The organism is Acerihabitans arboris (genome assembly GCF_010131535.1).
Classification (GTDB): Bacteria; Pseudomonadota; Gammaproteobacteria; order Enterobacterales; family Enterobacteriaceae; genus Acerihabitans; species Acerihabitans arboris.
In genome coordinates this window covers 1-55,706 of record NZ_WUBS01000019.1, presented here as the reverse complement: position 1 = coordinate 55,706, position 55,706 = coordinate 1, and the positions used below count along the sequence as shown (strand labels likewise).

56 protein-coding genes and 1 pseudogene (1 of these 57 running past the window's edge) are annotated in these 55,706 nt (G+C 57.9%); 26 read left to right on the top strand and 31 right to left on the bottom strand.

From position 1 onward, the window contains the following. The 5 genes from GRH90_RS22575 to rppH form a co-directional block, all read right to left on the bottom strand. Window positions 1-181: the start of a prepilin-type N-terminal cleavage/methylation domain-containing protein gene (locus tag GRH90_RS22575; RefSeq protein ID WP_162368232.1), read on the bottom strand. 311 nt of this gene lie to the left of the window's left edge; only the first 181 of its 492 coding nucleotides appear in the window; it begins with the start codon at window positions 179-181; its stop codon lies off the left edge, out of view. Between the two features lie 198 nt (window positions 182-379). After that, window positions 380-1,174, bottom strand: coding sequence for a thymidylate synthase (gene thyA, locus GRH90_RS22570; protein WP_162368231.1), 795 nt, complete (start codon window positions 1,172-1,174; stop codon window positions 380-382). Window positions 1,175-1,180: 6 nt separating this feature from the next. Then, a complete protein-coding gene (gene lgt, locus GRH90_RS22565) occupies window positions 1,181-2,053 on the bottom strand; it encodes a prolipoprotein diacylglyceryl transferase (protein WP_162368230.1) in 873 nt (290 codons plus the stop codon). 195 nt (window positions 2,054-2,248) lie between these two features. Next, complete coding sequence (gene ptsP / locus GRH90_RS22560; RefSeq protein WP_162368229.1) at window positions 2,249-4,498, bottom strand: phosphoenolpyruvate--protein phosphotransferase; 2,250 nt, start codon at window positions 4,496-4,498, stop codon at window positions 2,249-2,251. 12 nt (window positions 4,499-4,510) lie between these two features. Further along, entirely contained in the window at window positions 4,511-5,038 is a 528-nt protein-coding gene (rppH, locus tag GRH90_RS22555) for an RNA pyrophosphohydrolase (protein ID WP_162368228.1), read from the bottom strand. A 186-nt stretch (window positions 5,039-5,224) separates the two neighbouring features. On the opposite strand from rppH, the gene GRH90_RS22550 reads away from it, so the two are divergent. The 5 genes from GRH90_RS22550 (at window position 5,225) to GRH90_RS22530 (ending at window position 8,645) form a co-directional block, all read left to right on the top strand. Beyond that, entirely contained in the window at window positions 5,225-5,509 is a 285-nt protein-coding gene (locus GRH90_RS22550; RefSeq protein WP_162368227.1) for a hypothetical protein, read from the top strand. A gap of 219 nt (window positions 5,510-5,728) precedes the next feature. Next, window positions 5,729-6,421 carry a DNA mismatch repair endonuclease MutH gene (gene mutH, locus GRH90_RS22545; protein WP_162368226.1) on the top strand — a complete coding sequence of 231 codons (693 nt, stop codon included), beginning with the start codon at window positions 5,729-5,731 and terminating at the stop codon, window positions 6,419-6,421. Between the two features lie 83 nt (window positions 6,422-6,504). Further along, window positions 6,505-7,239, top strand: a complete 735-nt coding sequence (locus GRH90_RS22540) for a TerC family protein (RefSeq protein WP_162368225.1) — start codon at window positions 6,505-6,507, stop codon at window positions 7,237-7,239. Between the two features lie 12 nt (window positions 7,240-7,251). Further along, window positions 7,252-7,470 (top strand): YgdI/YgdR family lipoprotein, encoded by a 219-nt coding sequence (locus GRH90_RS22535; RefSeq protein ID WP_162368224.1) that lies wholly within the window; start codon window positions 7,252-7,254, stop codon window positions 7,468-7,470. Window positions 7,471-7,604: 134 nt separating this feature from the next. Then, window positions 7,605-8,645, top strand: a complete 1,041-nt coding sequence (locus tag GRH90_RS22530) for an NADP(H)-dependent aldo-keto reductase (protein WP_162368223.1) — start codon at window positions 7,605-7,607, stop codon at window positions 8,643-8,645. Between the two features lie 52 nt (window positions 8,646-8,697). On the opposite strand, the gene lplT is transcribed toward GRH90_RS22530, so the two are convergent. From lplT to GRH90_RS22505, 5 genes are all read right to left on the bottom strand, one after another. Beyond that, window positions 8,698-9,903 carry a lysophospholipid transporter LplT gene (gene lplT, locus GRH90_RS22525; protein ID WP_162368222.1) on the bottom strand — a complete coding sequence of 402 codons (1,206 nt, stop codon included), beginning with the start codon at window positions 9,901-9,903 and terminating at the stop codon, window positions 8,698-8,700. Further along, window positions 9,900-12,056, bottom strand: coding sequence for a bifunctional acyl-ACP--phospholipid O-acyltransferase/long-chain-fatty-acid--ACP ligase (gene aas / locus GRH90_RS22520; protein ID WP_162368221.1), 2,157 nt, complete (start codon window positions 12,054-12,056; stop codon window positions 9,900-9,902). The genes lplT and aas overlap by 4 nt, the downstream gene beginning before the upstream one ends. 9 nt (window positions 12,057-12,065) lie before the next feature. Then, on the bottom strand, window positions 12,066-12,785 hold the full coding sequence (locus GRH90_RS22515) for a GNAT family N-acetyltransferase (protein WP_162368220.1): 720 nt from the start codon (window positions 12,783-12,785) through the stop codon (window positions 12,066-12,068). 33 nt (window positions 12,786-12,818) lie between these two features. After that, window positions 12,819-13,025 carry a hypothetical protein gene (locus GRH90_RS22510; protein ID WP_162368219.1) on the bottom strand — a complete coding sequence of 69 codons (207 nt, stop codon included), beginning with the start codon at window positions 13,023-13,025 and terminating at the stop codon, window positions 12,819-12,821. Window positions 13,026-13,405: 380 nt separating this feature from the next. Continuing rightward, window positions 13,406-15,673, bottom strand: a complete 2,268-nt coding sequence (locus tag GRH90_RS22505) for a molybdopterin guanine dinucleotide-containing S/N-oxide reductase (protein ID WP_162368218.1) — start codon at window positions 15,671-15,673, stop codon at window positions 13,406-13,408. 204 nt (window positions 15,674-15,877) lie between these two features. Here GRH90_RS22505 and galR point away from each other — a divergent pair, with 204 nt between their 5' ends. Further along, window positions 15,878-16,879 (top strand): HTH-type transcriptional regulator GalR, encoded by a 1,002-nt coding sequence (gene galR / locus GRH90_RS22500; protein ID WP_162368217.1) that lies wholly within the window; start codon window positions 15,878-15,880, stop codon window positions 16,877-16,879. An 8-nt stretch (window positions 16,880-16,887) separates the two neighbouring features. On the opposite strand, the gene GRH90_RS22495 is transcribed toward galR, so the two are convergent. The 5 genes from GRH90_RS22495 to GRH90_RS22475 all read right to left on the bottom strand — a co-directional run bounded on the left by GRH90_RS22495 (window position 16,888) and on the right by GRH90_RS22475 (window position 21,339). Then, a complete protein-coding gene (locus GRH90_RS22495; protein ID WP_162368216.1) occupies window positions 16,888-17,352 on the bottom strand; it encodes a GNAT family N-acetyltransferase in 465 nt (154 codons plus the stop codon). Continuing rightward, complete coding sequence (locus GRH90_RS22490; RefSeq protein ID WP_246236205.1) at window positions 17,352-18,110, bottom strand: GntR family transcriptional regulator; 759 nt, start codon at window positions 18,108-18,110, stop codon at window positions 17,352-17,354. The genes GRH90_RS22495 and GRH90_RS22490 overlap by 1 nt, the downstream gene beginning before the upstream one ends. A gap of 102 nt (window positions 18,111-18,212) precedes the next feature. After that, window positions 18,213-18,530, bottom strand: coding sequence for a PTS sugar transporter subunit IIB (locus tag GRH90_RS22485; RefSeq protein WP_162368214.1), 318 nt, complete (start codon window positions 18,528-18,530; stop codon window positions 18,213-18,215). A gap of 11 nt (window positions 18,531-18,541) precedes the next feature. Continuing rightward, window positions 18,542-19,978, bottom strand: a complete 1,437-nt coding sequence (locus GRH90_RS22480; protein ID WP_162368213.1) for a glycoside hydrolase family 1 protein — start codon at window positions 19,976-19,978, stop codon at window positions 18,542-18,544. Between the two features lie 8 nt (window positions 19,979-19,986). Beyond that, window positions 19,987-21,339, bottom strand: a complete 1,353-nt coding sequence (locus tag GRH90_RS22475) for a PTS sugar transporter subunit IIC (RefSeq protein ID WP_162368212.1) — start codon at window positions 21,337-21,339, stop codon at window positions 19,987-19,989. A 194-nt stretch (window positions 21,340-21,533) separates the two neighbouring features. Here GRH90_RS22475 and GRH90_RS22470 point away from each other — a divergent pair, with 194 nt between their 5' ends. After that, window positions 21,534-21,857: a PTS lactose/cellobiose transporter subunit IIA gene (locus GRH90_RS22470; protein ID WP_162368211.1), complete on the top strand. Its 324-nt coding sequence runs from the start codon at window positions 21,534-21,536 to the stop codon at window positions 21,855-21,857. A 175-nt stretch (window positions 21,858-22,032) separates the two neighbouring features. Further along, a complete protein-coding gene (locus GRH90_RS22465) occupies window positions 22,033-22,845 on the top strand; it encodes a formate/nitrite transporter family protein (RefSeq protein ID WP_162368210.1) in 813 nt (270 codons plus the stop codon). Window positions 22,846-23,006: 161 nt separating this feature from the next. Here the strand turns inward: GRH90_RS22465 and lysA are convergent, their stop codons facing one another. Next, window positions 23,007-24,269 (bottom strand): diaminopimelate decarboxylase, encoded by a 1,263-nt coding sequence (gene lysA / locus GRH90_RS22460; protein WP_162368209.1) that lies wholly within the window; start codon window positions 24,267-24,269, stop codon window positions 23,007-23,009. 124 nt (window positions 24,270-24,393) lie between these two features. Between lysA and GRH90_RS22455 the strand changes: the two genes are divergently transcribed. Further along, the gene (locus GRH90_RS22455; RefSeq protein ID WP_162368208.1) at window positions 24,394-25,320 is read left to right on the top strand and encodes a LysR family transcriptional regulator; all 927 of its coding nucleotides are present in this window, start codon (window positions 24,394-24,396) and stop codon (window positions 25,318-25,320) included. Window positions 25,321-25,366: 46 nt separating this feature from the next. Here the strand turns inward: GRH90_RS22455 and GRH90_RS22450 are convergent, their stop codons facing one another. From GRH90_RS22450 to GRH90_RS26360, 4 genes are all read right to left on the bottom strand, one after another. Then, window positions 25,367-26,524 carry an MFS transporter gene (locus GRH90_RS22450; RefSeq protein WP_162368207.1) on the bottom strand — a complete coding sequence of 386 codons (1,158 nt, stop codon included), beginning with the start codon at window positions 26,522-26,524 and terminating at the stop codon, window positions 25,367-25,369. Between the two features lie 173 nt (window positions 26,525-26,697). Beyond that, window positions 26,698-27,420 carry a tetratricopeptide repeat protein gene (locus tag GRH90_RS22445; RefSeq protein ID WP_162368206.1) on the bottom strand — a complete coding sequence of 241 codons (723 nt, stop codon included), beginning with the start codon at window positions 27,418-27,420 and terminating at the stop codon, window positions 26,698-26,700. Between the two features lie 144 nt (window positions 27,421-27,564). Continuing rightward, window positions 27,565-28,602, bottom strand: coding sequence for an NAD(P)H-quinone oxidoreductase (locus GRH90_RS22440; RefSeq protein ID WP_218586281.1), 1,038 nt, complete (start codon window positions 28,600-28,602; stop codon window positions 27,565-27,567). A 283-nt stretch (window positions 28,603-28,885) separates the two neighbouring features. Beyond that, window positions 28,886-29,140, bottom strand: a complete 255-nt coding sequence (locus GRH90_RS26360; RefSeq protein ID WP_246236201.1) for a hypothetical protein — start codon at window positions 29,138-29,140, stop codon at window positions 28,886-28,888. Window positions 29,141-29,392: 252 nt separating this feature from the next. On the opposite strand from GRH90_RS26360, the gene umuD reads away from it, so the two are divergent. The 4 genes from umuD (at window position 29,393) to GRH90_RS22415 (ending at window position 34,452) form a co-directional block, all read left to right on the top strand. Beyond that, entirely contained in the window at window positions 29,393-29,824 is a 432-nt protein-coding gene (gene umuD, locus GRH90_RS22430) for a translesion error-prone DNA polymerase V autoproteolytic subunit (RefSeq protein WP_162368205.1), read from the top strand. Window positions 29,825-29,826: 2 nt separating this feature from the next. Further along, window positions 29,827-31,095, top strand: a complete 1,269-nt coding sequence (gene umuC / locus GRH90_RS22425) for a translesion error-prone DNA polymerase V subunit UmuC (RefSeq protein ID WP_162368294.1) — start codon at window positions 29,827-29,829, stop codon at window positions 31,093-31,095. 184 nt (window positions 31,096-31,279) lie between these two features. After that, a complete protein-coding gene (gene panS, locus GRH90_RS22420; RefSeq protein ID WP_162368204.1) occupies window positions 31,280-32,206 on the top strand; it encodes a ketopantoate/pantoate/pantothenate transporter PanS in 927 nt (308 codons plus the stop codon). A 395-nt stretch (window positions 32,207-32,601) separates the two neighbouring features. Next, a complete protein-coding gene (locus tag GRH90_RS22415; RefSeq protein WP_162368203.1) occupies window positions 32,602-34,452 on the top strand; it encodes a DUF3413 domain-containing protein in 1,851 nt (616 codons plus the stop codon). A 47-nt stretch (window positions 34,453-34,499) separates the two neighbouring features. On the opposite strand, the gene GRH90_RS22410 is transcribed toward GRH90_RS22415, so the two are convergent. The 3 genes from GRH90_RS22410 to GRH90_RS22400 form a co-directional block, all read right to left on the bottom strand. Beyond that, complete coding sequence (locus GRH90_RS22410) at window positions 34,500-35,045, bottom strand: YfaZ family outer membrane protein (RefSeq protein WP_162368202.1); 546 nt, start codon at window positions 35,043-35,045, stop codon at window positions 34,500-34,502. Between the two features lie 139 nt (window positions 35,046-35,184). Next, window positions 35,185-35,361, bottom strand: coding sequence for a DUF3606 domain-containing protein (locus GRH90_RS22405; RefSeq protein WP_162368201.1), 177 nt, complete (start codon window positions 35,359-35,361; stop codon window positions 35,185-35,187). A gap of 310 nt (window positions 35,362-35,671) precedes the next feature. Then, entirely contained in the window at window positions 35,672-36,502 is an 831-nt protein-coding gene (locus tag GRH90_RS22400; RefSeq protein WP_162368200.1) for an SDR family oxidoreductase, read from the bottom strand. A 118-nt stretch (window positions 36,503-36,620) separates the two neighbouring features. Between GRH90_RS22400 and GRH90_RS22395 the strand changes: the two genes are divergently transcribed. The 7 genes from GRH90_RS22395 (at window position 36,621) to GRH90_RS22365 (ending at window position 44,953) form a co-directional block, all read left to right on the top strand. Then, window positions 36,621-37,511, top strand: a complete 891-nt coding sequence (locus tag GRH90_RS22395; protein WP_162368199.1) for a LysR family transcriptional regulator — start codon at window positions 36,621-36,623, stop codon at window positions 37,509-37,511. 197 nt (window positions 37,512-37,708) lie between these two features. After that, window positions 37,709-38,761, top strand: a complete 1,053-nt coding sequence (locus GRH90_RS22390) for a hypothetical protein (protein WP_162368198.1) — start codon at window positions 37,709-37,711, stop codon at window positions 38,759-38,761. Between the two features lie 313 nt (window positions 38,762-39,074). Continuing rightward, window positions 39,075-39,926 carry an ABC transporter ATP-binding protein gene (locus GRH90_RS22385; protein ID WP_218586280.1) on the top strand — a complete coding sequence of 284 codons (852 nt, stop codon included), beginning with the start codon at window positions 39,075-39,077 and terminating at the stop codon, window positions 39,924-39,926. Continuing rightward, window positions 39,923-40,705 carry an ABC transporter permease gene (locus tag GRH90_RS22380; protein WP_162368197.1) on the top strand — a complete coding sequence of 261 codons (783 nt, stop codon included), beginning with the start codon at window positions 39,923-39,925 and terminating at the stop codon, window positions 40,703-40,705. Before GRH90_RS22385 ends, GRH90_RS22380 begins: the two co-directional genes overlap by 4 nt. Window positions 40,706-40,741: 36 nt before the next feature. Further along, the gene (locus GRH90_RS22375) at window positions 40,742-41,827 is read left to right on the top strand and encodes an ABC transporter substrate-binding protein (RefSeq protein WP_162368196.1); all 1,086 of its coding nucleotides are present in this window, start codon (window positions 40,742-40,744) and stop codon (window positions 41,825-41,827) included. A gap of 2 nt (window positions 41,828-41,829) precedes the next feature. Next, window positions 41,830-43,140 carry an acyl-CoA thioester hydrolase/BAAT C-terminal domain-containing protein gene (locus GRH90_RS22370; RefSeq protein WP_162368195.1) on the top strand — a complete coding sequence of 437 codons (1,311 nt, stop codon included), beginning with the start codon at window positions 41,830-41,832 and terminating at the stop codon, window positions 43,138-43,140. Window positions 43,141-43,474: 334 nt separating this feature from the next. Next, on the top strand, window positions 43,475-44,953 hold the full coding sequence (locus GRH90_RS22365) for a catalase (RefSeq protein ID WP_162368194.1): 1,479 nt from the start codon (window positions 43,475-43,477) through the stop codon (window positions 44,951-44,953). A 129-nt stretch (window positions 44,954-45,082) separates the two neighbouring features. On the opposite strand, the gene psiE is transcribed toward GRH90_RS22365, so the two are convergent. From psiE to GRH90_RS22350, 3 genes are all read right to left on the bottom strand, one after another. After that, complete coding sequence (gene psiE / locus GRH90_RS22360; protein WP_162368193.1) at window positions 45,083-45,481, bottom strand: phosphate-starvation-inducible protein PsiE; 399 nt, start codon at window positions 45,479-45,481, stop codon at window positions 45,083-45,085. A 92-nt stretch (window positions 45,482-45,573) separates the two neighbouring features. Further along, a complete protein-coding gene (locus GRH90_RS25985) occupies window positions 45,574-45,774 on the bottom strand; it encodes a hypothetical protein (RefSeq protein ID WP_178113333.1) in 201 nt (66 codons plus the stop codon). A 45-nt stretch (window positions 45,775-45,819) separates the two neighbouring features. Next, on the bottom strand, window positions 45,820-46,251 hold the full coding sequence (locus tag GRH90_RS22350) for an OsmC family protein (RefSeq protein WP_162368192.1): 432 nt from the start codon (window positions 46,249-46,251) through the stop codon (window positions 45,820-45,822). Between the two features lie 568 nt (window positions 46,252-46,819). Here GRH90_RS22350 and GRH90_RS22345 point away from each other — a divergent pair. Continuing rightward, entirely contained in the window at window positions 46,820-48,646 is a 1,827-nt protein-coding gene (locus GRH90_RS22345) for a methyl-accepting chemotaxis protein (RefSeq protein WP_162368191.1), read from the top strand. 83 nt (window positions 48,647-48,729) lie between these two features. Here the strand turns inward: GRH90_RS22345 and GRH90_RS22340 are convergent, their stop codons facing one another. Then, a complete protein-coding gene (locus tag GRH90_RS22340) occupies window positions 48,730-49,110 on the bottom strand; it encodes a winged helix-turn-helix transcriptional regulator (RefSeq protein ID WP_218586279.1) in 381 nt (126 codons plus the stop codon). A gap of 178 nt (window positions 49,111-49,288) precedes the next feature. Here GRH90_RS22340 and GRH90_RS22335 point away from each other — a divergent pair, with 178 nt between their 5' ends. Further along, on the top strand, window positions 49,289-49,912 hold the full coding sequence (locus GRH90_RS22335) for an NADPH-dependent F420 reductase (protein WP_162368190.1): 624 nt from the start codon (window positions 49,289-49,291) through the stop codon (window positions 49,910-49,912). 130 nt (window positions 49,913-50,042) lie between these two features. Here GRH90_RS22335 and GRH90_RS22330 read toward each other — a convergent pair whose 3' ends face one another. Beyond that, entirely contained in the window at window positions 50,043-50,468 is a 426-nt protein-coding gene (locus tag GRH90_RS22330; protein WP_162368189.1) for an RcnB family protein, read from the bottom strand. 322 nt (window positions 50,469-50,790) lie between these two features. Here GRH90_RS22330 and GRH90_RS22325 point away from each other — a divergent pair, with 322 nt between their 5' ends. The 3 genes from GRH90_RS22325 to GRH90_RS22315 all read left to right on the top strand — a co-directional run bounded on the left by GRH90_RS22325 (window position 50,791) and on the right by GRH90_RS22315 (window position 52,509). Continuing rightward, complete coding sequence (locus tag GRH90_RS22325) at window positions 50,791-51,156, top strand: hypothetical protein (RefSeq protein ID WP_162368188.1); 366 nt, start codon at window positions 50,791-50,793, stop codon at window positions 51,154-51,156. Continuing rightward, window positions 51,156-51,716: an RNA polymerase sigma factor gene (locus tag GRH90_RS22320; protein WP_162368187.1), complete on the top strand. Its 561-nt coding sequence runs from the start codon at window positions 51,156-51,158 to the stop codon at window positions 51,714-51,716. Before GRH90_RS22325 ends, GRH90_RS22320 begins: the two co-directional genes overlap by 1 nt. A 160-nt stretch (window positions 51,717-51,876) precedes the next feature. Next, entirely contained in the window at window positions 51,877-52,509 is a 633-nt protein-coding gene (locus GRH90_RS22315; RefSeq protein ID WP_162368186.1) for a TetR/AcrR family transcriptional regulator, read from the top strand. Window positions 52,510-52,623: 114 nt separating this feature from the next. Here the strand turns inward: GRH90_RS22315 and GRH90_RS22310 are convergent, their stop codons facing one another. From GRH90_RS22310 to GRH90_RS22300, 3 genes and pseudogenes are all read right to left on the bottom strand, one after another. Continuing rightward, the gene (locus GRH90_RS22310; RefSeq protein ID WP_162368185.1) at window positions 52,624-53,814 is read right to left on the bottom strand and encodes a TCR/Tet family MFS transporter; all 1,191 of its coding nucleotides are present in this window, start codon (window positions 53,812-53,814) and stop codon (window positions 52,624-52,626) included. Further along, window positions 53,811-53,954, bottom strand: coding sequence for a hypothetical protein (locus GRH90_RS22305; RefSeq protein ID WP_162368184.1), 144 nt, complete (start codon window positions 53,952-53,954; stop codon window positions 53,811-53,813). The genes GRH90_RS22310 and GRH90_RS22305 overlap by 4 nt, the downstream gene beginning before the upstream one ends. A 259-nt stretch (window positions 53,955-54,213) precedes the next feature. Further along, a pseudogene (locus GRH90_RS22300) lies at window positions 54,214-54,489 on the bottom strand (integrase core domain-containing protein); the annotation flags it as partial. A 78-nt stretch (window positions 54,490-54,567) separates the two neighbouring features. Here GRH90_RS22300 and GRH90_RS22295 point away from each other — a divergent pair. Then, a complete protein-coding gene (locus GRH90_RS22295; RefSeq protein ID WP_162368182.1) occupies window positions 54,568-55,590 on the top strand; it encodes an IS110 family RNA-guided transposase in 1,023 nt (340 codons plus the stop codon). Window positions 55,591-55,706: the final 116 nt, after the last annotated feature.

The following is a 55,706-nucleotide window of genomic DNA, read 5'->3' as shown; positions in this document are numbered from 1 at the left end:
CATGACACTGCGAACGCTGCAGGAAATCCGCGACCTGGCGGGCGGCCTGATCCAGCCGGGCATGATGCTGGTAATGCCGCCAGGCGATGCCGCCGGAAAGCGTCAGGACCGCCGCCAGCGCCAGAACCAGCAGCATTTCAAGCAGGGTATATCCCTGCTGCGGGACGTTTGGGATTTTCATGGACCACAGGATAGCGGCTATCCATCCCGCCCCGCCAGCGGGTAAGGCGCAAAGTGCGGCAGGCCGCGAAAGGGATTTTGAGGAGGGGTGCAAACAGACAAAAAGGTGTGGGGAACATAGCAAAAATAAGGCCTTCCCCACGCCCAATGGCATGGAAGGCCCGCTAACACCGAGCCTAAACCCGGCGTCGGCCAAACATCAGATTGCCACCGGCGCCTTGATTGGCGGGTACGGGTCGTAGCCCTGGATATCGAAATCTTCAAACCGGTAGTCGAACAGCGAGGCGGGCTTGCGCTTGATCACCAGGCGCGGAAGTTCGCGCGGCTCGCGGGCCAGCTGCAGGTCGGCCTGTTCCAGATGATTGCTGTACAGATGGGTGTCACCCCCGGTCCAGACAAAATCGCCCACCTTCAGGTCGCACTGCTGCGCCACCATATGCATCAGCAATGCATAGCTGGCGATATTGAACGGCAGGCCGAGGAAGATATCGCACGAACGCTGGTACAACTGGCAGGATAAGGTGCCGTCGGCGACATAGAACTGGAACAGCGCATGGCAGGGCGCCAGCGCCATCTGGTCCAGCTCGCCCACGTTCCAGGCGGAAACGATAATGCGCCGGGAGTCGGGGTCCTGGCGCAACTGCTCGATAACCCGGCTCAGCTGATCGATATGACGGCCGTCCGCCGCGCCCCAGGCGCGCCATTGCTTGCCGTACACCGGACCGAGATTGCCGTTCTCATCCGCCCATTCGTCCCAAATGGACACGTTGTGTTCATGCAGGTAGTCCACCTGGGTGTCGCCGTTGAGGAACCACAGCAGTTCATAAATGATCGAACGCAGGTGACAGCGTTTGGTGGTCACCAGCGGAAAGCCCTGCTGCAGGTTGAAGCGCATCTGGTGGCCGAAAATCGATAACGTGCCGGTGCCGGTGCGATCGGCTTTAGGCGTGCCTTGGCTTCGTACCAGGCGCATCAGTTCCAAATACTGTTTCATGAGACCTCAGGACAGTTGTTGCTGTGGGCGGCGGCGATAAGCCCAGATAAACATAATCAGGCCGGCGATAATCATCGGCAACGACAGGATTTGCCCCATGCTGATCGCGTTGTCGAATAATCCGAGCTGCGCATCGGGCTGGCGGAAAAACTCCACGATGATGCGAAACGCGCCGTAACCCATCAGGAACAGGCCGGAGACGCTGCCCAACGGGCGCGGCCTGCGGATAAACAGGTTCAGGATGATAAACAGCACCACCCCTTCGAGCAGCAGTTCATAGACCTGCGAAGGATGGCGGGGCAATACGCCGTATTGATTGAACAGCGCCTGCCATTGCGGGTGCGACGGCAACAGGGCCAGGTCCTCGCCGCGCGAGCCGGGAAACAGCATGGCCCAGGGGGTATCCGTGGTCACCCGTCCCCACAGCTCGCCGTTGATAAAGTTGCCCAGGCGACCGGCGCCCAGGCCGAAGGGGATCATCGGCGCGATAAAATCCGCCACCTGGAAAAAGTGGCGCCTGGTGCGGTGGGCAAACCAGAACATGACGATGATGACGCCGATCAGGCCGCCATGAAACGACATGCCGCCGTCCCAGACCTTGAACAGATAGAGCGGATGGTCAAGGAACTGCGGCAGGTTGTAGAACAGCACATAACCGATACGTCCGCCCAGGAACACGCCCAGGAACCCCGCGTACAGCAGGTTCTCCACTTCCTCTTTGGTCCAGCCGCTGCCGGGCCGGTTGGCGCGGCGCACCGCCAGCCACATGGCAAATACAAAACCGACCAGGTACATAAGGCCGTACCAATGGAGCGACACCGGCCCCACTGAAAAGATCACCGGATCAAACTGAGGGAAGGCCAGATAATTCATTGTCATTCATCACCAAGATTTGTGTCATTTTCACCACGTCGTCGTGACGGGGCGGCAGGCGGTTCGGCCACGAAAGAAGCGTTGGGTCGCAATTTGCTTGGTTCGCGCGATGGGGCATATCATAACATAGCGCCATATTTTTCGCGGCGGGCCGGCGGAAAATTTACGTGCTTTCAATCTAGGATTCTCCGGGCCGCCGGCCTACCGGCCGCCGCGAATCAGGCCGCCCAGGCCGCGACGCTCCAGGAACGCCGCCACCTGATGGCGCACGTCGATGGCGTTTTGCGCCGTCAGCACCCGCTCGACCAGCGTAGCGGCATCGCCCAGCTCCACGTTGCGCAGCAGGTATTTGATGCGGGCGACGCTGCGTCCGTTCATGCTGAGGGTGCGATATCCCATGCCGGTCAGCAGCAGCGCGCCCATGGGATCGCCGGCCATTTCACCGCACAGGCTGCAATCAAGCCCGAGCAGCCGGCACTCGGTGACAATCTTCACCAACACCTGCAGCATGGCCGGATGCAGGCTGTCGTACATGGCCGCCACCCGCGTATTGTTGCGATCCACCGCCAGCAGATACTGGGTCAGGTCGTTGCTGCCCACCGAAACAAAATCGACCCGGTTGATCAGCAACGGCAGCATGAATACCATGGCGGGCACTTCAATCATCACGCCGATGCGCAGCGGCGGCAGCGCATAACCCAGCATCTCTTCCACCTCGCGTCCGGCGCGGTCGATAAGACGCCGCGCCTCGTCGATTTCATCGACGCTGGTGATCATCGGCAGCAGGATGCTGAGATTGCCGGTGGCCGCGTTGGCCCGCAGCATGGCGCGCACCTGGATCAGGAAAATTTCCGGCTGGTCGAGCGTAATGCGGATACCGCGCCAGCCCAGGCAGGGATTTTCTTCGTTGAGCGGCGCCATGTAGGGCAACTGCTTATCCGAACCGACATCCAGCGTGCGCAGCGTCACCGATTTTGCCGGGAACAGCTGCAGCATGCCCTGGTATTGCGCCACCTGCTCATCCTCGGACGGGAACCCGCTTTGCAGCATAAACGGGATTTCGGTGCGATAGAGACCGACGCCGTCCACGCGATTGCCCAACCGCTGTTCATGCTCGGCGCTCAGGCCGGCGTTAAGCATCACCTGGATCCGCTCGCCGCCCTTCATGGTCGCCGGCTGTTCCACGTCGTCTTCCGCCAGGCGGCTAAGCTGCTTTTCCTCGCTGATTAAGCGCTGGTATTCCTGCACCAGCACCGGCTCGGGATCCACCAGCAGCTCGCCCCGGTAGCCGTCCACCACCAATAGCCGCTGGTTGAGCAGCGCCGGCTGGATATCGGCGCCCATGACGGTCGGGATGCCCATGGCCCGCACCAGGATGGCGGCATGGGAATTGGCGGCGCCGTCCCTGACCACCACGCCCACCATTTTGTCCTGCGGCATTTCGGCCAGCAACGTGGCGCTCAGCTCATCGGCCACCAGGATAAAACGCGACGGCCAGGGCGTTTCGCCCTGGACATTGTCATCCAGATGGAATAACAGGCGCTGGCCGAGGGCGCGCAGATCGCCGGCGCGCTCGCGCATATAGCTGTCGTTAAGCTGGGCAAACTGCTCGGCGAACAGCTCGATAACCTGTTTTACCGCCCATTCCGCCATGGAGCCGGCATCGATTTGCGCGAACAGCTCGCGCTTTAACCGGGCATCGTTAAGCAAATGGGAGTAGAGGTCAAAAATGGCCGCGCTGTCTTTTTGCGCATTGGCGGTGAATTTTTTGCTAAAACGCCGGAACTCCGCCGCCGCCTCGCCGAGCGCGAAGGTCAGGCGCTCGCGCTCGCGCGCGCTGTCCAGCGACGAGGCCTGGAACACCTGCTCGAGCGAAGGCTGGCTGCTGTCGACCCATCCCTGCGCAATCGCCACGCCGGGCGCGGCGGCCAGGGCGCGGATTCGCGTCTGGCGGTACTGGCCGAACAGCGCGTTGAGCTGGGATTGGGACAGGATGCCGGCCATTTGGGTGGCCAGCGTTACCATAAAGGACTCTTCGCTTTCGTCGAACTGACGGTGCTCGCGCTGCTGCACCACCAGCACGCCCAACAGCTGGCGGCGATGGATAATCGGCACGCCGAGGAAGGAGCGGAAGCGCTCTTCTTTTACCGCCGGGATATATTGAAAGCTGGGATGATTATGGGCATCCGCCAGGTTGATGGGCTCGGCCAGGCGCCCCACCAGCCCGACGATCCCCTGGTCGAACGCCAGGGTAATGGTGCGCCCGCGCGGTTTTTTCAAACCACGCGTAGCCATCAGGTAATAACAGCGGCGATCGTTATCAGCCAGATAAACCGAACAGACTTCGGTATCCATTGCCAGACAGGTTTCATTAACCAGAATTTCCAGCGTATCCGACAAACGCGGCGCAGCAGCGACCTTTTCAACGATTTCCCGCAAGCGCGTGAGCATGTTCTGCGTGGCTTAGCCCCTCTTCCGTCTGTAGCCTGGGGGAGTCCGTTGCACAGGTATGTCCTGCAACGGCATGACAATAGTGGAAAATTCTTTCATTACCCGGCGGTAAACGTCCCGTTTAAAGGAAACCACCTGGCGCACCGGGTACCAGAAACTGACCCAGCGCCAGCCGTCAAATTCAGGAGTGCCCCCCCGCTGCATATTGATATCGGCATCCGGGCACATGAGCTGTAGCAGAAACCACTTTTGCTTCTGGCCGATACAGACCGGTTTCGTGTCCCAGCGAACCAGACGCTTCGGCAGCTTGTAACGCAGCCAGTTGCGGGTGGAGGCCAGTATACGCACATCCTTGCGGCTCAGTCCGACCTCTTCATACAGTTCACGGTACATGGCCTGCTCGGCGGTTTCGCCCGGGTTGATGCCGCCCTGGGGAAACTGCCATGAGTGCTGCCCATATCTCCTGGCCCATACAACCTGCCCATCACGATTACAGATCACAATACCAACATTCGGGCGGTAGCCATCATCATCGATCACCGGACTACCTCGATTACATAAAATGCAAGATAGCCTGATTGTTTCACACTCGCTCAATACGGTAAACCACTGCTTTTAAGGAATGTCCGACTTCCAGGACGGCGAATGGCGTCCGGATGCGGCATTGTTATCAACAGCCGATGATAACCGCCGCGGGTTTTATTCACTTTTTCTGTGGATAGATATGTGCAGAACACTGGATTAAAGGGGGAAAACTTTTGGCCTGGAGCGCGCCACGCAAATTGCCGCCTGAAAAAAGATAAATGTTTTCAAGTTGCTATAGCCGGTTTATCCAGTCAAAAGGATCAGGCGGGATCCGCTGTTCCACCGATGACGATCGATAAGGTCAAAAAGCAGGCGATGATGGTTTTATCCACAATTAATGGTATTAAACACCGTAAAAAATGTACAAACCAGCAAAAAAAGGGGGCGTCAAGGCTGTGGATAGTGACAGTAGTGCCAGTTTATTAGGTTTATCCCATAGTTCTGTGGATAACATGGTGTAAGATCCTGTTCATTGTTGTCCGCTTCAGGTGCACAACCTGTCGCGTGCCGGCGGCAAAAAGTATGCGCTAACTAAAAAAGGGTGTTAAATCATGCTATTATTATTGGCCGATAATTAATTTTTCATCTAAGGCCTGGCGGCCTTGGCGGTCGGTTATTTTTTAAACAGCGCGCGGACAACAGCTTATGACCCTACCCATCGTCTCAACCCCCATTCCCCCGCCAGGGGATGAAATCGAGCTATTGGCCCGCGCCAGCGCCCTGGCGGGCTATAATCTCGGTGAGCTGGCGGCGCACGCGGGGCTGGTGCTGCCGGCCGACCTGAAGCGCGACAAGGGCTGGATTGGCGTCCTGCTGGAGCGTTACCTGGGCGCCAGCGCGGGCAGCAAACCGGAGCAGGATTTTGCCGCCATCGGGGTGGAGCTGAAAACCATTCCGGTCGACAGCCGCGGCCGGCCGTTGGAAACCACCTTTGTCTGCGTGGCGCCGCTGACCGGCAACAGCGGCGTCACCTGGGAAACCAGCCATGTCAGGTACAAGCTGGCCAGGGTGCTGTGGATCCCGGTTGAAGGCGCGCGGGAGATTCCCCTGACCCGGCGCCGCATCGGCACCCCGCTGTTGTGGAGTCCCAGCCCTGAAGAAGAGTTGCTGTTGCAAAACGATTGGGAAGAATTAATGGATTTAATCGTGCTGGGCCGGGTGGAGCATATTACCGCCCGCCACGGCGAGGTGCTGCAGCTCAGGCCGAAGGCCGCCAACAGCCGGGCGTTGACCAAGGCTACCGGTGAGTTCGGCCAGCCGATCATGACCTTGCCGCGCGGGTTTTACCTTAAAAAAACCTTTACCGGACCGATGTTGGCCCGGCATTTCCTGGTCTGAGTGCATTTTTCCTTGCCTGCCGCCCTTTGGACCTGTTTATAATATTCGTTTAAGTTTCGTTTACATTTAGGTAATGGATCATAATGTTTGATTGGATCGTGGATCCCGACGCCTGGCTGGCGCTGGGGACACTGACTATTCTGGAAATCGTCCTTGGCATTGATAATATCATTTTTCTCTCCCTGGTCGTCGCCAAGCTGCCCCCGGCACAACGCAACAAAGCCCGCCGTATCGGCCTGTTCGGCGCCATGGTCATGCGGCTTTGCCTGCTGGCGTCCATTTCATGGGTCATTCGCCTGACCTATCCGCTGTTTACCGTGCTTGATACCCAGGTGTCGATTCGCGACCTGATTTTACTGCTGGGGGGCCTGTTCCTGATCTGGAAATCCTGTCGGGAAATCCACCAGGCGCTGGAGGGCGGCGAAGCCGAACAAAGCGCCAACGTCAGCTCGTTTTTCGGCGCCATCATGCAAATCATGTTGCTGGATATTATCTTCAGCCTGGATTCGGTGATCACCGCGGTCGGCCTGTCCAATCATCTGTTTATCATGATGGCGGCGGTGGTGATTGCCGTCGGCGTCATGATGTTCGCCGCACGCCCGATAGGGGAGTTTGTCGCCCACCATCCTTCGGTCAAGATGCTGGCGCTGGCGTTCCTGATTTTAATCGGCTTCACTTTGATACTTGAAAGCGTTGATGTTCATGTGCCTAAGGGCTACATTTATTTTGCGATGTTTTTCTCAATGGGTGTCGAAGCGCTGAACCTTCTCAGGAATAAGAAAGTCAGCCGCGCCCGCCGCAATGGCCCCAATACTTAACATGGATATAACATGAAAAAATATTTGGCAATCGTAGCGGCGGTTTTACTCACCGCCATGCTGTCGGGCTGCGCCAGCAATTATGTGATGGCGACCAAGGACGGCCGGATGATTTTGACCCAGGGCAAACCGGAAGTGGATAAGACCACCGGCCTGATTCGTTATACCGACGAACAGGGCAACGAAATGCAGATTAACGGCAATGATGTATCGCAGATGATCGAACGCTGATCGCTCGTCAATTGTCGATTAAACTCCCCTGCCCGCCCATTTTGCGCTTTTCCCCGCAGCCTGGCTTGGTTATAGTCTGATCGGGCGGCGCCCGTTGACGCCTGATCTTTTCAGACACTAAGGAACAAGCCCCAATGCATTATCACCGTATTCCCCATAGTTCACTTGAAGTCAGCGTACTGGGTTTGGGCACCATGACCTTCGGTGAGCAAAATACGCAGGCCGATGCCCATGCGCAACTGGATCACGCCGTTGCCGCCGGGGTGAATCTTATCGACACGGCTGAGATGTATCCGGTACCGCCGCGTCCCGAAACGCAGGGGCTGACGGAAACCTATATCGGCAATTGGCTGAAACAGCGCGGCCAGCGGGAAAAAATCATCCTGGCGAGCAAGGTGGCCGGGCCGTCGCGCGGCAACGATGCCGGCATCCGGCCGCAGCAAATACTGGATCGCAAGAATATCCGCATGGCGCTGGACGCCAGCCTGCAGCGGCTGAACACCGATTATCTCGATCTTTACCAGGTGCACTGGCCGCAGCGCGCCACCAACTGTTTCGGCAAGCTGAATTATCAGTACACCGATGAAAAACTGGCGGTGACCATACTTGAAACGCTGGAAGCCCTGGCCGAACAGGTGCGCGCGGGGAAAATCCGCTATCTCGGCATCTCCAACGAAACGCCCTGGGGCGCCATGCGTTATCTGCAGTTGGCCGAGAAGCACGATCTGCCGCGCATCGTCACGGTGCAAAATCCCTATAGCCTGCTGAACCGCAGTTTCGAAGTGGGCATGGCGGAAATCAGCCAGTTTGAAGGGCTGGAGCTGCTGGCCTATTCCAGCCTGGCCTTCGGCACGCTGACCGGTAAATATCTCAACGGCGCCAAACCGGCGGGCGCGCGCAACACCTTGTTCAGCCGTTTTACGCGCTACAGCTCGCCCCACACCCAGCAGGCGATTGCCGAATACGTGGCGCTGGCGCAGCGTTATAGCCTGGATCCCGCGCAGATGGCGCTGGCGTTCGTGCGCCAACAGCCGTTTGTGGCGTCAACCCTGCTGGGGGCAACCTCGCTGGCGCAGCTGCAGACCAACCTGGACAGCCTGGACGTGACCCTGGACGCCGAAATTATCGGCGAACTGGAAAAGATCCATCAGCGCTTTACCATTCCGGCCCCCTGACCATGCGGGACGGCGGCACCCCATATCCGGCCCGGGCGGCCGGATAGCGGATTCAGCGCACGGTTTTACCGTTGCGGGTGGTCAGCCACAGCAAGCCGATCGCCGACGCGAACAACACGCCAAAACCCACGCCGATAATGACGGCCGGCACGTCCAGCCTGACCACCAGCGAATACAATCCCAGCATCAGCAACATCGCGATATTCTCGCCGAAATTCTGCACCGCAATCGCATTGCCGGCGCCCACGCTCTCTTTGCCGCGCTGTTGCAGCAGGGCATTGAGCGGCACGATAAAAAAGCCGCCCAGAATGCCAATCAGCGCCAACAGCAGATAGGACGGCAGCAGATGATGCTGCAGGCACAGCGCCACCACCACCACGCCCATCAGGATGCCGGCCGGCATGCAGCGCCGCACCGTCTCAAGCGTCACCAGCCTGGCCGCGGCGGCGGCGCCGAAGACAATGCCCACCGCCACCATGGCGTTGAGCGTGGTGGGCGTTGCGTTATCGTTAATCCCCAGCGCCACCGGCACCCAGAGCACCAGCAGGAAACGCAGCGTCACCCCGGCTCCCCAGAACAGGCTGGTGCCGATCAGTGAAAAGCGGGTATAGCCGTCATGCCAGAGCTGGCCACAGGCTTTGCTGAAATGGCCCACCATGCGCGCCGGATGCCATGAGCTGTCGCGCCGCGCCGGGGCCAGCCGCGGGATAAACAGGTTCGCCACCACCGCCACGCCATAGGTCAGGGCGCATACCGCCAGCGCCGTGATCAGGTGCCAGTCGGCCAGGACTCCGCCGGCCACGGAGCCGGTCAGGATAGCGGCGATGGTCGAGGCCTCAATCAGCCCGTTGGCCTTGACCAGTTGCCCGCCCTGCGTCAGTTCTCCCAGGATACCGTATTTGGCCGGGGAATACGCCGCGGCGCCGATGCCCACCAGGCAATAACCGACAAACGGATTAAACCCAAAACAAACCAGCAGCGCGCCGGCCAGCTTAAAGGTATTGGCCACCATCATTACCCGGCCTTTGGCAAAATTGTCGGCGAATTGGCCGACAAAAGGCGCCAGCACGATATAGGCGGCGACGAACAGCATTTGCAGCACCGGCTGGCTCCACTCCGGGTACTGTTGCTGTTTAATCAGCGCCAGGGTGGCGAACAGCAGCGCATTATCGCCGAACGCGGAAAAAAACTGGGCGGACATCACCGCCAGCATCGGTCGGGATAATAAGCCGGTCGAGGTTATTTCGAACTGATTCATCCCTTGGACTCCGGGGCTTCCGCCATCTTTCGCAATGCAACAAAATCGGGTTTGCCGCTGCCGAGCAGCGGCAGCGCGTCGATGTGCCGGATATCGCGCGGCACGTAAATTTCCGTAATGCCGTCCTGGCGGGCCTGTTGCAACAGCCGATCCCGGGTCAGTCCGGCATCGGTGGTAAACAGCACCAGGCCTTCGCCTTTGGTATTGTCGCTTTTGGCGGAGGCGCCGTGCCGGGCGTCAGGCGATACCCTGGATGCCAGTTGCTCGACGCTTTCCAGCGACACCATTTCGCCGGCCAGCTTGGCAAAGCGTTTTACCCGGCCCTGGATGACGCAGAACCCCTGTGCGTCCAGGGTGACGATATCGCCGGTGTCGTACCAGCCCTCTTCCCGCACGCCCTGCGCGTTGTCGGCGGCCGGGGTTTCCAGCACGCCGGGATGCTCCACCCGCAGGTAGCCGCGCATGATATTGGGGCCGCGCAGCTGTAGCTGGCCGCCCTGTTCAATGCCCGGCACCGTGATGACCCGCGCCTGCATGCCGGGCAGGATCTGCCCGACGGTATGCGTCTTCGCCGCCAGCGGAACGTTAATCGCCACCACCGGCGCGCATTCCGTAACGCCATACCCCTCGAGGATGCGGATGCCGAACTTCTCCTGCCACAGCAGCCGGGTGTTTTCCGACAGTTTTTCCGCCCCGGCGACCACATAACGCACCCGGGCAAAATCATACTGATGGGCCAGCCGGCCGTACTGCGCCAGGAAGGTCGAGGTGCCGAACAGCACGGTGCAGTTCTGGTCGTAGACCAGCTCGGGGATGATGCGGTAGTGCAGCGGGCTGGGGTAGAGCAATACCCGCGCCCCGGTCAGCAACGGGGTCAGCAGCCCGACGGTAAGGCCGAACGCATGAAACAGCGGCAGCGCCGACATGAATTTGTCGCGCGGGGTAAAATCGGCCACCGAGCGGATTTGCTCGATATTGGCCAGAATACCGTCATGGGAGTGAACCACGCCTTTCGGGGTGCCTTCCGAACCGGAGGTAAACAGCACCAGCGCGCTGTCGCCTGGTCGCCGCGCCGCCTCCGCGCGGGCCGGGAACACTAAATGGCCGAGGATCCAGAGCTTGTCCGCAAGCGTCACGGTGTCTTTCAGATCTTCCAGGTAGACCCAGCGCGCCCCGGTCACCTGTTCCGGCAGGCCGGTCAGCTTCGCTTTGTCCAGGAACTGGCGCGAGCTGACGATGGTGGTGATGGCGGCGGCTTTCAGGGCGTTGTTGATGCCGTTGGCGCCGGAGGTATAGTTCAGCAGCGCGGGGATACGGCCGCGCAGGCCGGCGCCGAGGATGGCGGCGGCGGTGATGGTGGCGTTGGGCAGCAGCAGGCCGACGTGCTCGCCCCGGGCGGTAAAGCGCTCCAGTATCCGGCTGACGCCGAAGATTTTTTTCAATAATCCGCGATAGCTGTCCGCGCTAAAGGCAATGTCCTCGATGCAGGGCTTGCCGGCGCCATAACGGCGCGACGCCGCCAGCAGCGCCTGGTAGAGGGTTTGCCGGGGCCGGGAAGCCATGCGCGCCTCCATCATGATGCGATGGAGTTTTTCACCGGCCAGCCGGCGGCGATCGCGCGCCCTGGGCGCCTCCGGCATCGGCAGGGAAACCGGGCTTTGCAGGTGAATGGTGATTTTCGGAAACCAATGGCGCTTGATAATGCCGCCCATGCGGCTGAACGGCGTCAGCTCCGGCCCGTCCAGCCATACCGGCACTACCGTCGCGCCCGAGCGGGACGCCACGAACGCCGCGCCGTCATAGATTTTCATCAGCGATCCGGTGACCGAAATCCGGCCCTCCGGGAAGACGACTATCGGCCGGCCGCTGCCGACATACCTGATAAGCTGTTTAATGCTCAGCGGCTTGGTGGGGTCGAGCGGCAAGATATCCACATAACGTTTTACCACGCGCATATACCACACGTCGGTAATAGTGGCGTAAATGGCGAATACCGGTTTCACCGGCAGAAACAGCGCCAGCAGGATACCGTCCATAAAGGAAACATGATTCGGGGTAATCATGACCTTGGGCTGTTGCAACACCAGCGTATCACCGACCAGTTCCACCCGGTAAAGCAGCCGGAACAGCCGGCGCAACAGGGAAAAAAGCATACCATCTCCTTATAGGTTTGCGGACCTGAAGTCCGCCAGCGGCCGTTTTTGCCCGCCCCCGGCGCTAAAATTATCTTTATCCAGCCAGGCTCGCAGCGCCCGGCCGACGGCAGGCCATTCGCCATCGATAATGGAGTACCAGCAGGTATCGCGATTATGGCCTTTGGACACCACCGCCTGGCGGAAGGTGCCCTCGTACTGGAAGCCCAGCCGCCTGGCAGCCTGGTTGGAGGCCAGGTTTAGACTATGGCATTTCCATTCGCAGCGCCGGTAACCCAGGGTGTCGAAGATATAGCTTAGCAGCAGGGTAATCGCCTCGGTGCCGCAGGCGGAGCGTTTCATCAGCGGCGACCAGTTGACCCAGCCGATTTCCAGCACGCCGTTGACCGGGTCGATGCGCATCAACGCCACCGAGCCTACCGCCTTGCCGGTCGCCTGGTCGATGACCGCGTAATGCAACGGGTCCGCGCTGGCCGCGTTGGCGGCAACCAGGGCATCGCACGCGGCGGCGCTTGCCGGGCGACGGCTGGAAAAATAGGTCCAGTCGCGCTCGTCGCCAATGCTGTGCCAGGCGCTGAACAACGCCGGACTATGGCCGATTGCCAGCGGTTCCAGGCGGCAGAACCGGCCGGCAAGGGAGATTTTTTGCGGTAACGGCCGGGGCTGCCAATCCGGTAGCCCCGCGCCAATAGGCTGGTGGTACTCATTTACCAGAGGTGCCTGTTGCATGTTTTTATCCTCTCGCCCGGTAATCGGTGAATATTACGGTTTTTTGGCCACGATGATGGTATCGCCCTGCCTATAAAGCGGCGTGGCCCGTATGGCTGACTCAATGGCGTTGCGAATCGACATATGCCCCTGGACCGGCGACGGTCGTGCCGGTCCGGCTGCCGCCAGATCGGCGCGGACAAAGCAGCCGGCGGGCAACGCCGGCGAAAACAGCAGGCAAGAAAGGGGCAGGCGCATCATGGTTCTCTTTATAGTTTTTAATACGTCATCCTAAAGCCAATCCTTCAGGGGCGTGTCGCCTAAACTACTGCAAAGGGGGTGTTGGCCGCAAATTTTAACCTGAAATAGAAAAGACGGAATGTGGCTTTGTGCAATTCAAGCGGCGGGGAGGTAAACATCGCGGGCAAAAAAAAACCTACGCATCCGCGTAGGTTGGTGCAACTGAAATGGTTTCAACATACAGAGTATGTTGATTTCTCACCAATCAATACCTCTGGGAGTACCTACTCTATAGCCCGCAACCTGATTAAACTACCGCATAATCGCAAGATTACCGCTCGAAATGAAACCAACTGTAAATTTTACCCCATGATTGATTCCGCGCCACCTGGTTATGGCCATCAGGTACGCAGCTTACGCACCTCCACCAGGCAACTCATGGCGTTCGGCCCCTGGGTCAGCGGCGAGGTGCCGATATCCAGGGTCAGTACATTGGGATTGCCGGACTGTTCAATACCGGCCTGGTCGCCTTGCCAGCCCGGCGTAAACCAGGATCCGGTCGCCATGTAGATAACCCCGGGCGCCACGCCGTCATCATGCCTGGCGCCCGCCAGGATCCGGCCGCGCTGGTTATGCACCTCCACCAGCTCGCCGTCGGCGATGTCGCGCCGGCGGGCATCCTCGGGATGGATATAAAGCGTTTCCTTGCCGGCGGTTTTATTGCCCTGCGCCAGCGGCGCGGGGTCAAGCTGGCTGTGCAGCCGATCCTTGGGCTGCAGCGAAATCAGGTGCAGCGGATAAGTTGCGGCCAGCGCGCTGCCCAGCCATTCCACCGGCGGTCGCCACTGCGGATGCGGGGCAAAATCGGCATAGTCGAAGCCGGCAATAGTGGTGCTGAACAGCTCGATGCGCCCGCTCGGCGTTTTAAGCGGATGGGCCGCGGGGTCGCGGCGAAAATCGCCCAGCAGGATAAAATCCCGCGCGGGCGCGGGCACCTTGATATGGCCTTCCCGCCAGAATTGCGCGAACGACGGCCATTCATGCCCGGCGCGGGCGTGGGACTGCGCGCTTTGGCGGAAAAGATGTTCAATCCAGTCCCGCTCGCCCCGCCCTTCGGTAAACGCCTCGCGATAGCCCAGGCGCTCAGCCAGGTCGGCGAAAATATCAATATCGTTACGCGCCTGATGCAGCGGCGCCACGGCCTGATGCATGGCCAGCACGTAGCTGTCGCGCGAGGAACCGCCGATATCGTTGCGCTCGAGGGAGGTGGTCACCGGCAGGACGATATCCGCCAGTTTTGCCGCCGGCGTCCACCAGATATCCTGCACCACCACGGTGTCGGGTTTGCTCCAGCCCTCCAGCAGCCGGTTAAGCTGCTGATGATGATGGAAGGGATTGCCGCCCGCCCAGTGGATCATATGGATGTCAGGGTAGCGCCGCGCCTCGCCCTGGAAAGTGTATTCCCCACCCGGACAGAGCAGCATATCGGCGATACGGGCTACCGGAATGGTCAGCGCGGCGGCGGCATTCGGCCCGAGCGGCAGGGTCGGCGCCTGGGCGTCCAGCCGGGGATTGCCGACGCCGTTCATCGAGCCGTGGCCAAAGGCAAAACCGCCGCCCGGCAGGCCTATCTGCCCCAGCATGGCGGACAAGGCGATCACCATCCAATAGGGCTGTTCGCCCCGGTGCGCCCGCTGGACGGCATAAGAACAGGTCATAAAACTGCGCACGCCGACAAGCTGCCGCGCCAGGCGTTTAATGCGCTCCTCCGGTATGCCGGTAATGGCGCCGGCCCAGGCCGGCGTTTTGGCAATGCCGTCCCCCTGGCCGCGCAGATAACCCGCCAGTTGTTCATAGCCGACGCAATATCCGGCCAGGAAAGCGTCATTCTGCGCGCCGTGCCGCTGGATTTCATAGGCCAGGGCCAGCATCAGCGCCACATCGGTATTCGGCCGGATAGGGATCCATTCCGCCTGCAGGAAACCGGGACAATCATCACGGGTCGGGCTGATATTAATGACCGGCGTACCCTTGGCGGCCAACTGTTCAAGCCACGGCTTAAGCGTATGCTCGGCGGCGCCGCCGGAAGAGACCTGGGCGTTTTTCAGCGCCAGGCCGCCAAAGGCGATAAACAGTTCACAGTGTGCGATAACGCTTGGCCATGCGGTGACCCGGCCGGTTAACGGACTAAAGGTGCCGATAATATGGGGCAGGAAAAACTGCGCGGCGCCCCAGCTATAGTTGCCCGCCTGGTCCACCGCCCCGCCGCCGGCAAAATGAAAACGCCTGACCAGCGAGCGGGCATGATGCACCCTTCCTGCGGAGGACCAGCCGTAAGAGCCGGTAAATATGCCGGACGCGCCGTAGCGGTCGCGTACCCGCCGGTTTTCGTCGGCAATCAGATCCAGCGCCACATCCCACTCAACCTCGACGAAGTCTTCGCGCCCGCGCAGCGCGCCGTCGCTGTGTTCCCGTTTCTGCAGCCAGGAGCGGCGCACCGCCGGTTTGCGGATACGCCGGTCCGAATAGAGCATCGGCGCGATGGAATCCAGCATCGGCGACGGGTCCGGGTCACCGGCGAATGGCTCGCAGCGGATTAACCTGCCGTCCTCGACCACCGCCGTAAACGCCCCCCAGTGGGCCAATTGAGGAAAACGTGAAATGGTCATGCAGTCTCTGTCTTGTCAGGAATTGAAACATAAAAATAACATCATTTGCCCGACCGCGACAAAGCACGAAAGTCTCTTTGCGGCGCTAATTTTCATTTATACCGTACCGATCGTCAAAGGTGTGCGCCAACACCTTGCATCGACGGGTTTTTTCCGTAAAACTGATAAATGTAAACGATTACCCTACGAGAGCTAGCAAGCGATATGGCCACCATTAAGGATGTAGCTAAACTGGCGGGCGTATCTGTCGCCACCGTCTCACGCGTTATCAATAATTCACCGAAAGCCAGCGATAACTCGCGCCAGGCGGTGCTTGGCGCCATGGAGGAATTGCAATATCACCCCAACGCCAATGCCCGGGCGTTGGCGCAGCAATCCACCGAAACGGTGGGACTGATTGTGTCGGACGTGTCCGATCCGTTTTTCGGCGCCATGGTTAAGGCGGTGGAGCAGGTGGCCTACCGCACCGGCAATTTTCTCCTGATAGGCAACGGCTACCATATCCTGGAACAGGAGCGGCAGGCCATCGAGCAGTTAATCCGCCACCGCTGCGCCGCGCTGGTGGTGCATGCGCAGATGATCCCGGAAGAGGAGCTTAACGCCCTGATGGCGCATATTCCGGGCATGGTGCTGATCAACCGCATTTTGCCCGCGTACGCCAGCCGCTGCGTGGCCCTTGACGATCGTTACGGCGCCTGGCTGGCGACCCGCCATCTGATCCAGCAGGGACACCGGCGCATTGCGTTTATCTGCTCCAGCCACCCCATTTCCGACAGCACCGATCGGCTGCAGGGATATCTGGATGCGCTGAAGGATCATAATATCGAGCTGGATGAAAAGCTTATCGCCTACGGCGAACCCGACGAGGTGGGGGGCGAACAGGCCATTACCAGCCTGTTGGGGCGCGGGCGGAATTTTACCGCCATTGCCTGTTACAACGATTCGATGGCCGCCGGCGCGCTGGCGGTATTAAGCGATAACGGTATCGACGTGCCGGAAGAAATGTCGCTGGTGGGCTTTGACGATGTGCTGATTTCCCGTTACCTGCGCCCGCGCCTGACCACCATCCGTTATCCGGTGGTGGCGATGGCCACCCAGGCGGCGCAGCTGGCGCTGGCGCTGGCAAACGGGGATCCGCTGCCGGAGGTGACCAATACCTTCAGTCCTACCCTGGTGCGGCGTCACTCGGTAGCGCCGCCGCCGTAAAGCGTGATTTACCGCGCATCCGCCCGCGATTGATAAATATGCACCGGCATATCGGGATATTCGACGCCGACGCCGATCGGCTCCCAGCCGTGACGTTCATAATAGCCGGTGAAGGTGGCGTATAAATAGAGATTGGCAAAACCGGCGCGCCGGCTGAAGTCCCGCACAAAGGCTTGCAACCGCCGTCCCAAACCCTGGCCCCGGTAGTCGGTATCCACATACAGCGCCGCCAGCCAGGGGGTCAGATCCTGGCGGCTTAACAAATCGCAGCGCCATAGTCCCACGGTGCCCACCGGCCGGTCGCCGTCGAGGGCGATAAAAGTGATGGGCAAGCCTTCCCGCCTCAGGCTGCTGCCGACGATGGCGGCGTAAAAACCGCGGCCGGCGCCGTTGCCGAACGCGCGCCATAACCAGTCAATCACCAGTTCCTTATGCCGGGCATGGTCTACCAATGGGGCAATCACTATCGGCATCAGACCAGCTTACCCTGGAAAATCGGTACCGATTCAAACAGGAAACCGTCAAATTCCGGCGCATCGGCATCGGAAATTTCCATCAGGGTATTTTTGACGCTTTCCATATGCTGCCACATGCACTGATAGGAGCCCATCACATCCCGCCGGCGCAGGGCCACCAGGATATTCTGGTGATCCGCCAGCCAGCGCAGCCGCAGGGAACGCGTATCGATATGGCTGTAAAGCTGTTGCCATAGCGCGCTGGATTCCTGCCGCAGCCAGATGGATTTTACCGTTTCCAGCAGCATCTGGTTTTGCGTTGCCCCGGCAATCAGTTCGTGAAACAGCTTATCATTGTTCACGCTGCGCTCGTTGGTGATGATATCGCGCTGCTCCTGTTCCAGCGAACGGCGCAGGTTTTCAATGTCCATTTTTGTGGCCATCTTGGCGGCAAACGCGGCGATATTGCTCTCCAGCAGTTGGCGGGCCTGCAGCAGTTCGAACGGCCCCACTTCACTTTCAAGGCAACGCGGATCCTGTTCGGCATCGCCGCCCGGGATGCGCATCACATACACGCCGGATCCCTGGCGGATATCCACCACGCCCTCCAGTTCCAGCATCAGCAGGGCCTCGCGGATAATGGTGCGGCTGACGCCGTAGGTTTCCGCGATATTACGTTCGGGGGGCAGACGCGTACCGACCGGGTAATGACCAGATTGGATCTTTTGCCGCAGGTCCCGGCCAATTTCCTGATACTGTTTTTTTTCCTGCAACATCACACCTTCTTCCCCTCGCCCGTTAACGCGTAACCTCAACCACGACATGCCCGCAACAGGGCGACAGGCTTGACGGCAACGTGTCGCCTGTCGTCGCGCGGGTTAGTGTAACAAACCCAGGGCCTGATCCAGTACTTTTGCGCCGTTTAAAGTTCCATAGGCCACCGAATCGATTACCGCGATGGGGATCTGGTACTCATCGGTGAGCTTTTTGTTCTCCGCCAGCTTAAAACGCACCTGCGGCCCCAGCAGCACCACCAGGATATCATTACCAAAGGTCTGCAGCTCATCGCGCAGGTTCTGTTCGGGAATGGCGTAGATCATATATTCCAGCGACCGGCTGGCCGCCTCCTTTTCCATTTTGGTCACCACCAGCGACGTGGACATGCCCGCGGAACAGGCCAGGACAATACGTTTCATAGGTATTCCTCTTATTTATCTTCATCATCCAGCGTTAACGCCAGGGTGCGGGCGGCGCTTAAGCGGGCGAACCAGGCGGCGGATTTTTTCGGCTGCCGGCGCAGCTGCTGCTGCAAATCGATTTCAATCAGCCCATAGCGATTTTTAAAGGCGTTCATCGGCGACACGTTATCGGTAAACGCCCACAGCATATAACCCAGGCAGCGCGCGCCTTCCTCACGGGCTTTTAACGCCCAGTACAGATGTTCGGCGATAAAGTCGATACGGTAATCATCCTGGATCTCGCCTTCGGCGTTTTTAAAACGCGCCTCATTTTCAATGCCCATGCCGTTTTCGGCGATAAACCAGGGCATATCCGGATAATCCCGGTTCATGCGCTGCGCCATGTCATAGACAATCCTGGGATTGATTTCCCAGCCGCGCGAGGTATTCATCCGCCGTCCGGGCAACTCGAACGGCTCATAATAATAAGCCGGATGGAACGGGGTATGTTCATTCCACTGGCGGCTGGGGGCCTTCACCCGATGGGGGTAATAAAGATTAATCCCCACCTCATGGACCGGATAGCGGCGAATGATATCCAGCTCCTGTTCGTCGTAATGCCACTCCACGCCATGCAGGCGCAGCAGCTCGATTAGCTCCGCCGGGTATACCCCCAGCAGCAACGGGTCGAGGAACACCCGGTTATAAAACAGGTCGTAAATATGCGCCGCCTTCTGATCATGGGGCGCGCTGGAGCGGGCATAGGTCACCTCCGGATTGAGGATAACGCCCAGGGATCCGCCGTCGCGCCGGTAGCCTTGCTGCTCGAACAACTGCACCAGCCGGGCGGTGGCGAGGATTTTATGGTGATTCCACTGCATCCATTTATCGGTATTCTGTTCATAAGGATAACGCAGGGCATCCAGGTAAACCCGGGTCTGCACCACAATCGGTTCGTTAAAGGAAAACCAGCGTTTAACCTTGCCGGCATAGCGGGCAAACACTTTTTCCGCGTAACCGACAAACAGCTCCACCACATGCTTTGACTGCCAGCCGCCGTAGGTTTCCAGCAGATAGGCCGGCAGTTCGTAATGTTCCAGGCAGATCATCGGCTCAATGCCTTGCCTGAGCATCTCGTCGAGAAAATTATCGATATAGGACGCATATTCCTCGTCGACAATCACCTGTTCGTAATCCAGCAGGAAACGCGACCAGTTAATCGACGTGCGGTAATGGGTCAGTCCGGCCTGCTTCATCAACGCCACGTCTTCCGCGTAGCGATGGATAAAATCGGTGGCCACCGCCGGGCCGTAGCCGTTATGCCATACATGGCGATCCTGTTTATACCAGAGGTCGAGATAGGAATCCTGGCCCGGTTTCTTGCCGCTCCAGCCCTCGGTCTGCCAGGCGGACGCCGCGGCGCCCAGGATAAAATCCGCCGGGATGGCGATGGTAACCTTGCTCATGTCCAGCCTCACGATGATTTAAGGGTTTCTGTACGGGTAGATTCGCTCATTTCCGCCGCTATCTGCGCCTGATCCGCGCGGCGTGACGCCACCTGCACAAAAGGCAGGTAAATCAGGAACGACACCACGATGCAGCACAGTTGGGTGACCACCGCGCCCATCGATCCGGCGGTGGATAGCCAGGCGTTAATCAGCGGCGGCGTGGTCCAGGGCACCATCACCACCGCCTTGGCGGCAAATCCCAGGCTGGTGGCGAAATAGCCGATGGTGCCGGTTACCAGCGGCGTGATAATAAAAGGAATGGCCAGGATCGGATTAAGCATGATCGGCATGCCGAAGATCACCGGTTCGTTAATATTAAAGAACGAAGGGCCCAGGGATAATTTGGCTATTTCCTTCATTTCCTTGCGCTTAGAGGTAAATAATACCGCCATCAATAACCCGATGGTGAGACCGGAACCGCCGATGCTCATATACACATCCCAGAAAGGCATGGTAATAATATTGGGAATATCCTTGCCCTGTTCAAACGCGGTCATATTGACGGTAATGGCGCCGAGCAATAAAGGTTCGCGAATCGGTTTAATCATTTGATTGCCGTGAATGCCGATTACCCAGAACAGCTGGGCGACAAACATCAGCACCAGTATTCCCGGCAGGCTTTGCACCACGGATTCCAGCGGCTCCTGCACCACTTTATACACCGCATCGTACAAATACATGCCGGTGACGCGCTGGAAAACAAAACCGAAGGTTGCCAGCAGCACCACGGTAATGATCGCCGGTATCAGGGCGGTAAACGAGGCGGAAACATTGGGCGGCACGCTGTCCGGCATCTTGATGCGGAATTTATCCACCTTTTCCAGGCGCGAATAGACCTCCACCGATAAAATCGCCATGAACATGCCGAGGAACAGGCTCTTGGTATCCGAGAACTGTCGTGCCAGCACGTCCTTGACCACCATCATCTGGTCGCCGACCATTAATTGCAGCGTGGTCGGCGTGACGGCGATAAAACAAATTACCGCCAGCAGCCCGGGAAATAAGGTGCGCGACCCGTTAAGGCGGCCCAGTTCAATCCCGATAAGAAATACCGCGCCGATGGTTAAAAAATTCAGGGTGGCGTAGTTAATGCTGCTCATGATGGGTTTGAGCGTCGCCAGCGGCGCAAAGAATTTAAAACTGGCGAGCCCGTTGACCGGGTCGAGCACCATATTGGAGATCAGTACCGAAAACGCGCCGACGATGATCACCGGCATTAAGGTAATAAACGCCGCCTTGATAGCCATGATATAGCGGAAGCTATTAAATTTAGTGGCGAACGATCCCAGGGAATCGATCATACGATCCTTAAATGACATGACACCACCTCATCATCAGTGAGTTAAACCTGTTGATATTGCACGTTTGCCGGTAGCCGGCGTATTTTTATGGGTTTGGCATACCAAAAACTAGCGTAATTGAATTATTTTTCTGTGATCATGCTCTCACAAGACAACATTGGAATTCCAATATGATGAAATTACCAAATTTGGCATACCAATAGAGGTGACGGATGGAAGATTTTGAACAAACGGTGATGGAGCTGCTGATTAACGCCGGCGAAGCCCGGTCCGCGAGCATGAGCGCCATCCAGGCGGCGCGGGGCCGGCGGTGGGATGAAGCGGGTGAGATGATGGACGAGGCGCGCCAGGCCTCGCGCCGCGCCCACGCCATCCAGACCCGGTTGATCGGGCTGGACGAAGGGGCGGGTAAAGTGCCGGTCAACCTGATCATGGTCCACGCGCAGGATCATTTGATGACCGCCATGCTGTGCCAGGATCTGGCGGAGGAATTCATCCTGTTGCGCCGCGAGCTGGCGGACCTGGCCGCCCGCTGACCCATGCCTGCCGGAAATCGCGCCGACGGCGGGCGGGGCGTTTACCGGCCCGCGGTCCCGGCGGCGCGGCGCGGTGTTTTAATTTTTAACACTCTTTTAACGGTCAATCGATTGGCTTCGCGCCGGGGGGAGGATATGATGCGAATCACCACTTTCTTTTAACATATAAAACACCATGTCTTTTCATTCCCCTAAAGAAGTCACGGCAATCGCTGTACAAATGGGCACGGCCAAAAGCCGTGCGCCCTTGCCTTATTTACTGGTGCTCGGTTGCCTGGCCGGCGCGTATATCGCGCTCGGTTTTATGCTGGATATCCACGTTACCGCCAGCCTGCCCGCCGATTGGGGGTCGTTCGGCGTCTTTTTGGGGGCCTCGGTATTCCCGGTGGGGCTGGTGCTGACGCTTATCGCCGGCGGCGAACTGCTGACCGGTAATATGATGACGCTGCCGATCGCCTGGCTGGCGCGGCAAATCTCTTTTATATCGCTGCTGCGCAACTGGTTCTGGATTACCCTGGCCAACTTTGCCGGCAGCATTGTGATTGCGTGGTTTTTCGGCCATGTGCTCGGCCTGACCGAAGGCGCGTTTCTGGCTAAAACCGTGGCCACCGCCCAGGCGAAGATCTCCGCCGATTTCCTGCACGCCTTTATTTCCGGCATCGGCTGCAACTGGCTGGTGAGCCTGGCGGTATGGTTGGCGTATAGCGGCAAGGACGTGGCGAGCAAGATATTGGGTATCTGGTTCCCGGTCATGGCGTTTGTCGATCTAGGCTTCCAGCACGTGGTGGCCAATATGTTCGTCATCCCGGCGGCGATCTTTGCCGGCCAGGCGACCTGGGCAGAATACTGGGGCAATTTCCCGGGCGTGTTCCTGGGCAATGCCGCCGGCGGCGCCATCTTTGTCGCGCTGGTGTATTATATCGCCTATCGCCCGCTGGCGGCGGAAACCGCAATACGCGCGCCGGCGGCCGAGCGCGGCAAAGCCTGAGACGCCGGCTTGGCGGCGTGCCTGCGGCTTATTGAGCGTCAGTCGCCGTCGCCGCTCGCCAAGGGTGGTAGTCCACTACGTACAGGCACTCCTTATGGGCACTTCAGGCGTCCGCCGGCGCCGGCCCCGGGGCGAAGTGTGGCAAAAAGGGTTGCCCGGCGCTACAGCCGTTCCAGCGCCAGGAGTTCATCCAGCGTCTGGCGGCGGCGGATCTGGCGCGGGCGGCCCTGCTCGAACAAGACTTCCGCCAACAGCGGACGGGTGTTGTAATTGGACGACATCGAGGCGCCGTAGGCGCCGGTATCATGGAATACCAGATAATCGCCCACCCGGGCGGCGGGTAATACGCGCGGCTCGATGCCGCCGCCGGCCAACTGGGTAAACACATCCCCCGATTCGCACAACGGGCCGCCCACCACCGTTTCAATTTCCGGCCGCCCGTCCGGCTCGCCGCCTTCGGCGGGGATCACCGAGATATGGTGATAGCTGCCGTACATCGCCGGGCGCATCAGATCGTTGAAACCGGCGTCCACCAGCACAAAGTGGCGACTGCCCATGTCCTTGACCGCCTGCACCCGCGCCACCAGCGCGCCGGATTCCGCCACCAGGAAACGTCCAGGCTCAATCTCAAGCTGGACCGGATGGCCCAGATGGCGGCTGATTTCCCGCCGCGCGGCGTCCCACAGGCCAAAATAGTGTTCGGTATTGACGGCCTCCTCGCCAAACCGGTACGGCACCGACAGCCCGCCGCCGGCGGAGATGGCGTGAATATCCTGGCCGGAGGCGATAACCTCCCGCACCATCGCCGCGCAGACCTGCCGCAAATGGTCATAATCCACCCCGGAGCCGATATGCATATGCAGACCGATAAGCGTTAACCCATAACGCTTAATCTGCGCGATGGCCTGCGGCAGATCGGCATGCCAGATACCGTGTTTGCTGTTTTCGCCGCCGGTATTGGTTTTCTGGCTGTGGCCGTGGCCGAAACCGGGATTGATGCGCAGCCATACCTCATGTCCGGGCGAATGCCGCCCCAGTTGTTCGAGCATATCCACCGATCCGGCGTTGACCGGGATGGCCAGCTCCACCACCCGCTGCAGGGTCGGGCAATCGAACACGTCGGCGGTAAACACGATCTCGCCCGGCGTTTGTCCCGGCCGGTAGCCCGCCACCAGCGCCCGCTCGATTTCACCCAGGGACACGGAGTCTACTTTCACCCCGTGTTCGCGCATCAGGCGCAGGATATGGGTGTTGGAACAGGCCTTCTGAGCAAAGCGGATCACGTCGAACCGCCGCAATTGGCGGATGCGTTCGATAATCACCTCGGCTTCATACGCCCAGACCGGACCGCCGTAACGCTGGAAAAGTTGACGCAAGTTGACCGCGTTAAGCGCGCTCTGGGTGTGGTACAGGCTGTGTGGCATGGGTTCCCCGTCTGTTTTATGCTGCTATGCGCTATTATTTATCAATGCGGGTCTATCGATAAAATATCTATTTTGGCATCAGCTATTCATCTATGATATGGACTTTCGGCATGGAGAGAACAGGATGGCGGCGATTTCATTACGGCATATCGATATATTCCACGCGGTGATGACCACCGGCAATCTTACCGAGGCGGCGGCATTGCTGAATACCTCGCAGCCGACGGTCAGCCGTGAGCTGGCGCGCTTCGAGCATCTGCTGCAAATGACGTTGTTCGAGCGCGTCAAGGGCCGGCTGAAACCCACCGGCGAAGGCCTGCGGCTGTTTGAAGAGGTACAGCGTTCCTATTATGGCCTGGATCGTATTTTGAGCGCCGCCCGGGCCATCCGCGAATTTCACCAGGCGCAGCTCTCGGTGGCCTGCCTGCCGGTATTTTCCCAATCGCTGCTGCCGCAGGTGTGCCGGGATTTTTTTACCCGTCATCCGGCGGTCAGCCTGAGCGTGGTGCCGCAGGAATCGCCGCTGCTGGAAGAGTGGCTATCCGCCCAGCGCCACGATATCGGCCTGACGGAAAATACCTTTACCCCCGCCGGCACCGAACGCGAGACCCTGATGACGCTTAACGAGGTCTGCGTGCTGCCCGCCGGCCATCCGCTCGCCCAACGGGCGCAGTTGACCCCGCAGGATTTTCACCGGCAGCCGTATATCAGCCTGTCGGCCACCGACAGCTATCGCCAGCTGCTGGACCGGCTGTTCAGCCAGGCGGGCGTTGAGCGCGGTATGGTGGTGGAAACCCACAGCGCCGCGTCGGTCTGCGCCATGGTGCGCGCCGGGGTGGGGATTTCCATCGTCAACCCGCTTACCGCGCTCGACTATGCCGCCAGCGGCGTGGTGCTGAAAACGTTCAGTCTCCCGGTGCCGTTCACGGTCAGCCTGATCCGGCCGCTACACCGCCCGGCATCGGCCCTGGTCAGCCATTTTATCGATTACCTGCATGCCTTTGCCGCCGCCGTTCCCGCCCGGCTGGACGCCGCGCTGGCACAGCCGTGACCCGGTGACCCGTTCGCCAGCCTGTTGGGCCCCGCTTGTGGTCAGGTTATGCGGTCACCGGCCTGCCCGGGGAACGATAGAAAGTCAGCAGGCACACCAGCAGCCCGGACAGGGCCATCACTCCCGCCGCCAGCGGCACCGTGGTCAGCCCGAGCCCGGTGGCGATGACCTTGCCGCCGGCCCAGGCGCCCAGGGCGTTGCCGATATTAAAAGCGGATATGTTCAGCGTCGACACCAGGTTGGGCGCGTCCTCGCCATGGGCCACCACGTTAATCTGCAGCGCCGGGATGGTGCTGAAGGTGGCCAGCGCCCAAAAGAACAGGGTGATTTCCGCCGGCAGCAGCGCGTGGCTGGTCCAGAAAAACAGTACCGAGAACACCGCGATCATGGCGAAACTCAGCATCAGGCTAAAGGAAACCCGCCAGTCGGCCAGCCGGCCGCCGATCAGGTTGCCCAGGGTCAAGCCGGCGCCGATTAAAAACAGCGTCCAGCTGACGCCACGATCGCTGACGCCGGTCACCTGCAGCAGCAGCGGCGCGATATAGCTGAACAGCGTGAACATGGCGGCGGCAAAACAGACCGTCATCAGCAGCGACAACAACAGGCGGCCGTTGCGCAGCGCGGCAAATTCCCGGGCCAGGTTGGCGGGCGCCGCGTCACGCTGCGGCGGCAGGCTGGCCAGCAGGGCGATAAAACCCACGATGCCAAGGGCCGACACGCCCCAGAAGGTGGCGCGCCAGCCATACAGCTGTCCCAGCCAGGTGCCGATAGGCACGCCCAGCACATTGGCCAGCGTCAGGCCGGTAAACATCAGCGCCACCGCCGAGGCGCGGCGATGGGCCGGCACCAGACCGGCGGCCACCACCGCGCCGATGCCGAAAAAAGCGCCGTGGCTGAGCGCGGTGACCACCCTGGCGAGCATCAGCAGGCCATAACCGTAGGCCATGGCGCACATGGCGTTGCCGATAATGAATATCACCATCAATAACGCCAGGCAGGTTTTACGCGGCAGGCGGGCGGTCAGGATTGCCATGATGGGCGCCCCCGCCGCCACGCCGATGGCGTAACCGCTGATAAGCCAGCCGGCGTCCGGCAGCGAAACCGCCAGGCTTTCCGCCACCTGCGGCAATAATCCCATGATGACAAATTCAGTCGTCCCGATGGCGAACGCGCTTAGCGCCAGGGCCAGAAGAGCAACAGGCATAACAGACTCCCATACATGATCCTGCCCGCGGGCCGGAGAGATTTTTATCGATAACGAGAGTACGCCAGGAAGAGGGGCAGCAACCAAGGTGGTTGAAATAATGTGGTCAGCTAAATCGTTATAATATTGTTAAAATAACACGCAACGCGCATGACGCCAAGACCGTTGCGCGCTCAGTAAAGCGAGACGCGCTTAAAGTCGCCGTTTGCCCGCACGTTCACGCCGAATCCGCAGTCGCCGGACAGGGTCTCCAGGGTTGCCACGTCGGCTTTAAAGGTCATGTTCACCTGGCAGGACGACCCGTCGGCCTGTTCATCCTGGCGATAGACGCCATGGCCGCCCTCCAGCGACTGCACCACGGAAAACTCGCCCATATTCGGGCCGTAGTACATGCCCATCACCGGCATATAAAAACCGTTAAAGCTGATTTTCCACACATTGCCCTCGGGCTGTACCGCGATGGTGCTCCATACCCCCTTGCCGGCATAACGCCAATAGTTGCCCATCGGGGTGGCGGCCAGCGCGGGCCGCAGGCGATCCAGCACCGGTTGTATCAACGCCAGGTTAACGCGGGTTTTGTCATCAGCCGGCGCCAGGGAAAGCCAGGCCGCGGCCTTCAACGGCTCGCCGGAATGGATCAGGGCCAGCGCGACGTTGTTATAGGCGGTATTGATTGCCCCGGGCGGCAGGCGGCAAAATTCGCTCCAGGCGGCCTGGGCGGTAAACTCGTCCACCGCGCGATCCATATGGCCCTGCTGATACGCCGTATTCCCCGCCTGTGCATAATCATCAATGCGCGCGCAGTCGGTTTTGATCTGCTCATCTTTTGGCGTCGCATAGCTTAACGCGCCATGCAACCCCAGGGCGATCGCCCCGGCCTTCAGTATCCTGTCCATCCCCTGCCCATATTGCTGATGCCATCGCTCACCCGCGATAATGAAGCGCCGGGGGCCATAAGTAAAGATGCGGCCGGAAAGGTTAATCCGGCTTAACGAAAAAACCGGTCTGCCGCTCCGGGAGATCCTCCGCGCCGACGTCGGTCAGCTATTGCCGGCCAGTAGCTCCGCATGGGCGTCGGTCACCAGCATGATTTTACCGATATGCGTGCCGCCCTCCATCAGCGCATGGGCGTCGGACGCCTGGCGCAAGGGAAAGGCCCGTTCAATCAGCGGGCGGATCTTGCCCGCGGCCAGCAGCGGCCAGACCTGCAGTTGCAGATCGGCGGCGATGGCGGCCTTATCCTCCACCGGGCGCGGACGCAGCGTCGACCCGGTATGGGTTAAACGCTTGGCCAGCATGTTCATCAGGTTCAGCTCTTTGGCCGGGCCGTTCTGCACGCCGATTTGCACGATGCGGCCGTCCACCGCCGCCGCCGCGTAGTTGCGCGCCACATAGTCCCCGGCGATCAAATCGACAATCACATCCGCGCCGTGTCCGTCGGTCAGGCGCGCCGTCTCGGCGACAAAATCCCCGGTGCGGTAATTAATGGCATGGTCGGCGCCAAGCTTGCGCGCCGCCGCGCATTTCTCTTCCGACCCGACGGTGGTCAGCACCGTGGCGCCAAAGGCCTTGGCCAGCATAATCGTCACGGTGCCGATGCCGGAGGTGCCGCCGTGCACCAGCAGGATGTCGCCTTTTTGCAGCTTGCCGCGCTGGAACACGTTGACCCAAACGGTGAAAAAGGTCTCCGGCAGCGCCGCCGCTTCCAGCAGCGACAAACCCTGCGGCACCGGCAGCGCGTTGGTTTCATGCACCACGCAATATTCGGCGTAGCCGCCGCCGGCCACCAGGGCGCACACGTTGTCGCCAACGGCAAAGCGTCCGGCGCCGGCGCCCAGCGCCACCACCTCGCCGGCAATCTCAAGCCCCGGCAGCTCGGACGCGCCGGGAGGCGGCGGATAGGACCCCTGGCGCTGCATTACGTCGGGGCGGTTAACGCCCGCGGCGGCGACCTTGACCAACAGATAGCCGGGGCCGGGACGGGGTACCGGCAGCTCGACCGGGATCAGCTGCTCGGGGCCGCCGGGCTGTTTAATCCTGACGGCTTGCATGGTGGCGGGAACGGTGGATGAAGTCATAGATAGCCCTGTAACATAGTTTTAATCCCTGCGTCGGGATAAAGAATTAACGATCCGATGTAACCTAGATTAGCCTATTTTAGGCCGCGACTCAGCTATCCGCCGTGCTATGTTCCCGCAACCGCAGTTCAAGACGGGCGATCAGCTGGCCCAATTCGCGCATATCGTCGCCATCCAGCACCGGGCCGGGCTGACGCACCGCCGCGCTGCGGATCGCTCCCCGGCGGCGCAGGGTTTCCTTGCGCCGCGCCAGGCCGATGCCGTACTGGAATTCATGGTGCAGCTACGGCAGGTAAATATCAAACAGATCTTCGGCCTCTTCGGCCCTGCCCGCCTGGAACAGCGCGCAAACCCGCACCAGCATTTCCGGATAGGCAAACCCGGTCATCGCCCCGTCCGCGCCGCGCCGCATTTCCTGCGGTAAAAACAGACCGCCGTTGCCGGCCAGGATGCTGATGCGCCGCAGGCCGCGCGCCGCGCTTTGCGCGCGTACCTGGCTCAGCTTGCGCAGGCCCGGCAGATCTTCATGTTTCAGCATCACCAACTATCCGCCTCTCCTTATTACGAAATTGGTTGCCGCCTGAAACCAGTAACATAACTTAACTAATAATTAGCTATATTAATTATATACATCAGCAAGATAAATTCTCCACGACGTTAATTAAATTTTTAGATCCTTATTTATCAGCCAACTAATCACATTATGGGCCGACATGGCGATCCGGCACCTTTTCAAACGTCCCGATTTATTTATACTGGACACATAAACAGTATTAATGGATTTATCAACATGAAGATCGTTACCACCTTTTTTGCGCCCGCCGACCTGTTGCCGGTGCTTTCCCTGCCGCTGTTTGCCGACCGGTGCCGGGCGGGTTTTCCCTCGCCGGCGCAGGATTATGTCGAAAAATCCCTCGACCTGAACGAGTACTGTATCCGCCATCCCAGCGCCACCTACTTTGTCCGCGCCAGCGGCGACTCAATGACCGACGCCGGCATCGGCGACGGGGACCTGCTGGTGGTCGACCGCGCGGAACAAGCCGGTCACGGCGATATCGTGATCGCCGCCATCGACGGCGAGTTTACCGTGAAACGCCTTTGCCTGCGGCCGCGCCTGGCGCTGCAGCCGATGAACCCGGCGTTCCCCGACATCTTTCCCGATCCCGACACGCTGGAAATCTTCGGCGTGGTGCTGTTTGCCGTTCATGACACCCGTAATTGATCATGTTTGCCCTGGCCGACGTCAACAGCTTCTACGCCTCCTGCGAAACCCTGTTTCGTCCGGATCTGAACGGCGTGCCCGTCGTGGTATTGAGCAATAACGACGGCTGCGTAATCGCCCGTTCGGCGGAGGCGAAAAAACTGGGGGTGAAGATGGGACTACCCTATTTTCAACTGGGCGAATTATTGCGCCGGCGGCGCATCGCCGTATTCTCCTCGAACTATGCCCTGTACGCGGATATGTCGGCACGGGTGATGGCGACGCTTGAAGCCCTGGCGCCCCGTGCCGAGGTCTACTCCATTGACGAGGCATGGATGGATGTCACCGGCATTAACGCCAGCATGCCCTACGAAGACTTCGGCCGTCGGGTCCGTGAAACGGTGCGGCGGGTGACCGGGCTGACGGTGGGCGTCGGCATTGCCCGTACCAAGACCCTGGCCAAGCTATGCAATCATGCGGCCAAGCGGTGGCCGGCCACCGGCGGAGTGGTGGCGCTGGACGACCCGATCCGGCTGCGCAGGCTGATGGCGCTGGCGCCGGTCGGCGATGTCTGGGGCGTCGGGCGGCGGATCGGCAAAAAGCTCAATGCCATGGGCATGCACACCACGCTGCAGCTGGCCGATGCCAACATCCATTTTATCCGCAAGACCTTCGGCGTGGTGCTGGAGCGCACGGTACGGGAGCTGCGGGGCGAACCCTGTATCAGCCTTGAGGAACAGCCGCCGGCCAAACAGCAGATCGTCTGCAGCCGCTCGTTCGGCGGCCGGGTTACCGACCTTGCCGCCATGCGCCAGGCGGTATGCCGTTACGCCGAGCGCGCGGCGGAAAAACTACGCCAGGAAAAACAGTATTGCCGGCAGATAGCGGTATTTATCCGTTCCTCGCCCTACGCCGTCAATGAACCTTATTATGCCAACGGCGCCAATGAAACGCTGCTCACCGCCACCCAGGATACGCGGGATATCGTCGCGGCCGCCCTGCGCGGCCTGGAGCGCATCTGGCGCGACGGCCCCCGTTACGCCAAGGCCGGGGTGATGCTGAATGACTTCGCCCCCACCCGGCAGGCCCAGTTCCATTTGTTTGACGACCGTCCTCCCCGACCCTTCAGCCGCGAACTGATGACGGTGCTCGACAAGATCAACCAGACCGGCATCGGCCATGTCTGGTTTGCCGGCCAGGGCATCGCCCCCGCCTGGGCGATGAAACGCGAGATGCTGTCGCCGGCCTACACCACCCGCTGGCGGGAACTGCCCGTCGCCAGGATGATCTGATAGGCGGCCAGCCGGCAATCCGCCGCGCGCGGACCAGGCGGGACGTGCTCTTTGTTGGCGGTAATATATTGCCACCCATCGTAATTAACGGTACAAATAAAGCCGCTATGGCAAGCGCGGGGCGCTAGCGGCCCCCGGCAACACTTTTTTAATATTAAAATAAGACAATAAGGACACACCTCTCATGTTAGCCAAGATTACCCGCCTGTTTCCCCTGTGGGCCGTGTTGCTGTCGATCGCCGCCTATTACTCGCCAACCACCTTTACCCGCATCGGCCCTTATGTGAGCATACTGCTGATGCTGATTATGTTCGCCATGGGCGTCACGCTCAGGGCGGGTGATTTTAAGCGCGTGCTGTCGCGGCCGGCGCCGGTGATCGCCGCCACCTTTCTGCACTATCTGGTAATGCCGCTGGCCGCCTGGATACTGGCCAAACTGTTCCATATGCCGCCCGACCTGTCGGCGGGCATGATCCTGGTGGGCAGCGTTGCCAGCGGCACGGCCTCCAATGTGATGATTTACCTGGCGAAAGGGGACGTGGCGCTCTCGGTGACCATCTCCGCCGTTTCCACCCTGGTGGGGGTATTCGCCACCCCGCTGTTGACCCGCTTATACGTAGACGCGCAAATCAAGGTCGACGTGGCGGGCATGCTGCTGAGCATCCTGCAGATTGTGGTGATCCCGATCTTCGCCGGCCTGGTCATCCATCACCTGTTTACCCGCGCCGTCAAGCGGGTGCAGCCGCTGCTGCCGGCGTTCTCGATGATTTGCATCCTGGCGATTATCAGCGCGGTGGTCGGTGGCAGCCAGGGCTTTATCGGCTCAGTGGGGCTGGTGGTGATCGTGGCGGTGATCCTGCATAACGGCATCGGCCTGCTGAGCGGCTACTGGGGCGGAAAACTGTTCGGTTTTGACGAAACCACCTGCCGCACGCTGGCCATGGAGGTCGGCATGCAAAACTCCGGTCTGGCCGCCACCCTGGGCAAGATTTATTTCTCCCCCCTGGCGGCCCTGCCCGGCGCGCTGTTTTCGGTATGGCACAACCTGTCCGGCTCGCTGCTGGCGGGCTACTGGTCCGGCCGTCCGATTAAAGGCATCAAACCTCAATAACGGCGTTTACGCATCGCCGGCCCAACGCCGTCCGGCGCAGATGTTGCGCCGGCGGTTAAATTATCAGAATAATTAACAGAACGCGCCTGCCCCGTGGTTAATTACATTAATAAAACCGCAGTTAATACCCGCAACATTCCCCAGCGCCACGTTTCGGTTTAAGCGCCGCATAGCCGCCCTGCCGCCGTTGGCGGCGGCGCGGGTATTTTCCCCACGTTGGCTACTCTCCATCTATGCTTAAGGAAAAGTGACGTATAAAGCAATCCGATGCCCGGCCGATAATGAGCGGCGCGTTACAGTTATTTACCAAAATAGATAGCTGACTTAACACAATATGGGTGTTAAATCTCTCCGCCTCAACTCGCCGCCATGTTCGCCATACAGGATTTCTGCAGATGACATTTAGATTGAATGCCTTTAATTCAATTAGACCCAATGTAAAATGGGCAACGGTATTCTGGTTATTAAACGCTTTGCTGCTGACGGCCGTCAGTTTCCGCTACTGGCGGTGGATTCCTATTCCCCAGGGCGATTGGCGTTCTGTTATTTATTTGCTTACCGCGCAATACGCCTTGTTCGGCGCGTTCTGCCTGCTGGGCCTGGCGCTGAATTGCCTGTTATGCCTGTTGCCCGGCAAACTATTCAGGGGCATCGGCATCCTGCTGGGGTTTTGCGCCGTCGCGGTACTGGTAATAGATACCCTGGTCTTCGCCCAGTATCGCTTTCATCTCAACGGCGTGGTGCTCGAAATGCTGTTCGAGGGCCGCGATGTCGTCGATCTCTCCTGGTTTACCTGGCTGATCGGCGGATGCATTGGGCTGACGCTGCTGGCCCTGCAACTGCTGTTTAATCACCTGGCCCGCGCCGGCCGCCGGCTAAGCCTGCTCAGGGCACCCGCCTATGGCCTGATAGCGCTCAGCATCCTGGTCAGCCAGGGCATGCATGCCTGGGACGATGCCAACTATAAAACCCAGATTCCCAGCTATACCCATGATTTCCCGCTTTATTACCCGCTGACGGCGAAATCCAGGCTGGTCGCCTGGGGACTGGTAGACCCGTCGCTGGCCTTGAATAAAGAGAACAGCCTTCAGGCGGCGCCGGAAGGGGTATTAAATTATCCCCTGCAGCCCATCACCTACGACAAACCGGCGCGGCAGCCCAACGTGCTGTTTATCCTGATCGATGCCTGGCGCTACGACGACGCCAATGCCCAGGTGACGCCCAACGTCAGCCGTTTCGCCCGGCAGGCGCTGCGCTTCCACCAGCATCGCAGCGGCGGCAATTCCACCGAGCCGGGCATATTCAGCCTGTTCTACAGCCTGCCGGACACCTATTGGCTGGCGGTGCGCAACAGCGGCCAGCGCCCGGTGCTGATGCAAACCCTGGCCGACGAGGGATATCAGTTTTCCATTCACGGGTCGGCCGATCTTAATCATCCGCCGTTTGACAGAACGGTGTTTTCCCATATTCCCGATTTGACCATCAGCAACAACGCGCCGTCTCCCGCCCGGCGCGATCGGCAGATTACCGATGCGTTTAAGCAATTTATCGATCGGCGCGACGCTCAAAAACCGTTTTTCGGTTTCCTGTTTTATGACGCGGCCCATGGCTACGATCTGCCGCCCGACGCGGCGACACCCTTTAAGCCTTATTGGGAACGCGTGGATCACATAAAGCTGAATAATGACTTTGACCCGACCGAATATCATAATCGCTACCGCGACGCGCTGTATTATGACGATGGGCTGATAGGCGAGGTGTTAAGCAAACTGGCCCAGGCCGGGCTGGATGGAAATACCCTGGTGGTGATCACCTCCGACCATGGCGAAGAGTTTAACGATCATAAAAAGAACTACTGGGGCCACGGCAGCAATTTCAGCGACGTGCAAATCCATGTGCCGATGTTTATGAAGGTGCCGGGCGGCGAAAGCGGCGACATTAACCAGCGCACCAGCCATTTTGACGTGGTGCCGACGCTGATGCAGACCATTGCCGGCGTCACCACGCCGACGCGCGACTACAGCGTGGGGCGCAATTTATTGCATGCCGACGCGCCGCATTCCGAGGATATGATTGTCGGCAGCTATTACAATTACGCGGTGGTGTCCCCCGATCAGATCGACGTGGTGTATCCGGGCGGGATTTTTGAAACCTTTACGCCGGACCTGCAGCCCAGCAAGCAGCATCTGCTGCAGGGCGAGCGGCTGCGTAACATTATCGGATTGATGTCGCGGTTTAATAAATAAACCAGCACCGCATGGCGGTGCTGATGGGCATGACAGGCAGGCGTCGATCAGAAGTTGAACGCGCCGCCGATATACGGGCCGTCGGCCAGGATGTTGTCGCGATCGCCGTCCTTGCCGTCCATTGCCATATAACGGTAACCGACGCTGACGGTCACCAGCGGAATCGCGGTCAGCCTGACGCCGGCGTTGGCTTCGGTGTAGTTTTCCACGCCGCTGGAGAGGGAATCCGGCGAGTAGTAATAGTCGCCATACAGGCTGAACAGACTCCCCACCGGCAGTTGCAGGCCACCGCCCACGGCAATGGCATAACCTTCATCGCCGTCTTTCGGCCCCACATACAGCCCCTTGCCGCCTAGGGTGCCCATAAACGGGCCGAGGGGGATATTGTAGCCGAGCCCGAGACCGGCAACGTCGCCGTTGTCATCGTTATGCGCCCAGTTGCCGCTGACGGCAATACCCTGCGTGGTGGTGCCAAAACCAACGCCAACGTTGGTATAATGCTCGCCGACTTCACCGGTTACGCTTACGGCATTGGCGGATGCGGCGGCAAATAACAGGCTGGCGGCGGCGCCAGCAATAAGAAACGTCTTCATTGTTTTCTTCCTGAATCGTCAAAAGGGGTGGGGAACATGCCACCGCTGGAAGTTTAACGCAAAGGGCGCCAAGTGTAATGAAGTTAATTGTTAAATTTCAGGCACAAGCATCCAATGCCATTGCCCCGCCGCCATGGCCTCACTTGCCGCAATGCTCCTTCACCTCTTTGGCGCCGTTGCCTACCGCCCGGATGGCGGCGGACAGTTTTTGCTTGGTGATCCCCAGGGTTTGGGTCCAGTACTCCACTTCCCAAGGTTCCCGCAGGCTAATAAAGTTTTTATCTTTCGGCTCTTGAAGATGAATTTGTTCACTCATTTCGTTTTGTCCCGGATGATGGGAATAGCCCCACTCCAGTTATAAGTTTATATAACTTAATATCAACAGGTATTATTTAACTCTTCGGACTGGATCAACACCCGGCGGGAATAAAAAAGTATATTTGCAAAACGTGAAAAGGATCGCAGTAACTTTATTAAACTGCGCCGCGGGAGACAGTCCGGCTCAGCGCGGCAATAAAATCACCCGCTTAAATGGTTTTGCCTGGAAATAGCGTCGCGCGCCGCGCTGATTGTGTCCCCGCAGGATAAAAAACCGCCCCTCGGGGCGGAAAGATGCGCTTTGAGCGTCAACTATCCACATCAGTCGACAGCGCGATGCTTTTTTGGCCTTCCAGCGCGTCGAGCCGTTGCGTTAACGCCGCGTGGATATGGTCATACGCCTGGCTGCCCAATGCCAGCCGGCGGGGGGCGGGACTGCGGTCAACGCTTGCCATGATTTCCCGCACCATTTTCACCGGATCGCCCAAGATCGCAAAGGTTTCATCGACCAGCGCCCGCCGCATATCGCCCGCGGGAGTCTGGTCATATACCGCCATCGGCGGCGGCGTTACCAGGCCGCCGGCAAAACCGGTTTTCGCCGGTCCCGGTTCAACCAGGGTAAATTCGATATTGAACGGCGCCACTTCCTGCGCGACCGCCTCGACAAATCCCTCGATACCCCATTTGGTGGCGTGATACAGGCTGAAATTGGGGTAAGTGGTTTGCCCGCCCTCCGACGACACCTGCAGGATGCGTCCCCCACCCTGCCGGCGAAGATGCGGCAAGGCGGCCCGGATCACCTGGATCGAACCGATAAGGTTGGTATCGATCTGATGGCGAATCTGATCGTCGTCCGCCTCCTCGCCCGCGCCGAACACCGCGTAGCCGGCGTTACTGACGACTACGTCGATCCGGCCCCATTGCGCAAAGACGCGCCCGACCACCTCATGTACCGCCCGCGTATCGGTAACGTCCAATTGCTCCACCCACAGGCGGTCGCCATACTGCGCCAGCAGATGGTCAAGGGCGCCGGTCTTGCGCAGGGTTGCCGCGACGCGATCGCCGCGCGCCAGGAGCTTTTCCGTCAGTTCCCGGCCGAGGCCCGAGGACGTGCCGGTAATAAACCATGTTTTGGACATAATCAGTCTCCTAAATTATCACAATGCCGCACCGGCGGCGTGTTGATTGAGTATATGGCCACCGGATCCATGCTACTATCCGTACAATATGGGATGAAGAAGTGAAATAAACCCAGCAATGAAAAAACCCGATTTAGCCGATTTAACCGCCTTCGCCGCCATCGTCGCCCAGCGCAGCTTTCGCAAAGCGGCGGACGAGCTGGGGCTGTCCCCGTCCACCCTTAGCCATATGATGCAGGTGCTGGAGCAGAACATGGGCGTGCGCCTGCTGCACCGGACCACGCGCAGCGTGGCGCCCACCGAGGCCGGGGAGCGCCTGGTCACCCGTCTGCGGCCGCTGCTCAGGGACCTGGACCTGGCGTTGGAGGACGTCAATGAATTTCGCGACCGGCCCAGCGGGATACTGCGCATCAATACCAGCGAGCCGGCGGCGCGGCTGCTGCTGGAGCGGGTCGTGCCGACCTTCCTGGCGCGTTACCCGGAAATGTCCCTTGATCTGGCGACGGAAAACCGGCTGGTGGATATCGTCGCCGGCGGTTTTGACGCCGGCATCCGCCTGGGCGAGGCGCTGCCGCAGGATATGATTGCCGTGCGCTTTGGCGGCGAGGCGCGATTTGTCGCGGTGGCCTCCCCCGGCTATCTGGCCGGCCGCAGGACGCCGCAAACCCCCGACGATCTGAAAGACCATGAGTGCATCCGTTTTCGCCTGCCCAGCGGTAAATTTTTCCGCTGGGAATTTGCCCGCAGCGGCCAGGAAATCGCGCTTGAGGTGCCCGGTTCACTGACGCTGGATCATCTTGGCCTGATGGCGGAATCCGCCGCGCGCGGGCTGGGTATCGCCTACGTATCCGTATCGGTGGCTCAGCCCTATCTTGACCAGGGCAAGCTGGTCCTGGTGCTTGGGGAATGGTGCCCTTTGATACCCGGCCTGTTTTTATATTACCCCGGCAATCGCCATGTGCCGCTGGGGCTAAGGGCATTTATTGATGTATTAAAAGAAGCTGAGTAACTTAAGAATAATTATTATTTATTATATGTATTAATGCATGACATCAATTAAACCCACCAGCACTTTACGTTGCAATTACATTACCTCTTCGCGTAAACTGCGCGACGAAATACCGACTGAGCATTATGCCCCGACGCTTATGTTAATAATTTAATACTCACGACCATAGATGCCATTATCCATTAGGTTCCTAATATATGCCTTTAAATATTACCCGTTATCCAGCGCCACAAAATACGCCGATCATCATCGCCGGCCATGCTACCGCACACGAAAAAAACCTTGCCGGCGACCTATTGATGGCATTGTTTAAAAAAGTGGGCTACAACGAAACGCCGCTTCCCGAAGGAATAGGGAATGTGAGTTTGGATATCAATAATATCGATCTTTTTAATGAAATTTTTGTTAAACTTTACGCCGCCACCCGCGACAAACAGAGTGTTCAGGAGATAATTTTCGACCATCAATTTCCGCTCTCCCTGATAGACTGCGACGGCGGGCTGATAATAGATTATGGCGAAAGACACTTTGAGCTGGCCAATATCACTATTGAACTGTTAACGAATTTCATCATAAGTGATTATCATGACCATCCCGTCGCGTATAATAATACGCTGCTGGAAGATTTTATCTCGATGCAGGTAACTATGGGCGGAAATAATAGTGATGAAATTTATACCCATAAAAAAATAGATATCCTGTATAAAATACACCGCGACATTCCTCAGCCCTGTTTTATTGCCGCCGCCTATATGATGGTGCATGAAAACGTCAGCCCTTTCGACTTCCCGCTGCCAGAGACCATCCTTAAGCCGCTAAAGGAAGGGGAGCAGTTTGATATCGGTCTATGTATGTGTGCCGGCAATGATGATAAGAACGAATGCCAAGAGGTAGAGTTTATCATTAAACGCCATGATAATGGAAAAACCAGTTTGCAGGTGGCTACCTCCCCCAGGGATTTATTTAACCACGCCGACAAAATCCATGATTTCCTGGCAGGCAGGTTTGGTGAAAAATGCATTTTGCTGACCTCAAGCGGTAACGTTGGTCATTTTGTGTTTTATGATATTAAGCATAAAAAAATCTATTCCGGCGGTACGAAAGCGCTTGACGAACAATCCTCCGGCATAGAATTAGTCCATTACCTGGGCAAAAAATATGCCCGAAATAATGAAAAACAGCAGGTCACTTTATTTTGTTCTAATAATAGCGCGGATGAAGTGGCGGATATCATCGCCAGCTTCGGATAAACCATGCGCGCCATAAGGACCGCCACGGCAACGCCTAACGTCCCGCCGTTAAGCCGGGGACCGGGATTAGCCGACCGGCGCGCAGGGCAACGGCCGTACCGCCCTGCATAAAATAATAAGCCCCGCGGGCGAAAATCCGCCGTTTAAGCCTGCCGGGGACATATCCTTAAGCTGCTCAGTTGATACATTTATCTCATATTTAATCCCGGTTTATTTATTAGAGCTTCCATTATTTTACTCACATACTGAGTCATGCCAAACCACCCCAGATACCCGCTGTGAGCCGCTCACAACATGCGTTAAGGATTACCTTATGGTTGCCGTTTTACCCCGGTTAACGGGGTCTTTTGCCCTGGACGCGCCGGGAAATGCTACTTCTTTGCCGCCTATCGGCGCCCCGGCTGACGATATGCTGAACGCCGAGGATATTTCGGTCACCTATCGTACCCGCGGTGGGGTAATCGAAGCGCTGAAAGATGTCCGCCTGCGCATCGGCCGGGGCGAGTTTGTCACGCTGCTGGGGCCGTCCGGCTGTGGAAAATCAACGCTGTTAAAAATCGCCGCCGGCCTGCTGCGTCCCTCCGCGGGCCATATCGCCATCGCCGGCAAGCCTTCCCTTGGTCCCAACCGCGCTATCGGCGTGGCGTTCCAGAAGCCGACCCTGATGCCCTGGAAAACCGTGCTGGAAAATATTTTGCTGCCGGCGCATACGCTTAAACTGGATTTAACCCGCGCGCGGGCGCGGGCGCGGGAGCTGCTCAGCTTGGTGGGGCTGGCAGAATTCAGCCATAACTATCCCAACGAACTGTCCGGCGGCATGCAGCAGCGGGTCGGCCTGGCGCGCATGCTGCTGGGGGATCCCAAGCTGCTGTTGATGGACGAGCCTTTCGCGGCGCTGGACGCCATGACCCGGGAAAACCTGACCCTGGAACTGCAGCGCATCTGGCTGCAAGACCGTAAATCCGTACTGTTTATCACCCATAGCATCCCGGAGGCGGTGTTCCTGTCGGATCGCGTCCTGGTGATGTCCGCCCGTCCGGGAAAAATAATCGAAGACTACGCGGTAACCCTGCCGCGCCCCCGATCGCCTGAGACGCTTTCGTCGCCCCTGTTCAGCGACGCGTGCCGGCATTTGCGCCGGCATTTTCTGGAGCAAAGCCAGTGAACCGCATCCTGTCGATAATTTACCCGCTGGTGACCTTGGCCGTGCTGCTGGCGATATGGCAGCTGTCCGTCAGCCTGTGGAGTATCCCGGAATATATTTTACCCGCCCCGGCCGAGGTTTGGACCACCCTGGTGGACCTGTTCCGCCAGGGCATCATCTGGAAGCATATCGGTTATACCCTGTCGGCCACGCTGATTGGTTATGCATTGGGCAGCGGCTTTGCGTTGCTCGCCGGCGCCGCGCTGGCGGAATCCGCCACCTTTGAAAAGTTCGTTTATCCCCTGCTGGTGGCCGTGCAGTCAACGCCAAAGGTGGCCCTGGCGCCGCTGATTTTGGTCTGGTTCGGCTTTGGCATCGCCTCCAAGGTGGTGCTGGTGGTGTTGTTATGCTTTTTCCCGTTGTTTATTAATACCCTGGTGGGCTTTAAGCGGGTGGATGCCGACCTGATTGACGCCTGCCGGGCATTTTCCGCGTCCCGCTGGTATATCTTCCGCCACGTCAAGCTGCCGTCGGTGGCCGGGGATATTTTTGCCGGCCTGCAGATAGGCATCGCGCTGGCGCTGATCGGCGCCGTGGTGGGCGAACTGGTGTCGTCGGAGGCCGGGCTGGGTTACATGATTGGCGCCGCCGCGGCGAATTTAAACGTCGGCACCATGTTTGCCGGCGTGTTCCTGCTGGCGGTGATAGGCGTTATCGGTTCGCAAAGCGTGCGCTGGCTGCACCGGCGCCTGGTTTTTTGGGAAGCACCCCGCGCCGATGATACGCGCACGGTGCGGTAACGGTCGGTTTGATAAGTCATCGAGGCCCTCTATTTTATGAATAAGCGTCGTTATGTTTTCAGCGCATTTTTTTATCTGTCATTCAGCCTGGCGGCCCGGGCGGAAGAGCAGATCGTCGTGGGGCTGAATATTCCCCAAACCGTGGTCGACGGCAGTATCTACAGCGCCGCCGATAAGCTCGGCTATTTCCGGGCGGAGAACCTGGCGGTGAAAACCATCGTGTTCCAGGGCGCCGGCGCCCTGCTGCCGCAGGTTAACAGCAAAAAAATCGATATCGGCTTCCCCATGCCGGAACCGGTGCTGGCGTCTTATGCTGCCGGCAAAAAACCGTTGCCGGTGCAGTTTTTCTATAATGCCCGCCCCTCGGGCGGCATGGAACTGGCGGTGTTGGACGGTTCCCCCATCAAGTCCCTGGCCGATCTGAAAGGTAAAAAAATCGGCGTCGGCGCCCTGACCTGGGCCTCGATCCCGCAAACCCGCGCCGTATTGGCCAGCCAGGGGTTAAACCCTGATCAAGATGTGCAGATCGTGGCCACCGGGGCGCTCGGCGCCGGTTTCCTGGCCCTGAAGGAAGGCCGCGTCGACGCGCTGAACTTTAACCAAAGCTGGCATGACATGCTGGAGCAAAGCGGCACCAAAATCCGCCGCTTATCTTATCCGCCCGAATTCGCCGCCATGGTGGGCAACGGGTTTATCGCCCATAACGATACCCTGCGCGATCGCCGCGCCATGCTGGTTGGTTTTGGCCGCGCCATCACCAAGGCCACCCTGGCCTGCGAGGCCAATCCCGCCTTCTGCGTCCAGACCTTCTGGCGGGCGCAGCCGGAATTAAAACCCGCCGCCGGGGTGTACCAGGCCAAACTGAAAGAGTCGGTATTCCTGCTGGAGCGCCGGTTAAAACGCACCCTTTATACTCCTGAAGGCCAGCCGGTGGTGCCGGGTCAATACGATACCGGCGCCATCGCCCGTTATGTCACGTTGATGCATAACGCAGGCGAACTCGATACGGCCAGCGTGCCGTTGGACAACATTTTCACCAATGCGCTGGTAAACGATATCAATGATTTCGATAAACAGGCCGTGCGGCAGCAGGCCCGCGTTGCTAAGTTGGAGGAAAACTGATCATGCCCGTGACCCTGACCGTTACACCCGCCGTCGCCCTGGTGGATGAACCGCGAAAGATTCGTTTGACCGGTTTCCTTCCCGGCGCCACGGTGGAACTTGAAGCCACGTCCCGGAGCGGCGACGGCGCGGCCTGGCGCAGCCGCGCCCAGTTTGTCGCCGCGGATGACGGCACGCTGGATTTGCGGCGCGACGCCCCGATTGCCGGTGATTACCAGGGGGTCGACGGCCAGGGCCTGCTCTGGTCGCAACGGCAGGTTTCGGCGCCGACGGGCGGCACCGGTTACCCGGCGGTCATTGCGCCAGTAGCGGTGAGGCTGCGCGCGACAGGCCGCGCCGCCGGGGCGGATACAGGGCCGGTCCAGGTTGACACACGACTGGCGCAGCAATTTATTGCCGATAACGTCACCTATCGCCAGATTGATGAAGCGGGCCTGGTCGGCGCGCTTTATACGCCCGGCACGCCGGGGCCGCATCCGGTGGTCATCTATCTTAACGGCTCCGGCGGCGGTCTCAATCATCAGCGCGCCGCGTTATGGGCTTCCAGGGGGTATGCGGCGCTGGCGCTGGGATATTTCGGCGCGCCGGGCCTGCCGTCCCATATTTCCGCCACGCCGCTGGAGTATTTCGCCGCCGCCCTGACCTGGGCACGCGAGCGGCTGCGGCCGCGCGCAGGCTTTGTCGCGGTCAGCGGCCAGTCGCGCGGCGGGGAATTATCCCTGCTGCTGGCCGCCACCTTTCCCGAACGGGTTTCCGCGGTTATCGCCTACGTGCCCAGCTCGGTGATCCACGGCGTGCTGGCGGCGGGACGGCCGGGGGAAAGCCGCTTTGCGCCCTGCTGGGTTTACCAGGGCAAGCCGCTGCCGATTGTCTGGCGGGATAACGAGGCGGCGCAACGCTGGCGCGCGATTGACCGCGCCGCGCAGCCAAGGCGCCAGGCGGCGGCGTTTGTCCACGCCCAGCAAAATGCCGATGCGGTGGCGGCCGCGCGCATCCACGTGGAAAATATGCGTTGCCCGGTGCTGGTGATTTCCGGCGGCGACGACGGATTCTGGCCGTCCACCGACTATTGTCGCCATATAACGGAACAGCTAAACGACCACGCCTATCCATACCCGGTTAAACATCTCGATTACCCCGCCGCCGGGCATGGCATCGCCACACCCTATGTGCCGGCCACGCTAATCGATAAACCCCATGCGGTCTCGGGCATCATTATGGCCGCCGGCGGCACCCCCGCCGCCAATGCGCACGCCTCGGAGGATTCCTGGCGCCGGAGCCTGGCGTTTCTGGATAAACTTACCGCCAAATAGCCGTCAACCCTGCCCGCCATGCGCGGGCCTGTGTACCCTTTCCAGCGCAATTGCTGTCACATTTACACTGCCGTCTAGATATTTAACCCCTAAGCTAATATTGGCAAGCAGCTTGATCATGACTTATCGCAACAGGAAAAGGGATAACCACTGTGGTCTCCCATAGTTTCTATCACTGCGGATGTGGTGAAACCCGGGCGGGCCATCGCCTATCTCTAACAATGTCAAAGGCTATGGCTATCGACTCGATAGTTTTAATAGGCTAGCCATATCTGCCGCTTCGCTTTAACGTGGAGAGCACTTACCCTATCGCCATGATTACAGGGAACCAGCCATGAAACCAGAGAAGCCGTTAACCACCGCCGGCGGTATTCCCGTCGCCGATAACCAGAATTCCCGCTCAGCCGGCCCGCGCGGCCCATTGACCCTTGATGATTTTCATTTAATTGAAAAACTGGCGCACTTTAACCGCGAGGTGATTCCCGAGCGCCGCGTCCACGCCAAAGGCTCCGCCGCGTTCGGCACCTTTCGGGTCACCCGGGATATCAGCCGCCTGACGGTGGCGTCGCCGTTCTCGGCGGTTGGCAAGGAAACCCCTATTTTCCTGCGTTTTTCCACCGTCGGCGGCGAGCGCGGCTCGGCGGATACCGAGCGCGATCCGCGCGGTTTTGCCCTGAAGTTTTATACCGAAGAGGGCAACTGGGATATTGTCGGCAACAATACGCCGGTGTTCTTTATCCGCGATCCGCTCAAATTTCCCGATTTTATCCATACCCAAAAACGCAACCCCGAAACCAACCTTAAATCGCCGCAAATGATGTGGGACTTTTGGTCGCTGTCGCCTGAGTCGCTGCATCAGGTGACGATTTTATTCTCCGATCGGGGCATCCCGGACGGTTATCGCTTTATGCACGGTTTCGGCAGCCATACCTACAGCCTGATCAACGCCGCCGGCGAACGTACCTTTGTTAAATGGCATTTTAAAACCCTGCAGGGGATTAAAAACCTGGCGCCGGAGGAGGCAAGCCGGCTGGCGGGCACCGATCCGGATTATGCCCAGCGCGATTTATTCAGTGCCATCGAACGGGGCGATTTCCCGCGTTGGCGCGTATGCATACAGGTGATGAACGAGCTGGAAGCGGCCAACCGGGCGGTCAATCCATTTGATGTCACCAAGGTCTGGCCGCAAAAAGAGTATCCGCTGCAAGAGGTGGGTATCTTCGAGCTGAACCGCAACCCGGAAAACTACTTTGCGCAAGTGGAACAGGCGGCGTTTGCTCCCAGCAACGTGGTGCCGGGCATCGGCCTGTCGCCGGATAAGATGCTGCAGGGCCGCATTTTTGCTTATGCCGACGCCCAGCGTTACCGCGTCGGCACCAACTACCAGCAGTTGCCGGTAAACGCGCCGCAGTGTCCTTATCATAACTACCAGCGCGACGGGTCGATGCGCTTTGACGGCAATGGCGGGTCCGCGCCCAATTATGAGCCGAACAGTTATGCCGACGCGCCGAAACAAACCCCGGCGTACCGTGAACCGGCGCTGAACTTCAGCGGCGCGGCCGATCGTTACGACCACCGGCTCGACGATGATTATTACAGCCAGGCCGGCGATTTGTTCCGCTTGATGAGCGCGGAGCAAAAAAACCTGCTGATCATGAATATTATCCGCGCGATGGGGTCGGTCAGCCGCGAGGTGCAGACGCGCCAGATTGCGCATTTCCTGAAAGCCGACGCCGATTACGGTAAGGGCGTGGCCGACGGGCTGGGGATTGAGCTGTCCGGCGCCTCGGGCGAGTGGTTAATTACCGGCTAAGGGGGATTGGCGGGGCCAAATCACTCAGGCCGCAAAAATCTCCGTGCACCAGCCCGCCGATATTTGATATTTTCGGCAGGCTTTTTTACTTTACACCGTCCGGCAGCGCTATGCCGCCCGGCCGGCCCGTTATTCGCGTTTCAGGCGGTTACTGTTGACCAGCCATAGCGTCACCACCAGGATCAGGATGGCGGCCGAATAATACAGCGTATCCTGCGGATCTTTGTGGTCGACAATAATCAGGCGGATAATCGCGGTAATGCCGATATAGACGAAGTAGCGCAGCGGAAAGTGATAGCCGGACTGAAAGTACTTCACAATCAGCGCGATAAACTCGAAATACAGGAAATAGATGACAATACCTTCAATCATCTGGTAGTAAGACGCCAGCTCGCCGGTCACCAGCAACACCTTGGCCAGCAAAAAGGTTTCCTTACCCATAAAGACGATCAGGATCAGCGCCAGGAACAGCAGGCCAATATTCAAAATCATCTGCAGCACGGTTGCTATACGCATACCGGTAATCATACCCATACCTCGTCGTGATAGTTTCCTTGCGGAAAGACCGATCAGCATAGCATGTTTTAGTGTGATATAGATCACATTACAATCTTGCAACGCTACAGCAGCCAGCCGAGGCGGCAGCATTGAGCCGATCGCCGCAGGTGCAGGTGCAGGTGCAGGTTCAGGTTCAGGTTCAGGTTCAGGTTCAGGTTCAGGTTCAGGTTCAGGTTCAGGCAGCACGATGAGAGAAGGGTTTGCAGGTCAATCCCGAAGAAACACAGAGGGGAAAAAAGCAGTGATAGGAACCCCGCCATCATAGACGGGGATAAGATATCGTACCACGGAATATTCTTGTTCTACGCTTAGTTTTTCAACTGGTAATTCAGGGTAATCTCGGCCTTGAGGACCTTGGACACCGGGCAGTTTTCTTTAGCCTGTTTGATAATTGCGTCAAATTCCTGCTTGTCGATACCCGGCAAAACCACGCTGCTATCCAGGGCGATTTTAGTGATGCCATAGCCGCCATCCACCTTATCCAGTGAGACATCGGCTTTGGTATCAATGCTTTGTGGCACGTAGCCCTTCTCACCCAGCATCAGGGACAACGCCATTGAAAAACAGGCCGAGTGGGCGGCGCCGATAAGTTCTTCAGGATTGGTGCCGGCTTTGCCCTCAAAACGGGTGTTGAATCCATAAGGCTGCTCGCTTAGCGCGCCGCTTTCCGTGGAAATGGTGCCCTTGCCCTGCTTGATGTCGCCTTCCCAGTGAGCCTGTCCGTGTTTATGAATGGTCATGTTTATCCTCCGGTATGTTCAACATAGACTTTTAGTATAGCCACTCCTGCCGAAGGAGGGGAAAAGACAACCGAAATGTGATATCAGGCGGAAAAGAGCCAGGTTATTAATGACAATGATTAAATTTAAACAGATACCACGATATTTATTTACACATATATTTATACTTAATAATTATTTATATATTCATCATGTATACTAGGCTTATATACGACATAGAATACTATTTCCCTTATATTTAATCCCCTTTGGATAAAGCCGCCTGGATATGGACATTTGACGGTATATTTATATGCAAACGCCCAATAAAGCGCGCTGAGCAGCCTGATTTTGCCAGGATATTCTTTGCTGAAACACGCCGTCATTTGCCGTGATGGCTATTAATTCTCCTTTATTCATCCTCTACCGCTGTGAAATGGCCGATTGCCGGCATTTTAATCCCTGACGCTGTCATCTTATGCAAAATAGCCTAAAGGACCCGGTGATATTGCCGATAACGATACTGAACATCTATTTTTCTCACATATGACATATTTGGAATAGGTGACATTTTATATGGAAAGTAATTATGACCAGTTTAATAAGTAAAATAAACAGCATTAAAGTGTCCCATAAACTTTACTTGGGATTTGGCATTGTTTTACTCTTGGTCGTTATCGCATCAGGGTTGAGCGTACAACGATTTAAAGCAATACGCGATATTTATGAAAAAACCAACCTGATTTATAATATCAATATTGATGTGTTCCAGGTTAAAATCAATCGCGTTAAATATCTTTATACCTCCGATGACGCCGTCCGCAAGGTGATGGCCGGGTTTATCGATCACGCCTCCACCCTTACCCGCGACGCCCAGGCGCTGTCATGGGATAAAGCGTCGTTGGAAAGCCTGAATAATATTGCCCAATATCTCGGTGATTTTAATAAGTCACTGGAAAACATGGGGACTTTCTCCAAAAAAATGGTGGAAATCCGCGCGCAACTAGACGATCTGCAGGGCCGGGACGCGATTGGGCCGTTCAAAACCGCCTTGCTCAACCAGACTGTTGGCACCGATCTGGATAATAAACTTAACGATTTTGTTTTGTCCTTTGTTGAAATCAAAGGGAATTCCTACAATTTGCAGTTAAAGGGCAATGATGAGGCGCTGTCTTTGCTGCAAAAAAATTATGCCGCCGCGGAAAAAAAATACAACGATTTGGCGGTAAGCTTAACTCCGGAACAAAAACCGCACCTTGATGCCCTGTGGGCCTATGTTGGTAAATATAAAGATCTGAGCGAGATCTATTATACCGATTATAAAGATTTGAATACGGCGGAAAATGGCGTCAAGACCGCCGGGGATAAAAGCAGCGCGGCGGTTAAGGTCATCATTAATATCGTGAAAGAGAAGAATGACGCGTTGGCGTATGGCTCCTCAAGCATCACTATTATCATCGGCCTTATCGCGGTGATCTTTGGGATTTTGGTGTCCTGGTATATCACCCGGCAGATCACCCGTCCGGTGCTGGGCAACCTTGCGGTCGCCGAGCGCATCGCCAACGGCGATCTTACCGCGTCGATAACGCCAGACCGCCATGACGAGCTGGGCCAGCTCACCGCCGCGATGGCGCGCATGAATGCCAAACTGCGCCATATTATTTCCGATGTGCGCGACAGCGTCGCCACCGTCGCCTCGTCGGCGGCCAAAATCGCCATGGGCAATACCGACCTTTCTTCGCGCACGGAGCAACAGGCGGCTGCCGTGGTTGAGACCGCCGCCAGCATGGAGGAGCTGACCTCCACCGTGAAGAACAACGCCGACAACGCCAAACATGCCAGCCTGATTGCCGGCGAGGCCACGCAAAATGCCCATCAGGGCGGCGAAGTGATGAAAAATGTCGTCAGGACCATGGATGACATCTCTTCAAGTTCGAAGAAAATCACCGATATTACCGCCGTCATCAACAGCATCGCCTTCCAGACCAATATCCTGGCGCTTAACGCGGCGGTGGAAGCGGCGCGCGCCGGTGAACAGGGCCGTGGATTCGCGGTGGTGGCCAGCGAAGTGCGCAATCTGTCGCAACGCAGCTCGCAGGCGGCGAAAGAGATCGCCACGCTTATCGGCGAGTCCGTCTCGCGCATTGACGTGGGCACCAAACTGGTGGCCCAGGCCGGAGATACCATGGAGCAAATCGTCGCCTCGGTATCGCGGGTCAATGACATCATGGGTGAAATTTCCTCGGCCTCGGAAGAGCAAAGCCACGGCATCGAACAGATAGCCCGGGCTATCAGCGAGCTGGATACCACCACTCAGCAGAACGCCGCATTGGTCACCGAGTCTTCTATTGCCGCCAATACCCTGGAAGATCAGTCGGCGGTGTTGGAAAAACTGGTTGCCAGCTTCCGGTTGTAGCGGCAGCCGGCTCTCGACGCGTCCCAGTGGCTAAGACGCCGTATGCTATCCCACGATAACCAATCCGGGCAGGTTGGTTATCGTTATTCAGCCGGGACCGACGGCCCTGGTTCAAGCATTTTTCGGCGCAGTTCGGCCCAATCCAGCAAAGCCACGAAAACCGGGCGTAAAGACCATCCCAGATCGGTGAGACCATATTCGACCTTGGGCGGGACCTGCGCATAGACTTTACGCGTGAGAATACCGTCCTGCTCTAGTTGGCGAAGCTGTTGGATCAGCATTTTTTGCGACACCAGTGGAATAGCCCGCTGCAAATCCGAAAAACGCATGACTTCACCGGCAAAAAGTTGTGAAAGTATGACTAATTTCCAGCGACCTTCCAGGCATTCCAGCGCAGCCTGCATTTGCGACGCGCATCCCTCGCGGCGGGAACGCGTGCTGTAATCGTTCAGTTCTTTTTGCATGGTAAGTGACCCATTGATTAATCGTTATTTTTGCCAACCTGTCCCGCTTGAGTTGCCAGCCATGGTTACTTTTTAGTAAGTATTATACTTTTTAGTGCGTTCTTGTTATTTCCATCCTACTGCAATAGCCTGCTAAACAGAATGTTCCCGCAGTCGCATTTTGAAAAAAGAGGGTTTTATGAAAGTAGGATTTATTGGCGCCGGCATGATCGCCAGGGCCGTGGCAACCCTGATGCTGAAACAAGGACACGAGGTGATGTTTTCGAATTCACGCTCCCCTGACACCTTATTTACCTTACGACGCACATTAGGCTGCGAGGCCGGCACGCCTGAAGAAGCGGCGGAATTCGGCGATATTGTTTTGGTCGCCACGCCGTTAAAAAATTATCGTTCGATACCTGCCGCTCCGTTAGCCGGCAAGATCGTGCTCGATGCGCAAAATTATTATCCGGAGCGTGATGGTAATATCGCCGAACTCGATAACCATGAAACAACGACCAGTGAGCTGTTGGCCCGCCATTTGCCCAACTCCATTATTGTAAAAGCATTTAATGCCATCGCCGCTCCGGACGTTGAAAAAGACGGCCGGCCGGCAGGCTCGATAAACCGCCGGGCATTGCCCATCGCGGGTAACGATCCCGAGGCAAAACGGGTGGTGGCGAATTTGATTGAACAAATGGGTTTCGACGTCGTGGACGCCGGTCCGCTGGCGGCAGGAAAACGATTTGAAGAAGGGACGGCGGTGTACTGCGTACCGTTGAATTCGGAACAACTGAAAACGTCATTAGCGGCGGTAAAATAACCGCTCCCTGGCCCTTTAGCGATGATATCCCCGACGGCTGGAGAAGTATGACCTACCCGGCTTGGCAACGCGGGGAATCTCCCCGCTCATTGCGTCGGGCGCAACCATTGCGCGCAACGGCCGCGGGAAGTCAGTTATTACTGAAAAAAATATCTCCCGACTCGGCTTTGAGGATTTTGCCGGCGTCATTGGTGATCATAAGATAATTGCCGCTGACATAGGTCCAGTGGCTGTTTTCTTCAGGCGCGGGCAGATGGCGTTTTTGCCATTCGACAATTTCATAAGGTTTGGCCAGGTATTTTCCCGGCACCGTATCGCCGATTTGATGTTCTTTATCGTCAATAATGATCTTATCAAGATCGTACGAAGGCGGAGTGGCCGCCTGCGGCTGCGATGGCGCCGCCGCAGGCGGTTGTGCGGACTCCTGCTGCGGTTGTGCCGGCACCTGCTGCGGCACGACTGCGCCCTGCTCGCCTTCCGCCTGCGCGGGGGAAATCAGGCTTAAGCCGCCGGCCAGTAATCCCGCCGTAAAGAGTACCACTTGAGTCCTGCGCATAATGTCTCCTGCTGTAAGATGCTGTTTTTATCAAAGTACTCACAGTACAGACAATGCGCGGGGTCATGTTGTTCCGCACGGGTGCAGGCTTGCGCGAAATTTAAAACGGTGGACACCGTCTGTCCTCATGATAAGGCCCGTTTAAAAGCTTAGGGGGAGTCCGGTCCAGAGGAATAGGCATATGGCCCTGCGGGGTCAAAATCACCGCCCTTGACGATTCCCCCCTGCCTAGCGATGGAAAGATGAAAAAAAACCTGGCGGCGCAAATATTTTCCCCGCTGATTCGTCTACCTCTGTATCTGAACAACATGGAGTAGACAACATGAGAGATCGCAGGTTAAAGATATTGGTGATGGCCGTGGTGGCCATTCTCGCCGTTACCACGCTGGTAATGCTGCTGTGGAATGCGCTGCTACCGGTCATTTTCGGCGTGAAGAGCATTGGCTTTTTCCAGGCGCTGGGGTTGCTTATTCTCAGTAAAATCCTGTTTGGCGGCTTTGGCGGCCGGGGCATGTTTGGACGTAGAGGCCAGGAGCTGCGCGAGCGCTGGATGGCGATGAGTCCCGAGGAACGCGAGGCATTTATCAAACAGCGCGGCATGGGCCACCGGCATGGACCCTGGCATGGTCGCTGCCATCATAAGGATCGGGACCATGAACCACGCACCGACGATAACGGCCAGGCGTAATGACTAAAGCCACGGATCGGCGCCACGATCTGCTGGCTGCGCTGCGCGGCTGCCAGCAACGGCTGCGGGCGTTTATTGCCGGCCGCACCGGTAATGTTGCCGATGCGGAAGATGTGTTCCAGGAGATCAGCTATCAGTTGATCAAGGCCGATAGCTATCTTCATCCGATTGAGCAGGTGGCCGCCTGGCTGTATCGCGCCGCACGCAATGAGCTTATCGACCGGTCGCGTAAAAAGCGTGAATTACTGTTATCCGACGATCTGGATAATGAGTGGCCCGCGGGGGAAGAGCTGGGCGAGGTATTGTTTAACCCGCAAAGCAGCGCCGAGGATAGCTATCTGCGCCAGATAGTATGGCAGGAATTGGACCTGGCGCTGGCGGATATGCCGCCCCAGCAGCGCGAGGCGTTTGAAAAGACCGAGCTTCAAGGCTACTCCTTTAAGCAGCTGGCCGATGAGACCGGAACCGCGGTGGAAACCCTGTTATCGCGTAAGCATCAGGCGGTGCTGTTTTTGCGCCTGCGGCTGCAGGCGCTGTATGAAGCGGTGATCGACTCCTGAACGGCTGCCCGGCATGTTGTCGGGAATGCCATAACCCAGAAACGCGGCAAGTGAACCGAACCGTCATTATAAGCCTCTCCCGATCGACTTGTTTTTCCCTATACCGCGTTTCAATGTATACTCAGTACATTGAAATCATGCCGACAAGGGGCATCTGTCAATGCCATCCGACCGCCGATCCCGTAAACGTCTCGCCACGCGGCGATGCATCTCCAATGCCGCCACGCGCCTCTTTTTAGCACGGGGCTTCGATCATGTTACGGTGGACGAGATCGCGGCGGCCGCCGACGTCGGACGGATGACGGTGTTCAATCACTTTCCCCGCAAAGAGGACATGTTCTTTGATCGCGACGAGGAGGGCCGCGAAATACTGCGCGACGCTTTGCGGCAACGCGATCCGCGCATCTCGCCGATTGAGACGTTACGTCTGCTCGCTTATCGGCTGGTGGCGGAACAGAGCCCTTACGTCGAATTTTCCGCCGGCAGCCAAGGCTTCATAGAGACGATCGAGGGCAGCGAAACGCTTAAGGCCCGGGCCCGGGGGATACGTGACGAGATCGCGCAAGTCGTGGCGGCGGCGCTTTCCGAATGCGCGGGGCGGGAATCCGGCGATCCCGCCGCCCATCTGGCGGCCGGCCTGCTATTGGCGACGTGGACCGTGGCCTTTATCCAGGCTCACCGGACCTTTCGGCAGAGGCGCGATGCAGGGGACGCGAAGGCCGCCTTTCTCGCTATGGTTGATAAGGGCACCATCGGCCTGAAAGCGGCAATGGCAGGCACGCCTTACGCCTGAGCGATCGGCCAGGGCCCGATGATGCTTACTTAGCATAAGTCCATGCCCCCGTTATGCGGCCAAGCACCCGCAATGGAAGAAATCGGCGGCAAAAAGCCGCCGGCGCCCCCTGTTCTAGATCCCCGCATGATCCCCGGAACGAAACCGCAAGCTGAGCACAAGGGGCACCGCAATCGCATAGACGGCCACCACCGAGAGCCAGATCGCCCCCGGCCATTGCTCCCGAAAAACGAAGTAAAAGGTCGAGAACGCCAGAGGACCGACGATCGACGCAAGGCTGACGGCAGACGCCAGCACCCCCTGGAATTGACCTTGCCGATTCTCGTCGACGAGGCGCGTGGCAAGGGACTGCAATGCCGGGACCCCTATGCCTCCGAGGGCAAAGACCGGCATTATCGCAAACACCATCCAGCCTTGCTTGGCAAAAGCGATCACCACCAGCGCGACGCAGGTTCCGGCGATACCGGTCAAGATGGCCCCGCGCTCGCCAAGCAGTTTGACGGCGGGTCCAGGCAGGAAGGCCTGCGACAATGCCTGGCACAGGCCAAAGGCGCCGAGCGACAGACCGATCCACAGGCCGTTCCACCGGAACACATCATTGCCCCACAGGGCCCAGCAGGTGCCGTACACTTCGCCCGTGGCGCTCAAGATGAAAAAGACGATAGTGACCGGCATCAGGTTCTTCATCGAGAACGCCCAGCGTAACGGGCGCAACGGGTTGAGCGCCGCGAGGCCGATCTTCTCGCGGCCCGGCGTGCGTGACTCCGGTAGGACGAACAAGGCGAGCAGCAGATTGCCCGCGTTCAGCGCCGCGGCGGCGATGAACGGCAGCCTGAGCCAGTAGTCGCCGAGCACGCCGCCGAGAACCGGGCCGACGATGAAGCCGATACCAAACATGGCATTGAACAGGCCAAAGCGCCGCGCGCGCTTGTCCTCCGGTGTAATATCCGTGATATAGGCTGTCGCAACCGACATATTGGCGCTGGTCAGTCCGGCTAGGGCGCGGCCTATGAGCAGCATCCAGAGCTGCGGCGCGAACGCCATCACCACGTAGTTGACGGCCGCCCCGGCGAGCGAGATCAGCAGCACCGGGCGTCGGCCAAGACGATCGCTCAATGCGCCGAGGACGGGCGCGAAGATAAACTGCATCACCGCGTACAGCGCGGTCATGATGCCGATGTAGGGCGCGACGTTGTCGACATGCGTCACGTCCTCGAGCAATCGCGGCAGGATAGGAAAAATCAGGCCGATCCCGACCGCATCAAGACCAATGGTGGTGAAGATGACGATAAGCGGTTTGTTCACAGCGGAGCACCGGGCCGTCGTGACCCATCAAGCGCCCCTATACGCTCCGGCACAGGGATGCGCACGCCGCCCGGCGCCGGCTTGATGGCGGTCAGGGGACCGCCCGGCCCGGGTCCCGCGATATCCATTTGTTTTTTCATATACTTAATCCTAACATATACTCAGTACAAATAATTTATCCCAACAAGGGCGGCCTGTCAATATTTCGGCCATGTCATGGCCAGGGCGGCGGGCTTATCGGCCGGTCGGTTCATTTCCATTAATGCTGAAACATTCATGACTACAGGCTATTACATCGCCAATGAGTGATGTTTGGCGCTTTAGCGGAACCTATTCCCCCGAGGAATTTTTACGATGGATGGTAATCCCCCCGTTTTCAACGGGGCTCGTAAGTAAAGTTTATGCCCTCAATGCAAGTTTTTGCATCGGCGTTATTCCACCCAACTCCATGTGTGGGCGTTCATGGTTATAGATCCATAGCCATCGGGTGGCATAATCCTGCACTTCTGTAATATAACTAAACACGTATTGATTTAGCCAGTCATAACGTACTGTTCGGTTAAAACGTTCTATATAAACATTTTGCTGAGGCTTTCCAGGCTGAATATAGAGAAGGGTTATCCGATGCTTTATGGTCCATTTTTGCAATTTACTACTTATATATTCCGGGCCGTGGTATAAGCATAACAGTACAGTAGCGGTACATGAAGCATACTGACAAACCATCATCAACGTTATGGTTGTAGGTGAATCATGGCTCTCCAACATCATCTTTTATCGTCTGAATATACCTTGATCGGTATTGATATTGCCAAAAAACAACATGATGCAATGATTTTATGGCCTGATGGGAAAAACCGTTTAGTTCGATTTGAGAACACCATAATGGGCTACGGTGAATTATTAAACATAGCCCGTAAGAAAAATGCACCGATTGCCATAGCATTTGAACCTACGGCTGATTACCATCGTAATATTGCCTTCTGGATGCATAGCCAAGGAATTGAATGCTATCAGGTATCATCACTTTCTTGTGCCAGAGCGCGTGAAATATTATATCAGACCTGGGATAAACATGACCACAAAGATGCAAAATTAATTATCCATTTGATGCACCAAGGACTTATGAGGCCTTACTATGATCCTTTAGTTCATCAAACTATGGATTTTCAAGAACTCAGTAATGCATATCACCAAATAAGTCTGGCCCGTACACGGTGTTATCACAGCCTAATTAATCATTATGTAGCCAATTATTTTCCAGCATTAGAGCAGTTTATGCATTCCTCGCGGGCAGAGAGGTTTTGCAAATTATTAATTCAGTTCCCTACTCCCCGGACAATGACCCAACGACCTAAAGGAGAATTTGTTCAAGTGGCATGGGATGTTGTAGGAAAAAAACGCTATAAACAAAGATTTCTCGAGGAACTATATGAAATAGCAGCAGTTTCTATTGGACTACCCGTTCCTACCCCGAGCCTATCTGTTAGTATGCTCAAACTTCAGGTTGAGCGCTATCTAACGTCAGCATATCAACGAAATGAACTGGAAAAAATTGCTGAAACACCGCTAGCCGAACCTGAGGATTATCGACACTTACGTAGTATACCTGGTGTCGGCCCCATTATAGCGTTAATCATTCTGGCTGAAAGTGGTGATTTACGTCGATTTCTTCACTATCGGCAATATCTTAATTACTGTGGATTTAATTTATCTGGAAAGCAGAGCGGACAAAAAAAAGCAACTTATCATTTATCCAAGCAAGGCAATGTGTAAGTATCCCGTATAACAGAGCCAGTTACTTTTAGAGATCTTCCGGCATAATGAAGATGCCAACGAGGAGATCACTATGCGCAAAGCCCGTTTTACCGAGCACCAGATCCTGGCCGTTA

What these genes read in the sequence shown, in the direction of transcription:
- thyA (WP_162368231.1), bottom strand. Translation starts at nt 1,174, where the DNA reads ATGAAACAGTATTTGGAACTGATGCGCCTGGTACGAAGCCAAGGCACG.
- lgt (WP_162368230.1), bottom strand. Translation starts at nt 2,053, where the DNA reads ATGACAATGAATTATCTGGCCTTCCCTCAGTTTGATCCGGTGATCTTT.
- ptsP (WP_162368229.1), bottom strand. Translation starts at nt 4,498, where the DNA reads ATGCTCACGCGCTTGCGGGAAATCGTTGAAAAGGTCGCTGCTGCGCCG.
- mutH (WP_162368226.1), top strand. Translation starts at nt 5,729, where the DNA reads ATGACCCTACCCATCGTCTCAACCCCCATTCCCCCGCCAGGGGATGAA.
- GRH90_RS22540 (WP_162368225.1), top strand. Translation starts at nt 6,505, where the DNA reads ATGTTTGATTGGATCGTGGATCCCGACGCCTGGCTGGCGCTGGGGACA.
- GRH90_RS22535 (WP_162368224.1), top strand. Translation starts at nt 7,252, where the DNA reads ATGAAAAAATATTTGGCAATCGTAGCGGCGGTTTTACTCACCGCCATG.
- GRH90_RS22530 (WP_162368223.1), top strand. Translation starts at nt 7,605, where the DNA reads ATGCATTATCACCGTATTCCCCATAGTTCACTTGAAGTCAGCGTACTG.
- lplT (WP_162368222.1), bottom strand. Translation starts at nt 9,903, where the DNA reads ATGAATCAGTTCGAAATAACCTCGACCGGCTTATTATCCCGACCGATG.
- aas (WP_162368221.1), bottom strand. Translation starts at nt 12,056, where the DNA reads ATGCTTTTTTCCCTGTTGCGCCGGCTGTTCCGGCTGCTTTACCGGGTG.
- GRH90_RS22515 (WP_162368220.1), bottom strand. Translation starts at nt 12,785, where the DNA reads ATGCAACAGGCACCTCTGGTAAATGAGTACCACCAGCCTATTGGCGCG.
- GRH90_RS22510 (WP_162368219.1), bottom strand. Translation starts at nt 13,025, where the DNA reads ATGATGCGCCTGCCCCTTTCTTGCCTGCTGTTTTCGCCGGCGTTGCCC.
- GRH90_RS22505 (WP_162368218.1), bottom strand. Translation starts at nt 15,673, where the DNA reads ATGACCATTTCACGTTTTCCTCAATTGGCCCACTGGGGGGCGTTTACG.
- galR (WP_162368217.1), top strand. Translation starts at nt 15,878, where the DNA reads ATGGCCACCATTAAGGATGTAGCTAAACTGGCGGGCGTATCTGTCGCC.
- GRH90_RS22495 (WP_162368216.1), bottom strand. Translation starts at nt 17,352, where the DNA reads ATGCCGATAGTGATTGCCCCATTGGTAGACCATGCCCGGCATAAGGAA.
- GRH90_RS22490 (WP_246236205.1), bottom strand. Translation starts at nt 18,110, where the DNA reads ATGTTGCAGGAAAAAAAACAGTATCAGGAAATTGGCCGGGACCTGCGG.
- GRH90_RS22485 (WP_162368214.1), bottom strand. Translation starts at nt 18,530, where the DNA reads ATGAAACGTATTGTCCTGGCCTGTTCCGCGGGCATGTCCACGTCGCTG.
- GRH90_RS22480 (WP_162368213.1), bottom strand. Translation starts at nt 19,978, where the DNA reads ATGAGCAAGGTTACCATCGCCATCCCGGCGGATTTTATCCTGGGCGCC.
- GRH90_RS22475 (WP_162368212.1), bottom strand. Translation starts at nt 21,339, where the DNA reads ATGTCATTTAAGGATCGTATGATCGATTCCCTGGGATCGTTCGCCACT.
- GRH90_RS22470 (WP_162368211.1), top strand. Translation starts at nt 21,534, where the DNA reads ATGGAAGATTTTGAACAAACGGTGATGGAGCTGCTGATTAACGCCGGC.
- GRH90_RS22465 (WP_162368210.1), top strand. Translation starts at nt 22,033, where the DNA reads ATGTCTTTTCATTCCCCTAAAGAAGTCACGGCAATCGCTGTACAAATG.
- lysA (WP_162368209.1), bottom strand. Translation starts at nt 24,269, where the DNA reads ATGCCACACAGCCTGTACCACACCCAGAGCGCGCTTAACGCGGTCAAC.
- GRH90_RS22455 (WP_162368208.1), top strand. Translation starts at nt 24,394, where the DNA reads ATGGCGGCGATTTCATTACGGCATATCGATATATTCCACGCGGTGATG.
- GRH90_RS22450 (WP_162368207.1), bottom strand. Translation starts at nt 26,524, where the DNA reads ATGCCTGTTGCTCTTCTGGCCCTGGCGCTAAGCGCGTTCGCCATCGGG.
- GRH90_RS22445 (WP_162368206.1), bottom strand. Translation starts at nt 27,420, where the DNA reads ATGGACAGGATACTGAAGGCCGGGGCGATCGCCCTGGGGTTGCATGGC.
- GRH90_RS22440 (WP_218586281.1), bottom strand. Translation starts at nt 28,602, where the DNA reads ATGACTTCATCCACCGTTCCCGCCACCATGCAAGCCGTCAGGATTAAA.
- GRH90_RS26360 (WP_246236201.1), bottom strand. Translation starts at nt 29,140, where the DNA reads ATGCTGAAACATGAAGATCTGCCGGGCCTGCGCAAGCTGAGCCAGGTA.
- umuD (WP_162368205.1), top strand. Translation starts at nt 29,393, where the DNA reads ATGAAGATCGTTACCACCTTTTTTGCGCCCGCCGACCTGTTGCCGGTG.
- umuC (WP_162368294.1), top strand. Translation starts at nt 29,827, where the DNA reads ATGTTTGCCCTGGCCGACGTCAACAGCTTCTACGCCTCCTGCGAAACC.
- panS (WP_162368204.1), top strand. Translation starts at nt 31,280, where the DNA reads ATGTTAGCCAAGATTACCCGCCTGTTTCCCCTGTGGGCCGTGTTGCTG.
- GRH90_RS22415 (WP_162368203.1), top strand. Translation starts at nt 32,602, where the DNA reads ATGACATTTAGATTGAATGCCTTTAATTCAATTAGACCCAATGTAAAA.
- GRH90_RS22410 (WP_162368202.1), bottom strand. Translation starts at nt 35,045, where the DNA reads ATGAAGACGTTTCTTATTGCTGGCGCCGCCGCCAGCCTGTTATTTGCC.
- GRH90_RS22405 (WP_162368201.1), bottom strand. Translation starts at nt 35,361, where the DNA reads ATGAGTGAACAAATTCATCTTCAAGAGCCGAAAGATAAAAACTTTATT.
- GRH90_RS22400 (WP_162368200.1), bottom strand. Translation starts at nt 36,502, where the DNA reads ATGTCCAAAACATGGTTTATTACCGGCACGTCCTCGGGCCTCGGCCGG.
- GRH90_RS22395 (WP_162368199.1), top strand. Translation starts at nt 36,621, where the DNA reads ATGAAAAAACCCGATTTAGCCGATTTAACCGCCTTCGCCGCCATCGTC.
- GRH90_RS22390 (WP_162368198.1), top strand. Translation starts at nt 37,709, where the DNA reads ATGCCTTTAAATATTACCCGTTATCCAGCGCCACAAAATACGCCGATC.
- GRH90_RS22385 (WP_218586280.1), top strand. Translation starts at nt 39,075, where the DNA reads ATGGTTGCCGTTTTACCCCGGTTAACGGGGTCTTTTGCCCTGGACGCG.
- GRH90_RS22375 (WP_162368196.1), top strand. Translation starts at nt 40,742, where the DNA reads ATGAATAAGCGTCGTTATGTTTTCAGCGCATTTTTTTATCTGTCATTC.
- GRH90_RS22370 (WP_162368195.1), top strand. Translation starts at nt 41,830, where the DNA reads ATGCCCGTGACCCTGACCGTTACACCCGCCGTCGCCCTGGTGGATGAA.
- GRH90_RS22365 (WP_162368194.1), top strand. Translation starts at nt 43,475, where the DNA reads ATGAAACCAGAGAAGCCGTTAACCACCGCCGGCGGTATTCCCGTCGCC.
- psiE (WP_162368193.1), bottom strand. Translation starts at nt 45,481, where the DNA reads ATGATTACCGGTATGCGTATAGCAACCGTGCTGCAGATGATTTTGAAT.
- GRH90_RS25985 (WP_178113333.1), bottom strand. Translation starts at nt 45,774, where the DNA reads ATGATGGCGGGGTTCCTATCACTGCTTTTTTCCCCTCTGTGTTTCTTC.
- GRH90_RS22350 (WP_162368192.1), bottom strand. Translation starts at nt 46,251, where the DNA reads ATGACCATTCATAAACACGGACAGGCTCACTGGGAAGGCGACATCAAG.
- GRH90_RS22345 (WP_162368191.1), top strand. Translation starts at nt 46,820, where the DNA reads ATGACCAGTTTAATAAGTAAAATAAACAGCATTAAAGTGTCCCATAAA.
- GRH90_RS22340 (WP_218586279.1), bottom strand. Translation starts at nt 49,110, where the DNA reads ATGCAAAAAGAACTGAACGATTACAGCACGCGTTCCCGCCGCGAGGGA.
- GRH90_RS22335 (WP_162368190.1), top strand. Translation starts at nt 49,289, where the DNA reads ATGAAAGTAGGATTTATTGGCGCCGGCATGATCGCCAGGGCCGTGGCA.
- GRH90_RS22330 (WP_162368189.1), bottom strand. Translation starts at nt 50,468, where the DNA reads ATGCGCAGGACTCAAGTGGTACTCTTTACGGCGGGATTACTGGCCGGC.
- GRH90_RS22325 (WP_162368188.1), top strand. Translation starts at nt 50,791, where the DNA reads ATGAGAGATCGCAGGTTAAAGATATTGGTGATGGCCGTGGTGGCCATT.
- GRH90_RS22320 (WP_162368187.1), top strand. Translation starts at nt 51,156, where the DNA reads ATGACTAAAGCCACGGATCGGCGCCACGATCTGCTGGCTGCGCTGCGC.
- GRH90_RS22315 (WP_162368186.1), top strand. Translation starts at nt 51,877, where the DNA reads ATGCCATCCGACCGCCGATCCCGTAAACGTCTCGCCACGCGGCGATGC.
- GRH90_RS22305 (WP_162368184.1), bottom strand. Translation starts at nt 53,954, where the DNA reads ATGAAAAAACAAATGGATATCGCGGGACCCGGGCCGGGCGGTCCCCTG.
- GRH90_RS22295 (WP_162368182.1), top strand. Translation starts at nt 54,568, where the DNA reads ATGGCTCTCCAACATCATCTTTTATCGTCTGAATATACCTTGATCGGT.